At 46.8% G+C, this 57,671-nt stretch carries 48 protein-coding genes and 1 tRNA gene (2 of these 49 cut by a window edge); 30 read left to right on the top strand and 19 right to left on the bottom strand.

The genetic code is table 11. From position 1 onward, the window contains the following. On the top strand, positions 1–1,151 hold the 3' portion of the coding sequence (locus PTW35_RS10155) for a glycine C-acetyltransferase (protein ID WP_281024884.1). 43 nt of this gene lie to the left of the window's left edge; the window shows 1,151 of its 1,194 coding nt (coding positions 44–1,194); the start codon falls outside the window, past its left edge; the stop codon is at positions 1,149–1,151. 81 nt (positions 1,152–1,232) lie between these two features. Further along, positions 1,233–2,264 (top strand): L-threonine 3-dehydrogenase, encoded by a 1,032-nt coding sequence (tdh, locus tag PTW35_RS10150; RefSeq protein ID WP_281024883.1) that lies wholly within the window; start codon positions 1,233–1,235, stop codon positions 2,262–2,264. 103 nt (positions 2,265–2,367) lie between these two features. On the opposite strand, the gene PTW35_RS10145 is transcribed toward tdh, so the two are convergent. The 3 genes from PTW35_RS10145 to dcuC form a co-directional block, all read right to left on the bottom strand. Further along, positions 2,368–2,793, bottom strand: a complete 426-nt coding sequence (locus PTW35_RS10145; RefSeq protein ID WP_281024882.1) for a universal stress protein — start codon at positions 2,791–2,793, stop codon at positions 2,368–2,370. 218 nt (positions 2,794–3,011) lie between these two features. Continuing rightward, positions 3,012–3,164: a hypothetical protein gene (locus PTW35_RS10140; RefSeq protein ID WP_281024881.1), complete on the bottom strand. Its 153-nt coding sequence runs from the start codon at positions 3,162–3,164 to the stop codon at positions 3,012–3,014. A 192-nt stretch (positions 3,165–3,356) separates the two neighbouring features. Further along, positions 3,357–4,721, bottom strand: coding sequence for a C4-dicarboxylate transporter DcuC (dcuC, locus tag PTW35_RS10135; RefSeq protein WP_281024880.1), 1,365 nt, complete (start codon positions 4,719–4,721; stop codon positions 3,357–3,359). A gap of 682 nt (positions 4,722–5,403) precedes the next feature. Between dcuC and PTW35_RS10130 the strand changes: the two genes are divergently transcribed. From PTW35_RS10130 to PTW35_RS10110, 5 genes are all read left to right on the top strand, one after another. Further along, complete coding sequence (locus tag PTW35_RS10130) at positions 5,404–7,242, top strand: recombinase family protein (RefSeq protein ID WP_281024879.1); 1,839 nt, start codon at positions 5,404–5,406, stop codon at positions 7,240–7,242. Between the two features lie 454 nt (positions 7,243–7,696). Next, positions 7,697–8,353, top strand: coding sequence for a recombinase family protein (locus PTW35_RS10125; RefSeq protein WP_281024878.1), 657 nt, complete (start codon positions 7,697–7,699; stop codon positions 8,351–8,353). Between the two features lie 219 nt (positions 8,354–8,572). Beyond that, the gene (locus PTW35_RS10120) at positions 8,573–11,398 is read left to right on the top strand and encodes a type I restriction-modification enzyme R subunit C-terminal domain-containing protein (RefSeq protein WP_281024877.1); all 2,826 of its coding nucleotides are present in this window, start codon (positions 8,573–8,575) and stop codon (positions 11,396–11,398) included. Beyond that, the gene (locus PTW35_RS10115) at positions 11,395–12,996 is read left to right on the top strand and encodes a restriction endonuclease subunit S (RefSeq protein ID WP_281024876.1); all 1,602 of its coding nucleotides are present in this window, start codon (positions 11,395–11,397) and stop codon (positions 12,994–12,996) included. The genes PTW35_RS10120 and PTW35_RS10115 overlap by 4 nt, the downstream gene beginning before the upstream one ends. 51 nt (positions 12,997–13,047) lie before the next feature. Continuing rightward, entirely contained in the window at positions 13,048–14,529 is a 1,482-nt protein-coding gene (locus PTW35_RS10110; RefSeq protein WP_281024875.1) for a class I SAM-dependent DNA methyltransferase, read from the top strand. 263 nt (positions 14,530–14,792) lie between these two features. Here the strand turns inward: PTW35_RS10110 and PTW35_RS10105 are convergent, their stop codons facing one another. Beyond that, a complete protein-coding gene (locus tag PTW35_RS10105) occupies positions 14,793–15,002 on the bottom strand; it encodes a helix-turn-helix transcriptional regulator (protein ID WP_281024874.1) in 210 nt (69 codons plus the stop codon). Between the two features lie 103 nt (positions 15,003–15,105). Here PTW35_RS10105 and PTW35_RS10100 point away from each other — a divergent pair, with 103 nt between their 5' ends. From PTW35_RS10100 to PTW35_RS10090, 3 genes are all read left to right on the top strand, one after another. Continuing rightward, positions 15,106–15,987 (top strand): peptidoglycan-binding protein, encoded by an 882-nt coding sequence (locus PTW35_RS10100; RefSeq protein ID WP_281024873.1) that lies wholly within the window; start codon positions 15,106–15,108, stop codon positions 15,985–15,987. Positions 15,988–17,617: 1,630 nt separating this feature from the next. Then, the gene (locus PTW35_RS10095) at positions 17,618–19,213 is read left to right on the top strand and encodes an ABC-F family ATPase (RefSeq protein ID WP_281027481.1); all 1,596 of its coding nucleotides are present in this window, start codon (positions 17,618–17,620) and stop codon (positions 19,211–19,213) included. Between the two features lie 107 nt (positions 19,214–19,320). Further along, positions 19,321–19,773 carry a YaiI/YqxD family protein gene (locus PTW35_RS10090; RefSeq protein ID WP_044623481.1) on the top strand — a complete coding sequence of 151 codons (453 nt, stop codon included), beginning with the start codon at positions 19,321–19,323 and terminating at the stop codon, positions 19,771–19,773. 34 nt (positions 19,774–19,807) lie between these two features. On the opposite strand, the gene PTW35_RS10085 is transcribed toward PTW35_RS10090, so the two are convergent. The 3 genes from PTW35_RS10085 to PTW35_RS10075 form a co-directional block, all read right to left on the bottom strand. Beyond that, a complete protein-coding gene (locus PTW35_RS10085) occupies positions 19,808–20,905 on the bottom strand; it encodes a ParB/Srx family N-terminal domain-containing protein (protein ID WP_281024872.1) in 1,098 nt (365 codons plus the stop codon). Positions 20,906–21,040: 135 nt separating this feature from the next. Next, the gene (locus PTW35_RS10080) at positions 21,041–21,721 is read right to left on the bottom strand and encodes a DUF3334 family protein (protein WP_281024871.1); all 681 of its coding nucleotides are present in this window, start codon (positions 21,719–21,721) and stop codon (positions 21,041–21,043) included. 146 nt (positions 21,722–21,867) lie between these two features. After that, positions 21,868–22,227: a glutathione S-transferase N-terminal domain-containing protein gene (locus PTW35_RS10075; RefSeq protein WP_281024870.1), complete on the bottom strand. Its 360-nt coding sequence runs from the start codon at positions 22,225–22,227 to the stop codon at positions 21,868–21,870. Between the two features lie 311 nt (positions 22,228–22,538). Here PTW35_RS10075 and PTW35_RS10070 point away from each other — a divergent pair, with 311 nt between their 5' ends. From PTW35_RS10070 to PTW35_RS10035, 8 genes are all read left to right on the top strand, one after another. Beyond that, on the top strand, positions 22,539–23,483 hold the full coding sequence (locus PTW35_RS10070; RefSeq protein ID WP_281024869.1) for a response regulator: 945 nt from the start codon (positions 22,539–22,541) through the stop codon (positions 23,481–23,483). After that, a complete protein-coding gene (locus PTW35_RS10065; protein ID WP_281024868.1) occupies positions 23,480–24,472 on the top strand; it encodes a diguanylate cyclase in 993 nt (330 codons plus the stop codon). Before PTW35_RS10070 ends, PTW35_RS10065 begins: the two co-directional genes overlap by 4 nt. A 162-nt stretch (positions 24,473–24,634) precedes the next feature. Then, positions 24,635–24,982, top strand: a complete 348-nt coding sequence (locus PTW35_RS10060; protein ID WP_281024867.1) for a DUF3802 family protein — start codon at positions 24,635–24,637, stop codon at positions 24,980–24,982. Between the two features lie 276 nt (positions 24,983–25,258). Next, complete coding sequence (locus PTW35_RS10055) at positions 25,259–27,298, top strand: methyl-accepting chemotaxis protein (protein WP_281024866.1); 2,040 nt, start codon at positions 25,259–25,261, stop codon at positions 27,296–27,298. Positions 27,299–27,379: 81 nt separating this feature from the next. After that, positions 27,380–28,102, top strand: coding sequence for a tRNA-uridine aminocarboxypropyltransferase (locus PTW35_RS10050; RefSeq protein ID WP_281024865.1), 723 nt, complete (start codon positions 27,380–27,382; stop codon positions 28,100–28,102). A gap of 189 nt (positions 28,103–28,291) precedes the next feature. Beyond that, positions 28,292–29,200: an N-acetylglucosamine kinase gene (gene nagK / locus PTW35_RS10045; RefSeq protein ID WP_044623473.1), complete on the top strand. Its 909-nt coding sequence runs from the start codon at positions 28,292–28,294 to the stop codon at positions 29,198–29,200. Positions 29,201–29,359: 159 nt separating this feature from the next. Continuing rightward, positions 29,360–30,610 (top strand): DEAD/DEAH box helicase, encoded by a 1,251-nt coding sequence (locus tag PTW35_RS10040; protein ID WP_281024864.1) that lies wholly within the window; start codon positions 29,360–29,362, stop codon positions 30,608–30,610. A gap of 252 nt (positions 30,611–30,862) precedes the next feature. Beyond that, positions 30,863–32,161: a GGDEF domain-containing protein gene (locus PTW35_RS10035; RefSeq protein WP_281024863.1), complete on the top strand. Its 1,299-nt coding sequence runs from the start codon at positions 30,863–30,865 to the stop codon at positions 32,159–32,161. Positions 32,162–32,238: 77 nt separating this feature from the next. Here PTW35_RS10035 and PTW35_RS10030 read toward each other — a convergent pair whose 3' ends face one another. After that, positions 32,239–33,309, bottom strand: a complete 1,071-nt coding sequence (locus tag PTW35_RS10030; RefSeq protein WP_281024862.1) for a ketoacyl-ACP synthase III — start codon at positions 33,307–33,309, stop codon at positions 32,239–32,241. A 156-nt stretch (positions 33,310–33,465) separates the two neighbouring features. On the opposite strand from PTW35_RS10030, the gene PTW35_RS10025 reads away from it, so the two are divergent. Continuing rightward, a complete protein-coding gene (locus PTW35_RS10025) occupies positions 33,466–34,446 on the top strand; it encodes a Gfo/Idh/MocA family oxidoreductase (RefSeq protein ID WP_281024861.1) in 981 nt (326 codons plus the stop codon). A gap of 62 nt (positions 34,447–34,508) precedes the next feature. Here PTW35_RS10025 and PTW35_RS10020 read toward each other — a convergent pair whose 3' ends face one another. From PTW35_RS10020 to PTW35_RS10005, 4 genes are all read right to left on the bottom strand, one after another. After that, entirely contained in the window at positions 34,509–35,879 is a 1,371-nt protein-coding gene (locus tag PTW35_RS10020) for a DASS family sodium-coupled anion symporter (protein WP_281024860.1), read from the bottom strand. Between the two features lie 587 nt (positions 35,880–36,466). Beyond that, positions 36,467–37,144, bottom strand: coding sequence for an ElyC/SanA/YdcF family protein (locus PTW35_RS10015; RefSeq protein ID WP_281024859.1), 678 nt, complete (start codon positions 37,142–37,144; stop codon positions 36,467–36,469). 330 nt (positions 37,145–37,474) lie between these two features. Further along, positions 37,475–37,551: transfer RNA gene (locus PTW35_RS10010), tRNA-Pro, on the bottom strand. Positions 37,552–37,696: 145 nt separating this feature from the next. Continuing rightward, positions 37,697–38,506, bottom strand: coding sequence for a ribonuclease (locus PTW35_RS10005; RefSeq protein WP_281024858.1), 810 nt, complete (start codon positions 38,504–38,506; stop codon positions 37,697–37,699). A gap of 630 nt (positions 38,507–39,136) precedes the next feature. On the opposite strand from PTW35_RS10005, the gene PTW35_RS10000 reads away from it, so the two are divergent. The 3 genes from PTW35_RS10000 (at position 39,137) to PTW35_RS09990 (ending at position 41,473) form a co-directional block, all read left to right on the top strand. Next, a complete protein-coding gene (locus PTW35_RS10000; protein WP_281024857.1) occupies positions 39,137–39,463 on the top strand; it encodes a hypothetical protein in 327 nt (108 codons plus the stop codon). Between the two features lie 313 nt (positions 39,464–39,776). Next, the gene (locus PTW35_RS09995) at positions 39,777–40,631 is read left to right on the top strand and encodes an ABC transporter ATP-binding protein (protein ID WP_281024856.1); all 855 of its coding nucleotides are present in this window, start codon (positions 39,777–39,779) and stop codon (positions 40,629–40,631) included. Further along, entirely contained in the window at positions 40,628–41,473 is an 846-nt protein-coding gene (locus PTW35_RS09990; RefSeq protein WP_281024855.1) for an ABC transporter, read from the top strand. Before PTW35_RS09995 ends, PTW35_RS09990 begins: the two co-directional genes overlap by 4 nt. Before the next feature lie 87 nt (positions 41,474–41,560). On the opposite strand, the gene PTW35_RS09985 is transcribed toward PTW35_RS09990, so the two are convergent. The 4 genes from PTW35_RS09985 to PTW35_RS09970 form a co-directional block, all read right to left on the bottom strand. Next, on the bottom strand, positions 41,561–41,764 hold the full coding sequence (locus PTW35_RS09985; RefSeq protein WP_281024854.1) for a helix-turn-helix domain-containing protein: 204 nt from the start codon (positions 41,762–41,764) through the stop codon (positions 41,561–41,563). 109 nt (positions 41,765–41,873) lie between these two features. Beyond that, on the bottom strand, positions 41,874–44,708 hold the full coding sequence (locus PTW35_RS09980; RefSeq protein WP_281024853.1) for an Hsp70 family protein: 2,835 nt from the start codon (positions 44,706–44,708) through the stop codon (positions 41,874–41,876). Positions 44,709–44,885: 177 nt separating this feature from the next. Next, positions 44,886–46,721, bottom strand: a complete 1,836-nt coding sequence (locus PTW35_RS09975) for an Hsp70 family protein (RefSeq protein ID WP_281024852.1) — start codon at positions 46,719–46,721, stop codon at positions 44,886–44,888. Beyond that, on the bottom strand, positions 46,721–47,380 hold the full coding sequence (locus PTW35_RS09970) for a DUF2760 domain-containing protein (RefSeq protein WP_044623461.1): 660 nt from the start codon (positions 47,378–47,380) through the stop codon (positions 46,721–46,723). Before PTW35_RS09970 ends, PTW35_RS09975 begins: the two co-directional genes overlap by 1 nt. Positions 47,381–47,727: 347 nt before the next feature. Between PTW35_RS09970 and PTW35_RS09965 the strand changes: the two genes are divergently transcribed. Continuing rightward, on the top strand, positions 47,728–48,081 hold the full coding sequence (locus PTW35_RS09965; protein ID WP_044623460.1) for a YajD family HNH nuclease: 354 nt from the start codon (positions 47,728–47,730) through the stop codon (positions 48,079–48,081). 21 nt (positions 48,082–48,102) lie between these two features. Here the strand turns inward: PTW35_RS09965 and PTW35_RS09960 are convergent, their stop codons facing one another. Beyond that, positions 48,103–48,396, bottom strand: coding sequence for a winged helix-turn-helix domain-containing protein (locus tag PTW35_RS09960; RefSeq protein WP_281024851.1), 294 nt, complete (start codon positions 48,394–48,396; stop codon positions 48,103–48,105). A gap of 185 nt (positions 48,397–48,581) precedes the next feature. On the opposite strand from PTW35_RS09960, the gene PTW35_RS09955 reads away from it, so the two are divergent. From PTW35_RS09955 to PTW35_RS09925, 7 genes are all read left to right on the top strand, one after another. Continuing rightward, positions 48,582–48,719, top strand: a complete 138-nt coding sequence (locus PTW35_RS09955; protein WP_082060627.1) for a periplasmic nitrate reductase, NapE protein — start codon at positions 48,582–48,584, stop codon at positions 48,717–48,719. 66 nt (positions 48,720–48,785) lie between these two features. Continuing rightward, positions 48,786–51,278, top strand: a complete 2,493-nt coding sequence (gene napA, locus PTW35_RS09950; protein WP_281024850.1) for a nitrate reductase catalytic subunit NapA — start codon at positions 48,786–48,788, stop codon at positions 51,276–51,278. A 10-nt stretch (positions 51,279–51,288) separates the two neighbouring features. Beyond that, positions 51,289–51,747 (top strand): nitrate reductase cytochrome c-type subunit, encoded by a 459-nt coding sequence (locus tag PTW35_RS09945; RefSeq protein WP_281024849.1) that lies wholly within the window; start codon positions 51,289–51,291, stop codon positions 51,745–51,747. A 12-nt stretch (positions 51,748–51,759) separates the two neighbouring features. Further along, positions 51,760–52,341 carry a NapC/NirT family cytochrome c gene (locus PTW35_RS09940; protein ID WP_281024848.1) on the top strand — a complete coding sequence of 194 codons (582 nt, stop codon included), beginning with the start codon at positions 51,760–51,762 and terminating at the stop codon, positions 52,339–52,341. A gap of 306 nt (positions 52,342–52,647) precedes the next feature. Continuing rightward, positions 52,648–53,610 (top strand): LpxL/LpxP family Kdo(2)-lipid IV(A) lauroyl/palmitoleoyl acyltransferase, encoded by a 963-nt coding sequence (gene lpxL / locus PTW35_RS09935; protein ID WP_281024847.1) that lies wholly within the window; start codon positions 52,648–52,650, stop codon positions 53,608–53,610. A gap of 294 nt (positions 53,611–53,904) precedes the next feature. Then, positions 53,905–54,834 carry an LpxL/LpxP family Kdo(2)-lipid IV(A) lauroyl/palmitoleoyl acyltransferase gene (gene lpxL, locus PTW35_RS09930; protein ID WP_281024846.1) on the top strand — a complete coding sequence of 310 codons (930 nt, stop codon included), beginning with the start codon at positions 53,905–53,907 and terminating at the stop codon, positions 54,832–54,834. A gap of 196 nt (positions 54,835–55,030) precedes the next feature. Further along, positions 55,031–56,413, top strand: coding sequence for a sodium:alanine symporter family protein (locus tag PTW35_RS09925; RefSeq protein WP_281024845.1), 1,383 nt, complete (start codon positions 55,031–55,033; stop codon positions 56,411–56,413). 84 nt (positions 56,414–56,497) lie between these two features. On the opposite strand, the gene PTW35_RS09920 is transcribed toward PTW35_RS09925, so the two are convergent. Together PTW35_RS09920 and PTW35_RS09915 are read right to left on the bottom strand one after the other, a co-directional pair. Then, complete coding sequence (locus tag PTW35_RS09920) at positions 56,498–57,337, bottom strand: pirin family protein (protein WP_281024844.1); 840 nt, start codon at positions 57,335–57,337, stop codon at positions 56,498–56,500. A gap of 192 nt (positions 57,338–57,529) precedes the next feature. Next, on the bottom strand, positions 57,530–57,671 hold the 3' portion of the coding sequence (locus PTW35_RS09915; RefSeq protein ID WP_281024843.1) for a WYL domain-containing protein. 785 nt of this gene lie beyond the right edge of the window; the window shows 142 of its 927 coding nt (coding positions 786–927); the start codon falls outside the window, past its right edge; its stop codon occupies positions 57,530–57,532.

The following is a 57,671-nucleotide window of genomic DNA, read 5'->3' as shown; positions in this document are numbered from 1 at the left end:
AAGTAAAAGCTGAGGGTCTATACAAATCTGAGCGTGTAATTACTTCTCAGCAACAAGCTGCTGTTAAAATTAGTTCGGGCGAAGAAGTTCTTAACTTCTGTGCCAACAACTACCTAGGCCTTGCCAACCACCCTGAATTGATCAAAGCAGGTCAAGAAGGTATGGAAAAACACGGCTTCGGTATGGCATCTGTTCGCTTTATCTGTGGTACGCAAGACATCCACAAAGAACTAGAGCAGAAACTATCTGAATTCTTGGGTAAAGAAGACACGATTCTTTACACTTCATGCTTTGATGCAAACGCGGGTCTTTTCGAAACTATTCTAGACAAAGAAGATGCAATCATCTCTGATGCATTGAATCACGCTTCTATCATTGACGGTGTTCGCCTATGTAAAGCAATGCGCTTCCGTTACTCGAACAACAACATGGAAGAGCTTGAGCAGCAGCTGATTGCTGCAGATGAAGCCGGTGCTCGTCACAAGCTTATCGTGACTGACGGTGTATTCTCAATGGACGGTGTGGTTGCTAACCTGCCAGCAATCTGCGACCTTGCTGATAAGTACAATGCACTCGTGATGGTTGATGACTCTCACGCTGTCGGCTTCATGGGTAAAACCGGTGCCGGTACACACGAGTTCCATGATGTAGTTGACCGTATCGACATCATCACCGGTACCCTAGGTAAAGCAATGGGTGGCGCTTCCGGCGGCTACACATCAGGTAAGAAAGAAGTGATCGACTGGCTACGTCAGCGCTCGCGTCCATACCTATTCTCTAACTCTGTTGCCCCGGCTATCGTTAACGCGTCTATCCGTGTTATTGACCTGCTTAAAGAAAGCGGCGACCTGCGCGACCGCCTATGGTCAAACGCAGAGCACTTCCGTACCCGTATGGAAGCAGCAGGCTTTACAATGGGCGGTGCGGATCACGCGATTATCCCAATCATGCTGGGTGATGCGAAAGTGGCGGCTGAGTTTGCTGAACGTGCGCTAGCGAAGGGCATCTATGTCATTGGCTTCTCTTTCCCTGTTGTCCCGAAAGGCCAAGCACGTATCCGTACCCAAATGTCAGCGGCTCACACACCGGAGCAGCTAGACAAAGCGATCGATGCCTTCATCGAAGTGGGCAAGGACATGGGCATTATTTAAGCTCATCTTCCCAATAGTTCAAGGGCTAAGGGCTGGCAATGTATCAGCCCTTGCAATTCTACCCTGCAGTAGGAACAAATAATGAAAATCAAAGCACTTTCTAAACTAAAGCCTGAAGAAGGTATTTGGATGACCGAAGTGGACAAGCCTGAGCTTGGCCATAACGATCTGCTTATCCGCATCAAGAAAACGGCTATCTGTGGTACAGACGTACACATCTACAACTGGGATGAGTGGTCACAAAAGACAATCCCTGTACCTATGGTTGTCGGTCACGAGTATGTGGGTGAAGTTGTAGGCATCGGCCAGGAAGTCCGTGGCTTTGAGATTGGTGACCGCGTATCGGGTGAAGGCCATATTACTTGTGGTCACTGCCGTAACTGCCGTGGCGGTCGTACTCACCTTTGCCGTAATACCACAGGTGTTGGTGTAAACCGTGAAGGTGCCTTTGCTGAATACCTAGTGATCCCTGCATTCAATGCATTCAAGATCCCTGAAGGTATCTCTGATGACCTAGCATCTATCTTTGACCCGTTCGGTAACGCTGTTCACACTGCGTTGTCTTTCGACCTTGTCGGTGAAGATGTCCTGATCACCGGCGCTGGCCCAATCGGTATCATGGCGGCAGCTGTTGCTAAGCACGTAGGTGCACGCCACGTTGTGATCACTGACGTTAACGAATACCGTCTAGATCTTGCTCGTAAAATGGGTGTTACCCGTGCCGTGAACGTGGCTGAAGAGAAACTGGAAGATGTTATGTCTGAACTAGGCATGACGGAAGGCTTCGATGTTGGCCTAGAAATGTCTGGGGTCCCATCAGCATTCAACAGCATGCTAACCTGCATGAACCACGGTGGTAAGATTGCCCTGCTGGGTATTCCACCATCAGACATGGGTATCGACTGGAACCAGGTGATCTTCAAAGGGCTGATCATCAAGGGTATCTACGGTCGTGAAATGTTTGAAACCTGGTACAAGATGGCGAGCTTGATCCAGTCTGGTCTGGACCTAACGCCTATCATCACGCACCACTACAAGATTGATGATTTCCAGCAAGGCTTCGATATTATGCGCTCTGGAATGTCAGGCAAGGTTATCTTGGATTGGGAATAATCCCGACCGGATAAAAGAAAAACGGGCTCTCGAGCCCGTTTTTTTATATTTAGCTATTTAGTGACGGCCTGTTCGCGACCCACAAGAGAACTGGTATGGCACACTAAATTTTCACCAGTAGCAGATCACATGGCATATTGCGGACAAGTGCGGCAGCTTCAGAAAAGATTTGAGTTAGTGCATTGGTTTTGTGATGCCCCATGATCAAAAGATCAATATTGTGCTCTTTGATGCTGTGGCGAATTTCGTTTTCAACCACACCGCAGCAAACCAGGTACTTATCGACAGCCACCTCCATGTTTTGGAGCTGTTCTTTCATGGCTTGAATTGAGGCGCTACGTTCTTTTTTTTCGTAGTCGGTGAGATCGATATTCATGATGCCAAAGTCGTAATCCTCAAAATCCATATTGACATGAATAATATTGAGCTTGGCGTGCGGATAAGCCTGTGCAATAGTCTCGGTTTTCCGCAATATAGCATCGGTATTGTCGTCAAAGTCCAATGCTAGCATAATATTTTGATAACTCATGATGAACTCCATATCCTGTTTAGAAATACTTAAATCCAGAGTACGAAAGCAATAACTCCTAAGACGCAGTAGAAGTAAAATAATTTATTGATGTTTTGGTTAATAGCTAAGTTCATGCAATATAGATTAAAATACCCATATAAATTGTCAGTAAACCTACAAAGTAAGATGACCACAGCACCGTTAGGCGTTTAATGACTTGTTCTTCCATTTGTACCTCAACAAAAGAAAATGACTAATAAGGCAAAGATCAAGATGGTTGCGATAGGGGGTTTTGAATGGTCAGAATGCTGATTTAGTCCCAACGCTTTTGCATCGGCTTGACTGAGTTTGAATTCAATTTTCTCGCAATATTCGTCTAATTCATGCATAGCCACCTCCTGAGCGATGAACACAGCATAACGCTACTATTGGTTAAGTTAAACTAAATAAAAATTAATGGGGGTTCAGCCTGTCTTAACTTGGTGTGAGCGGGAGGGGGAGAGAACAGAGAGTGAGCACAGGTGAAAACAAACGGGCCAAAAGGCCCGTGTATTAGTAGTTAGATGGTATGGAGCGGAGGCTTAGCCCAGCATAGCACTCATTGCAACGAGGGCAACCAAGCCGCCCATCATTGGAATGGCGGTGCGTTTTACCAGCTCAATCGGCGAGATACCAGCAACACCGGCACAAGCGATGACTACACCGGCAACCGGTGAGAACGAACGGAAGATGCCTGAAGACAGCTGCATTGGCAGAGCAAATGCGGCCGTGGAAACGCCAAGTGTAGAGGCAATTTGCGGCGCCAGATCAGAGAAGCTGAAGAATGGTGCGTTGCCCGAGCCTGACAGTAGGGCTGTTGCGCCAATGATGCTCACCATAACGATAATCATCGGTAGGTAGCCCAGACCGGCAGTGGATGTCGCGCCTAGCAGCATGCTGATGAAACCAATGGTGCTCAAACCAACTACGAAGGTTTGGGCTGCGATGATTAGCGATACGACGCTGGCGAATGCTTTGCCCATCCCATCGAGAAATACTTTCAGTGACGCGGCAACTTGTTTACCGTCACGGTTAACGATGAAGTCACATACCATCGCGATGAACAAGCTGGTGAACATTGCGGTAACGACATCGACTTTAATCCACGAGATAGCGAAGTTACTGAATGTTAGCAGCATCAATAGCGGTAGGATAGGAAGAATAGCAAACCATTTCGGCGCGTCGACGGTGTCTTGCTCGACTTCTTTCAGTTCATGGGTCACACCGTTTTCCGCATCTTTCTTGTCGAACCAGCGCTGACAGAAGAAATGAAGCACGGCGATGACAGCCATGACCACGGGTGCCACAACGATCTGGTGGTTAACGAAATAAGTGGCGGCATCGATGCCGATAACTTCCGCTGCTTTTAGCGAGTTACCTGAAGCTGGACCAAGGTCCAAGCACGCTGTGGTTGCCAATACCGCCGCAGTAGATGCTGGGGTACAGCCGATTCGCACAAGTACTGGATACATAGCAACAAGCAGCAACATGGCCAGGCCAACAGCAGAAGGAATGAAGATGTTGATGATCTGGCCAAGTACGTAAGTCAGAGCAAGTACGACGTATGGGCTCTTTATCAATGATAGCGGTTTAGTTGAAACCTGTACCATGGCATTGGCAGCACCGATATGGTTCATGTAGCTAGAGAAACCAGCCACACTCATAATGATCAAACCAAGGTTGGCAACCGTGGATGAAGAAAGTGCCTTAATAACAAGGAAAAAGTCGAAAACAATGGCACCAGATGAATTGGTACCAGAAGGCAGAAAATCGGTATTGCCGGCAGCAACGCCGATCAGGGTCATTAGTAGGCCAGCTGCAAACAGCGCGGCTTGAGTATTGTATTTTTTAACAATCAAATAACCCGCACCAATAATGATAGGTAGCGATAGCAATGGGACGAACATCTTTAATCTCACATAGTATTAATAGTAAAGTATGTTGATGGCTAATTATGGTTTTGTGTATATAAAGCTTAATAAATTAATATCACCAACAAGCTTGAATCTATTTAACATCCCTGTATCAAGTGTTGCTCCTGCAACATGTAGATCCGTGATTTCCTTACGGCATCTGACATCAGGCTTAACTGCAAAAACGAAGATGTGATTGACGCTACCGTAGTGGAAATAAGCAAACTGATTTCAATGTTTCGAAATCGATTTAATGAATGCCTGACATAATCTTACTGAAAAGAGGTATTTAAATAATGGAAGCTCTATGTATGTTGAGACCTAGGTCATATTGATGTCTGTAACAAAAGATGTCTTTAAATTAACAATGAAACGTCAGTAAATGACTTTGATGGAATGAAGATAATATAAAATAAAAATATTATATTTAATGTTTCTTGTGTGTGTTTTATTTTTGTATTGTTATTAATTTTTACGCGATGAACGCTTTTATTACAAACTTTTGTTGTGCCAATTATAACCCAAAATATAAAGGTTAATATTCAATTGGTTTCTGTGCTCTGGTGGCTCTGCGAGGTATACCTTTGATTTTGAAATGGCGGGATAACTAGCCATGTCCATTGTCTGGAAAATCAACCCGTGATGAAGTTCACAAAAGCTGTTATACTGCGTCCACATGGTGAGAAAGTCGTCTTTAATGGCGGCTTTTTTATTGCTTGATAGACATCATTATTGGAACAGTACATTGATTTCAACAGCTAATATCACAATGAAAGCAGCGCTGTTGCAATTAACTAAATCGTTCAATACTATCACTTTAGCCTCTTTTCAGATTGGAACTGACATGCCGCACGCCATACCCTACATCCGTTTTAGCTCTTCCATCCAACAAAAGGGTTCATCCCTAGAACGTCAGCAAAAACTGATTAACGAATACCTTAAAAAACACCCAGAAGTCGAACTGAGCAGCCTTCAGTACCAAGACTTAGGTTTGTCCGGTTACAAGGGTAAACATTTAGAGAACGATCTAGGGAAGCTCCTAGAGGCTATCGAAGCCGGGCACATCAAAGCAGGTGATTACATCCTTGTAGAGGCTATGGACAGGCTAGGGCGTTTACCTGAGCTAGAGATGATATCGCTGCTACACAGTATCCTGAAACATGACGTGAAGATCATTACGCTACAGGATGGGCAAGAGTACAGTACCGACGCTATATCAACTAATGGCGGTCTGCTTTACTTGCTGGCTGGTAAAGTCCAAATGTCTCACCAACATTCGAAGCAACTATCTGAGCGTGTAAGTGCCGCTTGGGCGAAGAAACGTAAAGAAGCTGAGGCTGGTAAAGGGGTAAAACGAAAAGCGCCTTGGTGGCTTTCCTGGAATGAAGAAACTGAACGCTATGACCTCCTCACTGATGAAGATAAGCAACTTCTGAACGATGTGTTCAAATGGTATTTGTCAGGACTTGGGGAAAGGAGAATCCTTGCAAGATTACGTGAAGTAAACCCTGATAAGTTCGGAACGACAGACCCCGCTACAGTCAAACGTTGGCTTCGTAACAAGACAGCTATTGGCTACTGGAACGATATACCTGACGCTTACCCAGCAGCGATAGAAGAGCACCTCTTCTACCAGACACAAGAAGAACTGGCTAGAAGGGCAGATGGTAAGTCTCAATCACCGCGCTCAGGGCATTTCTTGTGTGGTCTTGTTAAGTGTGGTTGCTGTGGCGGTAACTTCTCAATGAGGACCAATAAGCATTCACGTGACGCTATGCTGTGTAGTGTGGCTAACAAGAGAAAGGATAAGTGCACGAACGGTAAAACGATACCTGTACAGGTGTTAGACTATGTCCGTTATGAGACGTTTGCTGAGGCTGTACAGCAGATTCAAGACAATTCACAGAGTCAGGAAGCTGAACAAGAACTAACAGTTGTTAAAGGTCAAATCACGGAGCTCGAAGATCGTATAGATAATCTCATCGAACTTGTTGCTAGTGGCTCGAAACGAACACAGAAGATCGTTAACAAGTTGGAAGCTGAACTGGAAGAGCTTCAAGGGAAAGAGTCTGATTTACTCCTAGAGCTTAGAAACCCAGCTGAAACCTCCTACGCTGATGCACTCATCACAGGCAGTGAGATGCTTGATGATCCTGAATTGTTAAACGAGCTATTGAGAAAGGTTGGCTACCACTTATCGGTGAATGGTAACAAGATCACTTACAAAGATAAGGTTTGGGAGTACGTTAAATGGTCTCGAAAGAACGATTGTTACCACATGAATGAGTGGACGATTGAAGGAGACTTGGTTTCTAAGTTTACGCTTGATGTCATTCGTGGGTGGACTCCTGAAGAAGTAGAATTGTGGAAGCCACGAGAGTCAATTGAGACCAACTACTATGTACTAGATCTGAGTCGTGGGGAGAAAGTCAAAGTATCTCCTGATGACAATGCTGAATTGATTGATGCGTTACGGGCAATCGACAATGCTGTAGCTGATAGTGTGAAGCCCTAGGACTTTACGATTTTACAACTTCCCCCAAATTTAGAAGGTCACCATAAAAGGTGGCCTTTTTAGTCTCTTCTGAAAATATCCGGTAAACCTAACTTCCTCCAAAAACAGACCTGCCTTTTTCGTGTAGGTTGAACCGTCACCTTGAAAATATCGGTGGGTTCAGTGTCTCGGTGTTTGGCACGTAGCAACCCCGATGCGCTTATACCGCTAAGATTTTAAAATATCGGAGAGTGTATTCGAGAAGATGACAGCGCACTGAGCACTTAGCTTGTAGCGTCTATCTTTCTTAGTTCCCTGTATCAAATCAAAGCTCTATCAGATAGGTATACCCTCTCGATAGCATCATAGCTAAGTGATAGATAACTATCGTATAAGCTGTTGACATAGATATATGATAGGTTTTATCGTATAGCTTTTGGTGTTTAACTTAAATGATAATTTGAAGGGTAGCCTGATGGCATCAACAATACGTGTATACCTACGAGCTTCTACTACTGAGCAAGATGCAACTCGTGGTAAAACTGCTGTGAGTGAGTTTCTTGAAGGGTTCTGTAAACCAGCTAGTAAGGTGGAGCACTACGTAGAAAACGTCTCAGGAGCTACGTTAGATCGCCCAGAGCTGAATCGTTTAATTGCTGATAGTAACAAAGGTGATGTGCTGGTGGTTGAACAGATTGACCGCTTAACTCGACTATCTGCTCATGACTGGAAAGCCTTGAAACGCACTATAGAAGACACGGGACTAAACATCGTTAGTATTGATCTACCGACTTCACACCTGATTCTTAATCAAGGCCATTCTATAAGTTTAGTTGGTGATATTTTGTCGCATGTGAATACACTTCTGCTTGAAATCTTAGCGACGTCTGCTCGTAAGGACTATGAGGATCGTCGTAGGCGTCAGGCTGAAGGGATTGAAAAGGCAAAGGCTGAAGGTAAGTTCAGAGGTAAGCAACGCTCTCAGAAGACCATACAGGCGTGTCAGGCTGCAATGGCTGATATCGAGAAGGGGTTATCAAAAGAGAAGGCTGCCAAGGCTAACGGCATTGGGGTTGCTACGCTTTATCGTTATATACGAGATACAAAGAGCTGCCTCATTACCTGTTCATGATGCAACTCAGTTTTGCCCCAAAATCGTTTAGAGTAAATCCCCTTCATTTTTTCGAACAAGTTTGCTTGCCCTACAAAAAGTTATCCGAACTGTAGTTAATAGCCCATCTTTACTATCAAATTTCATGCATAAGACTTAGCTAACCGAGTGTTCTATGGTAAATTTTCGCTATAAATGTCAGTAATTGTAGATAGTTAGTGCAACGGAGATAGCTAGGTTATGGTCAATCAAAATGCAGAACAAATCGCGCGTGATAACATTGATGAAATGTTAAGAGCTGCTGGATGGGCAGTTCAAGACAAAGGCAAACTCAATTTCAGTGAAGGTATCGGTCAAGCTATTCGCGAGTATCAGACTGATGTAGGTCCAGCCGATTATGTTCTGTTTGTTGATAAGAAAGCTGTTGGTGTTATTGAAGCCAAACGAGAAGAAGCTGGTGAAAAGATAACGACAGTTGAAACGCAAACTGAAGGCTATGCAAATGCTAAATTGAAGTGGGTTAACAATAGTGAACCATTACCATTTCTTTATGAGAGTACTGGTATTCTTACTCGTTTCACTGATGCCCGTGATCCTAAACCAAGATCTCGTGAAGTCTTCAACTTTCACCGACCAGAGACCTTATTGGAATGGGTTGAACAAGGCAATTCGTTACGTGCTCGCTTACAAGATATCCCACCATTAAACCCAAGCAACCTGCCTGCTAAAGAGCTTGGATTACGTGATTGTCAGGAAGTAGCAATCACTAACCTTGAAGATTCATTGAAGAAAAATAGACCTCGTGCTTTGATTCAAATGGCTACTGGTGCAGGTAAGACGTACACGGCCATCACCTCGATGTATCGCATCTTAAAGCATGCAAAAGGCAAACGTATCTTATTCCTTGTGGATACTAAAAACTTGGGTGAGCAAGCCGAACAAGAAATGCTGAATTTCACGCCTAGTGATGATACCCGCAAGTTCACAGAGCTTCATGTTGTTCAGCGATTGAAATCGAAGTATGTCCCTAAAGATGCTGAAGTATGTATCAGCACAATCCAACGTATGTACTCAATTCTTAAAGATGAAGAGTTAGATGAAGCTCTTGAAGAACAAAACCCAGCAGAGCAGCTCACTAAACCTAAAGAGCCAGTGCCTGTAGCATACAACCCTAAAGTGCCAATTGAGCATTTTGACTTCATCTTTATCGATGAGTGTCACCGTTCAATCTACAACCTTTGGCAACAAGTATTAGATTACTTTGATGGATTCCTTATCGGTCTGACAGCTACTCCTGATAATCGAACATTTGGTTTCTTTAAACAAAATGTGGTTAGTGATTATGACCATGAAAAAGCAGTGGCTGATGGTGTAAACGTGGGTAACGAAGTCTTCACGATCCAAACCAAAATCACTAAAGAGGGGGAGAAGTTACGAGCCAAACAGCAAGTTGAGCATCGTGAACGTGTTACGAGGAAGAAGCGCTGGGAACAGCAAGATGAAGACGAAGCATATACAGCGAAGCAGTTAGATAAGGATATTGTCAACCCAAGTCAGATACGAACTGTGCTAACTACTTTCAGGGATAGTTTACCGCAAATCTTCCCTAACCGTGAAGAAGTGCCGAAGACACTTATCTTTGCGAAGACGGATAGCCACGCAGATGACATCATTCAGATGGTTCGTGAAGTCTTTGATGAAGGCAATGATTTCTGTAAGAAGATCACGTATCGAGTGAAGAAAGATAAAACAGATGCAGAAGGAAACGTAGTTGAGAAAGGTGAAGATCCGAAGTCTGTGCTTTCTCAATTCCGCATGGGCTACAACCCTCGTATTGCTGTTACTGTGGATATGATTGCAACTGGTACAGATGTTAAGCCTCTTGAGTGTCTTGTATTCATGCGTGATGTGAAGAGTCGTAACTATTTCGAACAAATGAAAGGGCGCGGTACACGAACTCTTGAATTAGATGAACTGAAGAAGGTGACACCATCAGCAACTACGGCTAAGACGCACTATGTAATTGTTGATGCGATTGGTGTTACTAAGTCTCTGAAAACTGCAAGCCAACCACTAATTACGAAACCATCAGTTCCATTAAAAGATCTAGCAATGGGAGTTATGATGGGTGCTAGTGACACTGACTCAGTTAGTTCGTTAGCAGGACGATTAGCTCGCTTGAATAAGCAATTGGATTCTCAGGAACATAAGCGCATCGAAGCCTTAACAGATGGTGTACCTATCACTCAGATTGTTAAAGGGCTCTTTGATGCTATTGATGGTGATAAAGTTGAAGAACGAGCACGTATCATTGCAGGCCAGCATGGTGATATGGATCCTGGAGAAGAAAATAGAGCGAAAGCACAAGCTGAAATGGTTAGTCAGGTAGCGAACGTTTTCAATGGTGAATTGATTGAACTAATTGATACGATTCGTAGAGAAAAAGACCAGAAAATTGACCATGAAAATTTAGATGAAGTGCTGGTTGCCGATTGGGAGAAAGCTTCAGAGGAACAAGCAAAAGAACTTGCTGTTGAGTTTGGTGAGTACCTAGAAGCTAACAAAGATGAAATAACAGCGTTAGAGATTTTCTATGATCAGCCTCATCGCCGCAGAGAGATTACGTACAGCATGATTAAAGAAGTGCTGGAGAAGTTGAAGTCAGATAAGCCCAAACTGGCTCCTTTGAACGTTTGGCAAGCATATGAACAACTTGATGATGTAAAAAGCAGCAAACCAATTGGTGAATTGACCGCTTTGGTCGCTTTGATTCGTCGTGTGGTAGGGATTGATGATAAAATCTCGAACTTTGATGAAACAGTTAGCAAAAACTTCCAGCGTTGGGTAATGAAACGTCACTCTGGAAGTAATCCGAAGTTTACAAATGAGCAGATGGACTGGTTACGTATGATTCGTGATCACTTCACTACATCGTTCCACTTTGAAATTGATGACTTAGATAGCACACCGTTTGATGGTGAGGGCGGTCTTGGAATGATGTATGAGCTCTTTGGAGATGAAATGAACAATATTATTGATGAATTGAATAGTGAGTTAGTGGCTTGATTGAACAAATATTAAAAAATGCACCTGACTCTTGGGAAGTCGTAGAGCTAAATGAAGTCGGGGTAATTAATCCGAAGATTGAAAAGTCATTATACGAAGATGATAAGGTCTGTTCATTTGTTCCCATGCCAGCTGTAGAAGCTGAATCAGGTCGAATTGATGTCACCGAGACAAGACTCTTTAATCAGGTTAAGAAAGGATTTACGCCCTTTTTTGAAAGGGATGTATTATTCGCAAAAATCACACCGTGTATGGAAAATGGCAAGGTTGCAGTAGTACCTAAACTGATTGGAGATCTAGGTTTCGGATCCACAGAGTTTCATGTTGTCCGACCATATTCGTGTATTAGTGAAAGTTATCTCTTCTACTATTTGGTCTCTCAAATCTTCAGATATGAAGCCGAGCGAAATATGACAGGGGCAGTAGGTCAAAGACGTGTGCCTGCACCGTGGCTGTCATCTGTAAAAATTCCATTACCTCCACAAAAAGAGCAACAGCGAATTGTAGAGAAGCTAGAGGAACTATTCTCAGAGTTAGACAGTGGTATCGAGAGTCTAAGGAAGGCTAAAAAGCAACTAACTTCTTATAGGCAAGCACTCCTTAAACAAGCCTTTGAAGGAAAGCTAACTGCTCAGTGGCGTGAAGATAATTCAGATAAATTAGAGTCGCCAGATGATATTCTTGAAAGGTTAAAACGTGAGCGTGACGAACGTTATCAACAGAAACTTGATGAATGGGAAGTAACTGTAAATCAATGGGAACAAGATGGCTCAAAAGGAAAGAAACCATCTAAACCACGAAAACCTAAAGCGGTCACTCCATTTGTTGATTTACCTGATTTCTGTCAAGAGTTACCTGATAGCTGGTTCTGGGATAAGTTAGGGCATATGACTCTGGCTGTAGAGTACGGAACGTCAGCAAAGTCTTCTGAAAGTGGGAGAGTTCCTGTACTTCGAATGGGAAACATTCAGAACACGAAGTTCGATTGGGACGATCTTGTATTTACTTCTGATGAAGATGAAATATCAAAGTACACACTGAATGGTGGGGACGTTCTGTTTAATCGAACTAATAGCCCTGAGTTAGTCGGCAAAACTGCAAAATATAATGGTGAACGTGAAGCATTGTTTGCTGGTTATCTTATTCGTGTTAACCACTTTGATAATTTTGTAAATAGTGATTATCTGAATTTATTTTTGAACTCATACGTTAGTAAACGATACGGCAATACAGTTAAAACTGACGGAGTTAATCAGTCGAACATTAATGGAGAAAAGTTATCAAACTATCCATTTCCATATTGTTCATTGGCAGAGCAAGAACAAGTGATTCAGATTCTTGAAGAAAAAATCTCCAAGATTGAGCGAAGCGAATCAGAGATTACTATGAATCTCAAAAAAGCGGAGCTCCTTCGTCAGTCAATTCTCAAGAAGGCATTTTCTGGCAAGCTTGTTTCTCAAGATACAGAAGATGAGCCAGCAAATGAGTTACTAAAGAAAATCGCAATAGAAAAAGAAGAGCTGGCTGAGAAAGAGAAAGCAGAAAAAGCTGCCGCACGTAAGAAAAAAGCGACTGCTAAGAAGACAGTAAAATCATAATCAAAGTTGAGTGCTAAGGCAGTTAACAAGAAAAGAACAAGTGAAAAGAAAATGAACACACAAAGTATTATTTCTAAGGTTTGGAGTTTTTGTACAACGTTACGTGATGATGGTGTTGGCTATGGTGACTACCTAACTCAGATCACATACCTTATCTTCCTCAAAATGGCAGATGAATACAGTAAGCCACCATACAACCGTGATGTTGGTGTACCAGAAGAGTACAACTGGAAGAGCATTAAGTCAGAATCAGGTGCAGCGCTAGAAGTTCAGTATGTATCTGTTCTACGTGAACTTGGTCAGCAGCAAGGTATGCTTGGTCAAATCTTTACTAAAGCACAAAACCAGATTCAAGATCCTGCGAAACTAAAACGTCTTATCGATATGATTGATGGTGAGAAGTGGGTAATGCTTGGTGCAGATGTTAAGGGTAACATCTATGAAGGTTTGCTTGAGCGAAACGCTGAAGATACTAAGTCTGGCGCAGGTCAATACTTTACTCCTCGTGCACTAATTTCAACGATGGTTAAGTGTATGAAGCCTCAGCCAAAGCAGACTATAGCTGACCCTGCTTGTGGTACAGGTGGTTTCTTCTTATCGGCTTATGATTACCTAACAGACAAAAACAACTATCAATTGGACAAAGAAGATAAGGCATTTTTGAAGAATGAGACTTTCTTCGGAAATGAGATTGTTGCGAATACTCGTCGTCTATGTCTGATGAACATGTTCTTACACAACATCGGTGAGATAGATGGTAAAAGCCTAGTAAGTGGTGATGATGCATTGATTGCTCAACCATCGAAAACGGTAGATATGGTTCTTGCCAACCCTCCATTTGGTAAGAAGAGCAGTATGACATTCACCAATGAAGAGGGTGAACAGGAGACTGATGATCTTACATATAATCGTCAAGACTTCTGGGCTACGACATCGAACAAACAAGTTAACTTCGTTCAGCATATCCGTAGTATGTTGAAAACGACAGGTCGAGCGGCAGTTGTACTTCCAGATAACGTATTGTTTGAAGGTGGTGCTGGTGAAACAGTACGTAAGAAGCTAATGGAAAGTACAGAGCTTCATACGATCTTGCGCCTTCCGACTGGTATATTTTATGCCAACGGTGTGAAAGCAAACGTTTTATTCTTCGATAACAAACCTGCTCAAAAGGATGCTTGGACTAAAGATATTTGGATTTACGACTACCGTACCAATGTCCATCACACCTTGAAGAAAAAGCCAATGACGATGGATCATCTTGAAGACTTCGTTAAGTGCTACAACCCTGATAATCGTTATGATCGTACCGAAACGTGGAATGAAGAAACTAATCCAGATGGCCGCTGGCGCAAATACACTCATGAAGATGTACTAGCTCGCGATAAAACTAGTTTGGATATTTTCTGGCTGAAAGATAAATCACTAACTGATCTTGAAAATCTACCGGAGCCAGATGAGTTAGCAGAAGAAATTATCGAGAACATGGAAGCGGGATTGGATAGTTTCCGTCAGGTGCTTTCTGCTTTGAAATAGTAAGTGAGAACAGCATTCAGCGTAGATAAGTTGAATGCTGTTTCTACAGAATCTGTTACAGCCTCTCTCTACTGATCTGCACATGTAAAACTGGACACTTCACTAAGCGACTTTCCCATACCTAAATTTATCCGCATTTTCCTAATTTAAGTGATTACTCTAAACGATTTATGTCCAGTTTTGAGTTGTGATGTTAACAGCCTGTTTGTTAACAGCCTGTTTGTGAGCCGCCGGTTTATACACTAGAGTATAAGCTGATGAGTTTAAACGAATAAGTCAGATTCACTTACATCTAAAGCTTTCGCCAGTTGCTGCACTTCTATATCAAGGACTTGCCGTGTTGCTGACTCAATCTTCGCTAAAGTTCCACGGCTGATATCAAACCCAATAACACCACACTTAGCTGCAAGTTGCTCCTGTGTGAGTCCTTTTTGCATTCTGATCTCACGTACCTTTCTACCAACGATATTCAAAACCAACCTCCCATCGAATGATGATTGATTGTGAACGCTAATCTAGGTATATTTGCTCTACCAGCGGAGCAGAAATGTGAAGTTTGACTAAGAAGGTATAACAATGTCACTTAAACCTTGTCGTGAATGCGATCACCCAGTATCTACTGAGGCGAAAACTTGCCCAAACTGCGGTGTGAAAGATCCTGTATTGAAGTTCTCTGATATCGTCATAGGACTAGCTGTACTAGGCGCAATTGTTTATTACGGCGGTGGATTCTTGCTTGGACTGTTGTTTGATAGCGATAAGAGTCACGAAGAAGCTACCGTTAGTTACGCAACGGAAGAGAGGGTACAGATAGTCAGAAACTTCCAGAGAGAGCAGGGGCTGAGTGTTGACGGTATCATTGGAAACCAGACGTGTAACGCAACACGCAATCACTCTGATATCCAAGGGATCAATTACATCCTTGATGAGTGTCAAAAGAGACAGAGTAGCGCTGGAACAGCTCCACCAGCTCAAACTAGGAACGTACATAAAGTGGATGTCTTAGACGTAGCGTTTTACCCACACTGGGCAGGTCATGAGAGTGAAATCATTGCTTGGGTTAATGCGACTGCACCGCAAGGCTGTGAGTTAGGCCAATATGATATCGGTCAGACAGATAATCTACTTTGGCTATCATGTGACGGTGTAAGCTATCGTCAGTTCTTCGATAAGGTTGTGAAGGGTGATACAGGGCAAATTCAAGCCTTATCTAGTGATGCTGCATGGTTGGATTGTCGTGAACGTTTAACGCAGCATGTTACAAGCCGTGGCTGGTCACGCCCTCGTTACAGTGTCCTAAATAACGCCACACTTGAGCAGTCTACTCATCGAGCTGACAGTATCACTGTACAGGTAGGTGGTCGAACGACAAATGCCATTAACCGAGAAGTTGTAGCGCTTGGTTTCTGTACCTATGAAGGGACACAGCTTGTTGACTTTACCGTTAGGGAAGAGTGATAGCTTTTTGAGTACACGTAACAATTGAAAGGAGGGTCACCGTAAAAGGTGGCCTTTTTAGTTGTATCACACCAATTACTTAACTCAGAACGTTATCAGTATGGAATACTGAAAAGTAACCTATAAAGTATTATGTTTAGCGGTGATATCACTTATGGAAGAGAGTGATTAGCGAAGCAAACTCTCTACTGTACCAATAGTACTGTAAAGTTATACTGTAACAGTACTTCTTTGTTTGAACATTCTGTTCTAACATAAGAGTTAGTCTGTAAAGAATTACTATATAGTAGAAGGGATAAGAGATAAAGAAGTGTGATTAAGAGACGCTATAGCAAAACTGTAAAGTTAAGAGCCTATACAGTTATTTAACCACGAATTCAGATCTTGTCAAGTTTTTTATATTGGTTGCATATGATCGTTTGATCACTTATTGATCGAATGGTGATTTACTGAGTGAGGTTGACACATAGTCTTCACAATTTTACCTGTTCTTGCAAATGGCACATTTCTAAAGTCAGGGGGGAGGTTAGTCAGGTTATTAGGCTCTACACACATCAAGCCTCGTCCAAGTTATCTTTCTGAATATATTGGATAAAACGCATTCTAAGCGCTTTTCTTAGCTCTGTAGTACATCATTAGCGTGAGGGGAGGAAAGGCTTGTCAGGAGGCGTACAGGGCGTATTTGACCTGATTTGAACGCCTGTTTTAAGCATTAGCAAACCTTCCTTGACTGTTCTTTGATTAGACTTATTAACCATGCTGGTTGTCAGTAGGAATTTACCTTCTGCTTGTCAAAATAGTTAAACAAGAAATCTACATTAGGGCTAGCATAGTTACCATAAACACGCTATATTGTTCACCTTAAAGTTGATTGGTTACCAAAAAGGTGTAAATATCATGGTGAGGTAGTAAAACAACATTGCTGGTTTAACGGCGTTATTTATCATTCGCTGTTTATGCTTCTGTATTCAGAGCAGTATGGATTAGTAGTAGCTAAAGTCTTTCTTATCTGCAAAGCTAGTGATTGCTTTACAGCAATGGCTGGTTATATAGGTTCAAGCTTATGTGCTGTGTAGCTCGTAAGGATTTATCTATTGCAAGGAGAAGAAGCGGTGCAGAATAAAGCTATTAATAAATACTGTCCTAGATCGGGTAAGTTGGTTCAGCTAGACTCACTTACTGAATATAAGGGCTTTATCGTTGGGTTTTGTAATCCAGATTGTCGCAATGACTTTGCTGCAAACAAAAGTGACCGCCCAACAGACTCAATGTATTTTGACACTCTTATCAAAGAGCACGAGTTAGCCTGAGTAATATCCATGTGATAAAACTCATCCATATGCTTACTTACAGTTATGTCTCGCCCAAGTTCTATGGCACTTCTTACTATTGTGATCTACTACAAGCAGGCCTAATACCTGAGCTAACCGTGATCCACCAGCACTTATGTAAGGGCGAACCTGAACTACAGCACCCTACGTTTACTAAATCCAATTTGTTGCATACAAATGATCGCGTGATGTAGCTCACGTTATCTGTTATAATCCCCCCAATTTTAGAGAGCTGGCAAATACTGTCAGCTCTTTTATTTGCCTGTTTTACAAGACGTTTCCGATGGAGGGAACAAGTTATCATCAGTACAGCTAATATCACAATGCAGTTTGGCGACAAGCCACTGTTTGAGAATATCTCCGTTAAGTTTGGTGAAGGTAACCGTTATGGCCTGATTGGTGCGAACGGTTGTGGTAAGTCAACGTTCATGAAAATTTTGGGCGGAGAGCTTGAGCCTTCTGCAGGTACTGTCTCTAAAGATCCTAACGAGCGTATGGCGAAACTGGGTCAGGATCAGTTTGCTTTCGAAGAGTACACTGTCGTCGACACAGTGATCATGGGTCACAAAGATCTATGGAAAGTCAAAGAAGAGCGTGACCGTATTTATGCAATGCCTGAGATGTCGGAAGAAGACGGCATGCGCGTCGCTGATCTTGAAGTAGAATTTGCTGAAATGGACGGCTATTCTGCTGAGGCTCGTGCTGGTGAGTTGCTTCTTGGTCTTGGTATTCCAGAAGAGCTGCACTTTGGCCTGATGAGCGCGGTTGCTCCTGGCCTGAAAGTACGAGTGTTGCTTGCTCAGGTACTGTTTGCTGACCCAGACATCATGTTGCTTGACGAACCAACCAACAACCTGGACATTCACACCATTGCATGGCTGGAGCGTATTCTTCTTGAGCGCAACTGCACCATGATCATCATCTCGCACGACCGTCACTTCCTGAACAGCGTATGTACGCACATGGCTGACCTTGACTACGGTGAGCTACGTATGTTCCACGGTAACTACGACGAGTACATGGTAGCCGCGACTCAAGCTCGTGAGCGCCTATTGGCCGATAATGCCAAGAAAAAAGCACAGATTGCCGAGCTGAATACTTTCGTTAGCCGTTTCTCTGCCAACGCATCGAAGGCTAAACAGGCTACATCACGTCAGAAGCAAATCGACAAGATCCAGCTTGAAGAAGTGAAAGCATCGAGCCGCCAGAACCCATTCATCCGTTTCGAGCAGGAGAAAGAGCTGTTCCGTAACGCGCTTGAAGTCGAAGGCCTGAAGCAGGGCTACGGCGATAACATCCTGATCAACGGCGTGAAGCTGCTGGTGGAAGTGGGTGAGCGTATCGCGATCATCGGTGAGAACGGTATCGGTAAATCTACCTTCCTGAACACCCTTGCCGGTGTAATGGAGCCGATGGATGGCATGATCAAGTGGTCGGAAAACAACAATATTGGTTTCTACGCCCAGGATCACAGCGCTGACTTTGAGAGCGACATGAACCTTATTGACTGGATGGGGCAGTGGAAGAACGAAGGTGACGACGAGCAGGTGGTTCGCGGCATCCTCGGGCGTATGCTGTTCTCACAGAATGATATCAAGAAGTCTGTGAAGGTCTTGTCTGGTGGTGAGCAGGGTCGCATGCTGTTTGGTAAGCTGATCATGCAAAAACCAAACATCCTATTGATGGATGAGCCAACCAACCATATGGATATGGAATCTATCGAGTCGTTGAACCTGGCGCTGGAAAACTACAAGGGTACCCTGATGTTCGTTTCCCACGACCGCCAGTTTGTATCATCGATTGCAACGCGTATCATCGAAATCACCAAAGATGGCGTGGAAGACTTCCACGGCACTTACGATGAATACCTTGCTAAGAAAGGCCTTGAAGGTTAATAGCCTTGTGTTGAGTTGCCTTTTCGGTAGATAAATTTTTGAAAGCCGCCACGTATACCTGTAAATACAGAGTTATACAGGGCGGCTTTTGTTTAGGAGATGATTGTATGAAGATTTGGGTAGACGCCGACGCTTGTCCGAATGTCGTTAAGGAAATATTATTCCGTGCCGCGAATCGGGTAGGGGTTGCTGTCACATTGGTGGCGAACCAGTTTATCCGGGTGCCGCCCTCGCCGCATATCAAGTCGATACAGGTTGAGCCGGGGTTTGACGTTGCTGATAATTATATTGTCCAGCAAGCAGAGCCGGGCGACTTGGTGATTACCGCTGATATTCCACTGGCTGATGAAGTGATCACCAAAGGTGCCCATGCATTAAACCCGCGAGGTGAGATGTATACCAAAGATACGATCAAGCAGCGTCTGCAAATGCGTGACTTCATGGAAACAATGCGCAGCTCTGGGGTGCAAACCGGTGGCCCTGCGCCACTTAGCCAAGCGGACCGACAGAACTTCGGCAATAAACTCGATGCATTTCTAGCGAAAAATCACCGTAAGTAGCAGGCCTTGCTCTGCAAATATTTCAGTAGTGAGGTTACTCTTTCGCCTCACTGCTATCTTCGGATTGTGCGTCTTCTTCATTGTTGCCCTTTTCGCTCTTTTCCTTTTCTTCCTGCTCCTCTTTCTCCTTTTGGGCTTCTTGCTCTTCCAGTACCACCTTAGGTGTCGATTTTTCTTTCTTGGCTAGCCGGTAGGCCAGCGCCAAGCCGAACGGGGATGTCTCGTCGGTGACCAGTTTTTCCAAAGCCTTGCTGTCGACCTGATCGAGCTGCCCCATCTCACTGGCGGTCCGCTTAGATTTGCCGATCACTTCATCGTCAGGCAGATCAACCATAATGGTGGCGGCTTCGGTGAGGGCGGTGGCGTATTCTTCGGGATCATTGAGATCGTAGTCAGAAATTTTCATGTGCTGACGAATTTCAAGCGCCCAGTTCAAAGCAAGATAGGGAATGGAGGCTGTTTTGTTGTCTTTGCCATCTGGCTCTGGCGGGATGTAACTAATGCCGTTGAGAAAGTTGACCAAGGAAAGGTATTTGTCATGCTTGAGCTGTTTCATGCCTATGTATTCAGGCAGGTCATCGGGCTTGAGCTTTTTGCCTTTTTCGTTGACCAGCCACACTTCGTTGTCATTGCTCATTTCGGCCCAGAAATCATCACCAGAGCCCAAGAGGTTATGACTAACTTTGAGGGTAATTGGAACGCTGGTGCCGCCATTGGGCATATCCCAGAAGGTCGAGAGTAGGGTTAATCCTTCTGTCAGGTATAGGACACCTTCTTCAGGGCCCACTACCACAGTGGTTAGTGCATCCGCATTCTGGCCGACTTTGCCAGAGCATTGATAGGTTTCCGGATCGGTAGGGAGGGAGTTCTCATCCCATTTTTTAACACCTTTGGCACCGTTTACCCGGCACAGATCCCGATACATGTTTTTCAAATCCGCTTTATAGCGCTGCAGATTGGCAAATATTTGGTCGTAATCTAGAACCGCTTGGGTGGGCAGTAGCTGATCCAGTGTGACGGTAATTGTGTCACCGTTTTCAAGCTCGCTGTAGTTAACCTTTTCTGCATGGGAAGAAAAAGGGGTACAAAAGATCGCACCAAGAATAAGGGAGCACAAACGCTGACAATACATAAACCCGGCCTCACACCATTTTTTACAACAGTCTAGCAAAGCTGAGCCGAACAATTTGTTTCATCAGTGAGTGGCTTGGGCACCGCAGGCATATAGCCTGCAGTGGATAAAAGAGGGTGAGGGGGCGCTGAGCTATCAGATGCCGAGCTCGTCGAGAAGATCTAGGTCTACCTCGACAGGTGCTGTAGTGTTCTTTTGGGGGATGTGAGAATGGCTCTGTGCCGCCGCAATGATCTGGTCGGGATCACATTCTTCATGCTGATCAAATTCTTCGAGTTGGATGAATTCGGTTCTATCCATGGCCAGCTCGAGGTAGAAAATATTGTTCTTCTCGGTCGTGAAGCTGACGCGACGAGCCTGCGGCCGGTCGAGATTGGTATCTACCGATAGTAGTACCTGCTTGTTCAGGGCAAGCATCTTGGGCTGGTTCTGGGTAATCGATACTTGCAACTCGCGGCGGATTTTACCGGTGAAGTCCCCAACAACCTGGTTCATCAATTCACCGAGGACATCGGCCACTTCATCGGACGAATGGTGAATAGCGAGCTCTTCGGCCGACATGCCCATCTTGAGCATATAGCTTTGGTAGAGTTCTAATGCAGCCTGGTGAGAGAAGTTGGTGACGACAAGTCCGGTAAAGCCACCATCAAAAAGTACGAAACAACCAATGTCTGGTTTAAGGCTGGTTTTATTTATTTTTTGCACCATCGCCGAGTAACTGACAGGGCTGCCCGTAGCCGCTGATAGCACGCCAGAAAATGACTGGCACAGTTTAAGCAGGATATCGTCGGTAGTGATGACTTTGTTTTTTTTCATTGAGCTTGCAGTTTTGGTAGGTGAGGAATGAAAGTGTGACATTAAAAGCAGGGAAATGCACAATGCATGGCTTAGTGGCTTGACGTAGTTCACCTTTTTGCCAGTAAGCCATGCGGCTATTGCCGTTTGGCGGCACTTTTTCGGAATTATGGGAAGCGTTGTTCTAGGTACTGAATAATATCATTGGACTCATACATCCATGTGACTTCACCGGATGCCAGCTCGATACGTAGGCAGGGCACTTTGCGTTTTCCCCCGCCATTGACCAATGCTTGCTCATTGTCGGGTTGCTTGGCATCAATAGTTTCGAGCGGAAGACTCATTTTTTTTGCTGCGCGGCGTACTTTGACACAGAATGGACAGGACTCGAACTGGTAAAGGGTCATCGATTCAAGCTCTTTGTTGATACGCTGTTGCTCTTCATCGCTGCGCTGCTGTGGCTTGGGAGAGAAAACGGCATTGAGCAATAAAATGAGCTTTCCAAGAATAAGGCGAATAACTTTCATTTCTAATAATGTCCTTTTGAAATAGTGCTTTTTTATCATACCTGTTTATTCATAACCAAAAAACCACAGTAAAACTACGTGTAATTAACGAATGCCGCGTTAAGCCTAAGTTGTTGAATTATTAATAAGTGAATAATGCTGGACAAAAGTCGATCCATGTCACTCTGTGGAAAATTTAATACAGCTAAAAATATAAAAAAGATATAAAGCCGTTATCATAATCAAAGTTGGTAAGCAATTTGGGTCATATCTTTGTGTCACATGACAAAACTATATTAATTTGTGATGATTCGCGGTTGGTACACCGGGCAATGCAAAAGTTTTTCAGCGAATTTACAGGCATAACCCTGTATTTCGCTGAAAGCGGCACACAAGCCCTGGAGTGCCTTGCAATGAATGATATCGATGTCATGTTTCTTGATTTGACGATGCCGGTGTTGGATGGTTTTGGTGTGTTACAGCAATTGCCTGTGAGTACTTATCCGACCAAAATTATTGTGTTGTCAGCCGATGTACAGCAACGGGCCATTGAGCGTTGTGTTGATGCCGGGGCGAATTACTTTTTAGCCAAACCTTTTTCGCGCTCCCAAATTTATTCGACGTTGAAAAAATTGGGCTTCTCACTAATCCGAAAAAGTAGAGATATTCCACCAGAAAGTAATTTCATCCCTTCTCAACCGCTCTATGGAAATGATTATTTATATCAATTTCAGGAGATCGCTAATATTGCACTAGGGAGGGGGGCAGCAATTATTTCCGACCATTGCCGTGAATTTATTACCATGCCATTACCGAATGTTGCGATGTTAGGTTGTGGCGAACTGGATATGATGATCAGCAACCTCACTCATCGTCCGGACTCCACTGCGATTGCCCAGCGTTTTGTCGGCGGAGGCATTCACGGCGAAGCCCTGGTCTGCCTATATGGAAGTGATATTGGGCTATTTGGCGAACGTTTGGGGTTTAGCACATTCGGTGATAAACAGAGTGAAGTGATTATCGATATAGCCAACTTAATGGTGTCCTCGTTTTTGGTTTCCTTGTCTGAACAAATGAATATTCCTTTTTCTATTCGGCAACCCATATGCCTCGAGGAATATATGATCAGGGGAGGGAGTGAAGCGATGAATTGTGAGCTGTTTACCATCGAATACAGCTACCAGTCTGAAAAAATGGATATGGCCTGTGATGTTTTACTCATGATGGATCATGACTCTACACAAGTGATCAGACGTTTTATGGAGACATTGCAGTGACTTACCCTGACAGTTTATCTGAATTCCATCTTGCCGCGCAGGTTATCGACAATATTGATGCTGGTGTCGTGATGCTTGATAGCAAGCACAGAGTCATGATTTGGAACACTTTCATGCAAGCTTACAGTGGTATCAGCGTCGAGCAAATTATGGGGCAAAACTTATTCGAGGCAGTACCTGACTTGCCGGAAGAGTGGCTGAGAAATAAAATCCAGTCGACCTTTAAGCTTGGGACTCGCTCCTTCAGCAGTTGGGAAGACCGGCCTTTTATTTTTAATTTTACCAACTTTAGCCCAGTTAGCGGCGGTATGACGAGTATGTTTCAGAACATGACTTTAACCCCGTTAAAAGCGCTAGATGGTGAATACCGACATATTTGCCTTACAGTTACCGATGTATCGGACATTGCGAAAAGCAAGATCCACCTAAGAGAGAGCAATGCGCAGCTGACCCACTTAAGTATCACCGACCGGCTGACACAGCTTTATAACCGAGGTCATTGGGAGTCTTGTTTATCTGCCGAGTTTGACCAATGCCGTCACTATCAAACCGTGTCGAGCCTGGTCATGTTCGATATTGATCATTTCAAGAAAGTGAATGACACCTTTGGCCACATTGCTGGCGATGCGGTGATTAAGTCTATTTCCAGTCTGCTAAAAAAGGCCAAGCGTCAATCTGATATTGCGGGCCGATACGGTGGCGAGGAGTTCGGGGTGATCCTGCCGGGCACCAGCTCAGAGTTAGCCCAGTATTTCACGGAGCGATTGCGCAAGCGGGTCGAAGAATCATTGGTGAAAATGGACATCCGTGATATTCGGGTCACGATTAGCTTGGGGCTCTGCGAGTGGGCGCCTTGGATGACGTCTTATGAGCAATGGTTAGAATGTGCCGATAGCGCCCTGTACCAATCCAAGAGGGCGGGCCGCAATCAATGCACGCTTTATCAATCTACAGTGGAACATTGTTCTGATATGTCTGGGGTGTCATAGGTGTAAAAGCGAAAAATATAGTTTTTGCCTATATCATTGGATTGATTTGACATAGAATAATACGTTCATTCTCATTTAGGCTATCTTGTTGATTGCAATTGCTAATAGCCTGAATATTAGCAGTAACGTAAGACAAGAATCATTGGAAGAGTAGATTGGATTATGGTTGTAGAATCTGAAGGCTATCATGCGCTCATAGAGTACTTTACTGAGCACCTTTCCCTGTTTGAAAATGCAGAAGCTAATGGATGCGAGGAAACGGTTGAAGATGTAGTGACAGATATGATCGCAACCAATTTGATGACTGTTTTTGCGCAAAATCCGGATCTGGAAGCTGACTTCCGTTTTAAGTTGATGCAGGAAGCTGATGCGGTTATGGAAGATTTGAACGAAGTGCTTGCCGGAGCGTGGAGTCGCTGCCCAACCAATGAGCAGGTTTGCTTTTTAGAAGACTATGTCGGGTTGGTTAAAAACCTATTTGATAGCGCGATAAGCCAAAATGCTAGATAAAAAAAGCAGCAGTTAGCTGCTTTTTTTATTTCAGCAGACTTCCGGTTTCGCTTCGTTATTTCTCCACTTTTGTCCGGATAAATTGTTTTTGCTATTGATACCAAGGATGACATAGTTAACTGAAATCTAATTGTCATATTTATTGAGTAAGTTTGCCTCCAAGATGTCCTGTCCCGCTAGCTGAAATAGAGACATAAAACCATTTCGTTTCTGTTCTTGGGGAGAGGATGTGTCAGATCACGATACTGGCTGAACTTAATCAGGGATATGATCAGCATGAAAAACCAGTTGCGGGGTAAACCCCGTCTCTCCATTGTAGCCGCCATTCAAATTGTTTTTGTATTACTGGTCGTGACCGGTGGGTTACTTTCTTTTTTCGGTAATAATGGACTGAAAAATATTACGCGGGAATTTGACGTTCTCAGTCATCAGGCGCTGCCGGTTACTATGAACAGCAGTGTGATTGTCAGGGCGTCATTGCAATCTGCCCAGCATCTCGGTGAGATGATCAACAGCTCGTCTGTTGAAGAGCTTGATATTGCACATCAAGCTTTCGTCAGCGAGCAGAAAACAATGGCAGCGGCACTCGGTGAACTACAGCGTCTTGCGGATAAAAACCAACTAGGTTGGTTGACTAATGATATTCATGCGCTAATTAGCCAGGCTGATGACGTGGGCACAACGGCTGCAACGCTATACCAGTCTCAGCAAGAGATATTGATTAACCAGGATAAAATCGAAACCGACAAAGCGATGATGAATTATGCGGTTTCTTCAGTTCGCGCCGAAATGAGCCGTGTTGGTACCGAAGTGTTTGCCAATAATTTAGCTGGCATTAACCATGTTACAAATTTTGTGAATCACTCGCTGGAAATGGCAAGTCATCTGATGGCATTGATGCTCGAGCGTGATTTATCTAAAGCACGAGGGTTGGTACGTAGCCTGCAAAGTACCAACCTGTCGGGTATGAAATATGCCTGGCGGGAAATGCATCGCCTCGACCCGAGTATTGCGGACTACACCAGTGTTACGGTGCCGTTCTCAATGGTGAAAGCACTGTTCGAGTATAATGGCATTGTTGCGCTGCAGCTTCAGACACTGGCACTTCAGCAAGAGCAGGCAGCCAAGGTGCGAGAAGCCCATCAGCAAATCGGGTCCATGGCTACCCAGATTAATACGCTTATCGATGGTGCCAATAGGTTGGTTGAGCAAGGCGAGGCCGGGGTTATAGAGGCGAGTGAAAATGCGATGGCATTGTTTATTACCTTTAGTATTGTTGGCCTGGTGGTTGCCATTTTTGCCAGTGGCTGGATCAGCCATTCAGTAAAACGCTCGCTGCAGAAAATAGACCGTGTCGTCAAGGCGACGAGCAATGGTGATCTAACCGTTAAGGCCACTCAGGATGCACCGAAAGAGTTTGCCGTGTTAGGCGGTTTACTGAATCAATCAAACTTCAACAATAGCCAGACACTCGGCCAGCTAGTGGCAAACAGCCACCAGTTGAGCATGGCTGCGGAAACCAGTCAGAAAGCGGCCTCGCAGTCGCGGATTGCCATCAAAGAGCAAAGTGATGAATTAACAGCTATTGCAACGGCTATTTCGCAGCTTGAAATCTCGATTAAAGAGATTGTTGCCAGTACTTACGAGTCAGAGCAAGAAGCCATGCAGGCTAATAATATGGCTCAGCAAGGGGTTGATATTATCGAACAGAGCACATTGCGGTTACGCCAATTGGATGAGCGCTTTGCGGTTAATGAAACCCGCATGAAAGAGCTCGATAGCCACGTCGATAAAATCACCCAGGTGGTGGAATTGATCAGTACGATTGCCGATAACACCAACCTGCTGGCACTCAATGCCGCCATTGAAGCCGCTCGTGCGGGCGAGCAGGGCAGGGGGTTTGCCGTGGTAGCCGATGAGGTTCGCAAGTTAGCCAGCGAAACTAATATGCAAACAGCGTCGATTCGTACCACGATTGATGAGCTGCACCGGGCTGCAAGGGATGTCAATCAAGCGATGGTGGTCAGTCGGGAGGAGATGACATCCTCGATTGACTTGAGTAGTGAGGTGCAGGCATCAATTCATCAGATTAAATCAATGATTGCCACGATCAATGACAAGGTGATTGCCATTGCAGCGGCAACCCAGCAACAGGAAAATGCCTCGATCGATGTCGGGCAAAGTGTTGAGCGGGTCTCCCTGAAAGCGCAAACTAACAGCCGAGAGTTGAAGACGCTGGTGGAGCAGGCCGGAATGGTATCAGATATCGCCCACCAGCAGCAGGATTTACTGTCGACATATCGGTTGCAGCCTTAGCGACGATTGTGCATTTTGAGCTAGCATGGGTATACAAACGCCAGTAGAATGCTGGCGTTTTTTGTTGTTAGGTAAACCGTTATGCGTATTCATGCTGTTCATAAGTTATATGATGAGCGCCTTGCTCGTTCTACTCGTCCGTTTCTTGCCCGTGGCTGTAAAGTAGAGCGCTGCTTATTCTGTATGTTGCGCAAACATTTGTGTATTTGCTCCAGCAAGCCGGAAATCACATCGGATGCCGCTTTCTTGTTGGTGATGTATGATGATGAGATCCTCAAGCCTAGCAATACCGGCCGTCTGATCGCCGATTTGTTTGAAGATACCTATGCCTATATCTGGTCGCGTACCGAGCCAAATCCTGAGATGCTGGCGCTACTCGAGGACCCACAATGGCAGCCGTTTGTCGTGTTCCCAGCGGAATATTCGGCCCCGGAACGTGTTGCCGAGCGAGTAGAAATGGAGCCGGGTAAGCGACCATTGTTTATTATGCTTGATGGCAGCTGGGCGGAAGCGAAGAAAATGTTCCGCAAGAGCCCTTACTTGAATCAGTTCCCTGTTCTGTCCATCAATCCAGAAAAGCCTTCACGGTACAAAGTGCGCGAAGCCTCAAAAGAAAACCAATTGGGTACCGCTGAAGTCGCCGCGCGAATTATCGATCTTTTCGGTGAGTCAAGAAATGCCGATGTATTGGATTTGTGGTTTGATGTTTTCCGCGAAAACTACCTCACCGGTAAAATGAACCGGGTGCTTCCTGATGATAACGCGATCATCCAGCTGCGCGAATACATGGCAAGTTATGCCTAAGCAGGGGAATTAGGCTTAGGTATTGCTGAAGTGCATTTAAATTATGCAACATTTTGATGTTTCTTTCAGCAATCGCGATAGCAAGCACCATGCAGCCCTGCTAAATCTGCAGCTCGTCACAGTCTGTAGGTGTAGATATGTGGATAATTTTTTCAGTTTTGTTTTTTTCTTATTTTTTGGGAGTGCAGGATGTACTACGGCTTTGATGTGGGTGGAACCAAGATTGAGTTTGGCGCGTTTAACGAAAAACTTGAGCGTGTCGCCACCGAGCGAGTGCCAACCCCGACAGATAATTATGATCTGTTGGTCGAGACTATCGCCGGCTTGGTAAATAAATACGATGCACAGTTTGGTTGTGAAGGCTCGATTGGTTTGGGTTTGCCGGGCATGGAAGATGCTGATGATGGCACTGTTCTGACCGTTAACGTACCTGCGGCAAAAGGAAAGCCGCTACGTAAAGATCTTGAAGCAAAAATTGGTCGTTCGGTAAAAATTGAAAACGATGCGAACTGTTTTGCGCTTTCTGAAGCGTGGGACGAGGAGCTACAAGATGAGCCTTCAGTGCTGGGTTTGATCCTGGGGACTGGTTTTGGTGGCGGCTTTATCTATGAAGGTAAAGTTTTCTCGGGCCGCAATCACGTTGCTGGCGAAGTCGGTCATACCCGCCTGCCTATCGATGCATGGTTCCACTTGGGTGAAAATGCACCGCTGCTAGGCTGTGGCTGCGATAAGAAAGGCTGCCTGGACAGTTATTTGTCTGGCCGTGGTTTCGAACTGCTTTACGCCCATTACTACGGTGAAGAGAAGAAAGCGATCGACATCATCAAGGCGCATGCTGAAGGTGAAGCCAAGGCGGTTGAGCACGTAGAACGCTTCATGGAACTATTGGCGATCTGTTTTGCAAACCTATTCACAGCTACGGATCCACACGTGGTTGCGCTGGGTGGCGGCCTGTCAAACTTCGAGCTGATTTACGAAGAGATGCCAAAGCGCATTCCGAAGTACCTGCTTTCTGTTGCAAAATGTCCGAAGATCATCAAAGCAAAACATGGTGATTCAGGCGGCGTCCGTGGTGCTGCATTCCTGAATATTAAATAATTTACGATTCAGCTGTCACTATTCGATATCATTCAAGCACCGCTTTGCGGTGCTTTTTACTTTGTGGCGACTAAAAACCGGAAACTTCCCGCCAACACTCACACTTGCCCAGCTTTTTTGCTAGAATCCGGCCTCTTTTGAAAATTGTCGGTATTTTGCATGTCTTTCCAATCGCTGGGGCTAAATAGCCAACTTGTTGAAAATGTTTCTTCTCTCGGTTTCGAGCAGCCAACACCGGTGCAGCAGCAGGCTATTCCTGAAATATTAGCAGGCCATGATGTTTTGGCCGGTGCCCAGACCGGTACGGGAAAGACAGCCGCGTTTGGTTTGCCTCTGCTGCATCGCCTATTGGAAGGCAATGGCACTGCGACGGAAGCAAAACAGGTCAAAGCCTTGATCCTGACACCGACCCGCGAGCTGGCCCAGCAAGTGTTCGATAGCTTGAGCGGGTATGCGAAAGATACTGAGCTGAAAGTTGCAGTGGCCTACGGTGGCACGAGCATGAAGGTGCAGGTCAAAGCCCTCGAGTCGGGCGTGGATATTTTGGTTGCCACGCCAGGCCGCCTGCTTGACCACGCGCATGTGCGCACGGTTGATCTCAGCCAGATCAGCTATCTGGTGCTGGATGAAGCCGACCGCATGTTGGATATGGGTTTTATTGATGACATCAAGCGTATTCTCAAGCGCATGCATGTTGAGCGCCAGACTGCTTTCTTTTCGGCGACATTTGGCAAGCAGGTCAAGAAGCTTGCGTATGACATTTTGGATGAGCCAAAGCTGATCGAGGTAACGCCAAGCAATAGCGCCGCGGTTACGGTCGAGCAGATGGTGTACCCAGTCGATAAGCATAGAAAAAGTGAGTTACTGGCTTATTTGATCGGTTCCCGAAATTGGCAGCAGGTTCTGGTGTTCACCAAAACCAAGCAGGGCTCGGATGAGCTTGCCAAGGAGCTTGGCAAAGATGGAATCAAGGCTGTCTCGATCAATGGGGATAAAAGCCAAGGCGCGCGCCAGCGTGCGCTGGACGATTTCAAATCGGGCAAGGCAAGGGTCTTGGTCGCAACTGATGTGGCTGCCCGTGGGCTGGATATCGAACAGTTGGAATATGTCGTCAACTATGAGATGCCATTTAAAGCCGAAGATTATGTCCACCGCATTGGCCGTACCGGCCGAGCAGGGCAGGCAGGGCACGCGATCTCACTGATGAGCCTGGATGAAGAGTGGGCGCTTCGGGCCATCGAAGAGCTGCTTGATACGCGCTTGCCGCAGCAGTGGCTAGAAGGCTACGAGCCTGATCCGACGATTGAGCCACCGGAAAACCGCCGCCGCGGGCGTTCGAGTGACAAGCGCCGTGCCAAGGCTAAGTCTCAAGTTCACAAGCATAGAGGGCGTCAGCGCCAGCGTAAGTAGCCTTTTTACCGCTTCCATTTTTCACCTTCAATAAAGCACCACCTATGTGGTGCTTTTTGTGTCAAAAGCGAGGGTGCCTGCCTTGCGCGTGTAGAAATACGTGATCAAGCAGTAATTTCTGACTCTTATTTTTTGATGAAAATTTAGAGGCTTGGTGATAGCTGAAGCTTCTGGTATTCTATTCTATCTTACTGTTAATGAACGAAATATTGCCCCATTTATTTTCCTTTTTATTATTTGTCATAGGTATTCATGGACAATTTAAGGCGACGTATACGACTAGCGGCTTATATCCTGCTAACGTTTTCATCGTTAACAGCGTTGTTTCATATCTTAGGGGGATTTGAAAAAGAGCTGAAAATTGATGCCAGGAATGCCATTTATTCCAGTATCGATGACAGTAGCCAAGGGGGGGACACTCAGTCCTATATCGACTTTAATGGCAAGGCAGTTAAGTTGAACTGCGATATAGGTACACAGGGAAAGTGGCCATTTTGTGAGATATCGATTGATCTGGTAGGCACGATGGGTGGTCTAGACCTATCTTCGTTTCACTCCATCGGCATTGATGTCGACTATTACAGCCTGATGGATGGCGAACGTCTCAGGGTTTATTTACGCAATTTCGATCCTGATTATTCCAGCACCGATGATCCTGTGTCATATAAATTCAATGCGATAGAGTTTGCACCAGGTTTAGGCGACGGCATGAAAGTGATCCCTTTGAAAGCATTTCAGGTGCTTTCATGGTGGATAGCTGATTACCAAGTACCGATTGAAAATTCTGGCCCTCAGTTCGATAACATAGTGCAAATTGAAATTGCGACAGGTAGTCACGTCAAGCCTGCACATTATTCGATTAAACTGAACCGGCTGGTTTTTTATGGTCACTGGCTATCAGAATCCGCACTTCTTAGGGTTAATATTTTGCTTTGGGTGCTGGCTGCTATCTACTTTTTGGTAGCAGAACGTCGGCGTCTTGCTGACCGGGTCAAGCAAATGGGGGCGCAGGCGGATTATCTCAAACAGGCTAACAAGCAACTGTATCAACAGTCGCTGGCGCTTGAGCAGCTCGCGTTCACCGATAATCTGACGGGAACGCAAAACCGACATGCGGTAGATCGCTGGTTGCGGGAAATCGTTGATTTTTCGCAACGAAACTGCCACGCATTGTCGATGGTGTATATCGATATCGATTATTTCAAGCGAATCAATGATTCATTGGGGCATCACGGCGGTGACGAAGTACTTAAAGAATTTGGCAGGGTGCTGAATCTGCGAGCGCGAAAAACGGATGTAGTCGTACGTTGGGGCGGTGAGGAGTTCATTATTTTTTGTCCTGCCACCAACCTTCGTGGCGCAAGGGAGTTTGCCGAAATGGTGCGGGAAATTGTCGAGAGTTACCAATGGACAAATGGGCTCCGTATCACCTGTAGCGTCGGTGTGGCAGAGCATCGGCCCGATGAGAAGATAGAGACATTCATACAGCGGGCGGATAACGCACTGTATAGAGCAAAGCAGCAGGGACGTAACCGGGTTGAGGTGGTTTAACTTCTAGCTCTGTAGGTCAATAAAAAAACCAGCACACGCGTGCTGGTTTTTTATTATGGAGGCTGATATTACCAATGTTATTTGGTGCAGTGGCGAATTGCATTTTCCAGCAGTTCCGTCGCCGTCTGGTGACATTCTGGCAGTTCGGCATCGGAGGCGTTAACCGGTGTGACACGCTGCCCCCACTTGATAACGGCGGCACCCCAGGTCAGTCCCGCACCAAATGCCGCTGACAGAATAGTGTCACCGGGTTTGACCCGGCCTTGCTCCACCGCTTCGCATAGCGCAATAGGCACGGTTGCGGCTGACGTATTGCCATACTGGTGAATATTAACGAAAGCTTTGTCCTGCGGAATGCCGGCATGGTCGCACAGGGCTTCGATTATACGCTGGTTAGCTTGGTGGGGGATCACCACATCAATATCCCCCTGGGTTAGGTTGGCCCTTCGCAACACAGTGTTAGCAGCCGTTCCCATTCCCCGCACGGCACGTCGGAATATTTCCCGTCCCACAAAGTTGAAGGCAAAATGTCCGGCATCTGGGTTGAAGCGATCCATGGCCGTGCCGAATTCCGGGATGGCCAGCACATCTCTTCCTTCTGGATCACAGCCCAATTGGGCATCGAGCAGGCCAGAGAGCTGGGTTGAGCGGCTCAGAACAGCAGCGCCTGCGCCGTCACCAAAAAGTACCGCCGTATCACGCTGGCTCCAGTCGAGATACCATGACAGGCGTTCGGCTCCGATAACCAATACATGCTGGTAATTTCCGGCCTGAATCATTTTGGTCGCAGTTTCCAGACCATACAGGAACCCCGTACAAGCGGCATTCATATCGAAGGCGGCAGCTTTGGTTGCGCCCAGGTCGAGCTGCACTTTTGAGGCGATGTTGGGGACAAGGGTGTCTGGAGAGCAAGTCGCGACAATGATGAGGTCCAATTCGGAGGCATCTACGCCGGCAGCCGCAAGCGCACGGGCTCCTGCGATATGGGCCAGTTCAGAAGTGTTTACATGGCTTATTCGTCTAGACTCGATACCCGTACGAGTTCGTATCCATTCGTCTGAAGTATCAACAAATTGACTGAGCTCATCATTACTCAGCTCAGTAGGAGGGAGGCACTTGCCCCATCCGGTAATTTCTGCGTAGTACATAACTTCACTCGTATATTTGTTCGGCATAACCAAAGTAAACCATAACTGACTGTTAACACAAGGAATATGGTGAGTTTCTATACAGATATTGAGGTTATGTCAGATATGAGTATTTGTTACACTGCATACAGCTAGTAACCATTAAGGAAATAACCAATGATTCGTTTGGGTGTAATCGGTACAAACTGGATCACCGACCGCTTTATCAGCGCTGCATTATCAACGGGCCAGTACCAATTGATGGCTGTTTATTCCAGGACACTGGAAAAAGCGTCTGAGTTTGCCAGTAAGTATGGACAAGTAGAATGTTATGACTCACTCGAGGATCTTGCAAACAGTGATGTAATAGACGCCGTGTATATCGCAAGCCCCAACTCGTTGCATGCCCCGCAAGCCAAAGTGTTTATCAATGCGGGCAAGCATGTGATTGGAGAGAAACCATTGGCATCCAATATTAATGAAGTGCAAGAGTTGGTTGAACTGGCTGCCGAAAAGCAAGTGCTGTTATTTGAAGCGATGAAGGCAACCTATGTCCCTAATTTTGCAGTGATTCAAAAAGCCCTACCTAAGCTTGGTCGTATTCGCAAAGTGTACTTTTCCTACTGCCAGTATTCCTCGCGTTATCAGAAATACCTAAACGGTGAGAATCCCAATACGTTTAACCCTGCTTTTTCCAATGGGTCACTGATGGATATCGGGGTCTACCCATTAAGCAGTGCCATTGCCTTGTTTGGTGAGCCAAACAGCATGACGGCACAGGGAAACCTACTCGACTCCGGGGTGGATGCCCATGGCACACTGGTGCTGCATTACGCGGATTTTGATGTCACTATTGCGCACTCGAAAGTCAGCGATGGCTTTATCCCGAGTGAAATCCAAGGCGAGCAGGGCACCTTGTTGGTTGATTTTATATCTGAATGCCATGGCGTTAGGCTTTGTCGCCGTGACGAGCCTGCGGTTGATTTAACCGTAGCGCAAGATGAGAATGCGATGCGCTATGAAGCCGAGGAGTTTGCCCGTTTGTTGAACGCTGGTACAGTCAACCACGAAGGACTTGTTCGCAGCCAGATTGTCAGTGCAATTACGACCCAGGCGAGAGCGATACTGGGCGTTCGCTTTCCGGCCGATGAACTGTAAGGTGCCGACAAAAAAGGTGGGGCAATTGCCCCACCTTGTTGTCTTGTTTGCGTCTGTTTGGGTTACCAGAACAGGTAGGCAAGCGCTGACAGTACTGCGATACACAGGATATTGAGGTAAATCCCGACTTTCATCATATCCGACTGCTTGATATGGCCCGAGCCAAAGACGATGGCATTCGGTGGTGTCGCTACTGGCAGCATGAATGCGCAAGAAGCGGCAACGGCAATCAGGGCTGACAGGATAACCGGGGATACGCCTAAAGCCTCGGCGACAGTGGCAAAGACCGGTACGAGAAGCGCGGCACTTGCGGTATTACTGGCAAACTCAGTGAGGAACACAACAAAACCTGCCACCACCAAGATGGTGAAGAACAAGCCGGCTTGCTCCAGGAACCCACTCAGGCTATGGGCCAGGAAGACACTGGTGCCAGTGGCCTTGAGCACATTACTCAGGCAGATACCGCCGCCAAATAGTAGCAACACGCCCCAGTCGGTAGACTTCTCGATATCTTTCCACTGAACCACTCGCGATGCACCAAGCATGACAATCGCAGCCAGGGCAACCAGCGTGTCAAAGCTCTTGAATCCGCCAAGCATGCCATTGATAGGCTTGCTGAAAATCCACAGCAGAACCGTAATACCGAAAATGACCAAGGTCGCCAGCTTGCCGTTGTTCCACTCAACAGGCTTGTGGTCTAGATCGAAGGTATGCTTCAAGTTCGGCTTCAGCATAAAGTAGAGCAGGGCGACGGTTACAGGAAGCAAAACAATCGATACCGGCAAGCCGAATGCCATCCACTCTGTAAAGCTCAAGCCAACTTCGGCGGCCGCGATGGCGTTAGGCGGGCTACCGACGACAGTGGCAATACCGCCGATACTTGCGCAGTAAGCAATACCAAGAAGAACGAATACATAGGTGCTGCGCTCGCTCTTGGCGTTCACCTTGTTGAGTACCCCCAGCACAAGCGGTAGCATCATGGCGGTGGTGGCGGTATTACTGATCCACATAGACAGGGCTGCAGAAACACCAAAGAGCATGAATACGGCAACCGACATACGTCCCTGGGCGATCAGCAACACTTTATCGGCTATTGCCTTGTCCAACTCTTGCTTGTGTAACGCTGCTGCGAGGGCAAAACCACCCAAAAACAGGAAGATGATAGGGTTGGCAAAATTACTCAACGCCGCAGGCGTCGGGAAAATATCGAAACTGACGGCAAGGATCGGTACCAAAATCGCAGTGATACTGACATGGAGGGCTTCGGTCAGCCAAAGTACCGCAACAAAAGCAAGAATACTGAGACCAACAACCACTTCTTTGTCAAAAGGTAGGGTATTTAAAAGTAAGGTAAAGAGGGCGATGTCTGCCAGCAGAATAATACTGTTCCGGTCAAACAGCCACTTGCGTAGTGTCATCGTCAAGGCTGTCATAGTAGTTTCCTTTCATCTGATTATAGTTATCAAGTGCAATCATGTGCACTCAGGTGACTTGCTATGAATGTTACCAACTGTTTTTGTTTTGTTAATATGTTTGCGTTCAATTGTTGGCCAATTGACGATTGGATTGATTGAAGTGTGAGGTTATGAAGTTGGAATGTGTAGAAAAGTACCCATTTCTACGGACGACTTTTTGCGGCGAGGCGCAGATCCGCGGCTCAAAGAACTCGGTATGAACATTGTCGTTACAGTATGTGATATTACTCTCATTGATCAGGGTTGCTGGTCTTAGGCTATTTTACAGTTGTTATGCGATGGGTATCATAACTGGCAGAAAGGTAATTGTGTGAATTGATTGTTGGCAGGTAGCATGAAACAGCAAGGGACTCGGAAGCGTATTAGGCAGGATGCACAAGTGCATGTCCGCAATGTCAGGGCAAAATTTATAAAGTCATTCGATGCTTTGTCTAAAGGAGGGGCGGTATTATCGACAGGCAATGCTTCGATAAAATAAATCAGCAGCGTATCTCCCAGCGAGTGGTCGGTAAAGCAAAGCTGGGAGATGCATCGGGACGGTAAATTTAGCTTGGTCGGTGAGGACCTTCTAGCTCAAGGGGCTCTCTTTCAATCGGTTCTTTAGGTCCGGCAAATTTAGGTTTCATATCAAGAATATATACATCTATAAGAGCTTTGATCCTGGCAAGCACTTCACGAACCCTTATTTTTAGTCCTGCCAATCCCTTGGGCTCTGGGACCGCAAGGCATATCGCATCAATTTTATTCCTGCCAGCAATAAACAATGCACGCTCACAGTGAAAGCGTTGGGTAATAATAACGAAGTGGTTGGCATCGAAGACACTCTTGGCTCTGACGACAGAATCTAGGGTTCTGAATCCGGCATAATCCAGTACGATGTCTTGCTCTGGAATACCCGATTTAAGCAAATCTCGTTTCATTGTCCATGGCTCGTTGTATGAGCGGTGGGCATTATCGCCACTCAGTAGCAAAATATCGACTTTTCCTTCTTTGTATAGCTGCTGGGCGGCATCGATCCGGTATTGATAATAAGGGTTTAGTGAGCGGGCGATATATTTGCTGGTACCGAGCACTAGACCAATAGAGCGGGTAGGGGTGTCTTGCGTGCTAGCAAAGATCCGAGACGAGGCTTGATCGGAGAACCATCTGTCGATCAATAAGATACAGGAGATAAGTAAAATACAGCCAATGGCACTGAAACGTATGATATTCAATAACTTCATAACGTCCCGGATTTTGGTTGGGCTGGTAAACCTGCCAGAGAACGCTGACTTCTCCGGCTAATGAAAAAAAGCATGTGTTTCTAAAATCCCTTGTAAGGCGAGTCGCGCCAAAAATAGTGTAACTGTGTCGCTCAAGTGTGAAGATACCTCGGCTCAATAGGAAAAATCAATGCAGTAGAACTTCGCTATTTGCGAGGGGTAGGCACCAATAACGATACGCTTCAGTAGTTTAACCCAATCGCCCGGATCTGTTGTGTTAAATAAGCGTCAAATGCATTGCATATGGGTGATACGCTGGACAGCGTGGTGGCAGGAAAACAAAAAGCCCTTTGGTCGGACATACTGGATTTGAACCAGCGACCCCTACTCCCCCAGAGTAGTGCGCTACCAAACTGCGCTAATGTCCGCCAAAAGGCTTTATATTCATTGCTTTAGCGAATGATTGACAATGATTCTACAGTACCAAGATAAGAATGCAATAGGCTAAGTTTGTGAAAATAATACCTGCCTCTCATTATTAGCTCTAAATCTATTTGTCTGATTTAAAAGTAATCAATTTTCAATCACCACGGTAGGGCCACAGTTTCCGGCAAACGACGGCAGAGCCGGGCCCGAAGAGAGTATGCTGGAGAGGGAGTCCTGTTGTTCAAAATCCTTGCCCAAACTTAATCTTATTTCCTGGAGGTAGCGTTTTTTAATGCACGATAGCTGGATCCGATTGACGGCATGGGAGCCAAAACTATCGGTAAGTACTTGCTTGAACGGCTCAATAGGCATCTGTTGGCCAGCATGCTGTTTGATATATCGTCCAATTAATGAGGCATCAACTTGGCGGACTAATGAGGTGGCTAAGAGAAAATAGTCATCATCCTCACGGTGTTGGCAGCTCCCGTGCTTTTTCCATTGATATGCCCCAAAATCTGTCTGGTAATAAAAATTGGGTATCCAGGGAGCGATAGCATCGATTGTCTCTGGTTTTAGTTCCATGGCTTTATCCGGATCGCAGTAGCCATAGCGAATACCGCAAGATTGCCGAGTGGGCCATAAGCCGTGTAGGGTAAGGTTGTAAATGGCGAGCTGCTGTCGGTGGATGGCTGTGCATTCCGGCTTCGCTGCATGCCCAGTAGCATGCTCGCAGAAACCATGCTGCCAGCTAATAGCAAGCAAGTACGAATCATATTGGCCTTTGGCTTTGCACTGCTGATTGGTTACCTTTTCCTTGAGCGGAGGTGAAAAATCGGACTGCCCGCAAGATAGGTTAACCCAGCGTAGTGCCGGAGAGGCTGCGGGGACAACAATTTGCAGCCACTCTCCATCGGGTTTGTTACGGGCATGAATGGCATATTGCTGTTGTGGTATCACGTTGATATCACCAGGGTTGGAATGTTGGCGAAAAGATTGAAATGCAGGGCAAGGTTTTGTTGCTTCGAATACACCTTTCACTTTGCTTGAGGCAAATGACACTGCCGTAAAACTAGTAACTATTAGTAATTGAATTAACCGCTTTAATAACCAAGCCATGATAATAGTTGTGGTGTAAGCCAGCCATATGTAAGAGTATATATCGAAGTCACTTGCAGGGGGCTGGAGCTGGCTTCATGATGTTCAATATTAGAGAAAATGTTGGCAGGCTTAATGCGCTTTGGTGAATCTATTTGCTAAAGTGTACACCCTAGTCCACAATCACTATATGCAGTCAAACCCTGCTGATTGCTGAATATTTGATAATTTCCTTAAATTTATGTTCACAAGGATTCTAACAAGAGGTATTATCATCGTATCTACCCGTTGTAGTTCCTAACTATTGCCACTCTTTGCTTCTGACAACTTATGTGCTGCATTGAATGTGGTTCAATATGAAAAGAATTCTCTTGCCATCGATGCAAGATAAAATATTTTTGAATGTTATTTGCATATCATCATGACATCGCTTGAATAGCCATTTCAGTCGGCGACTTCAGTGCATGATATTCAGTTTAAGAGGTAATATTGATGGATAACTTTGCAGCTGCTGAGAAAGCATTATCAGCGATGCTTAATAGTGTTGAAGCTAAAACTGTAAAAGTTGATACTAAAACAGGTGTTATAAAAGAAGAGCGTGTTGACTACCGCCAGGTACTAATCGATTTTGCTGATGAAGTACCGGGACGTCAGAAAGCGGTGATTAAGCGCATGCCTCTACACAAAATTAACAATCTTATTGCTGTTCTCCATGAGTTTAAAGATGAAGCCCGTCAGGTACGTATGATGGAAATTCTCGCGCTTATGGAAAAAGATGGTGTTTCTCCCGAAGAACTAGTTGAAACAAACGAAGAATAAAAACACTTCAGCCTATTGCTGACATTAGCCCGCCTTCAGTTTGAATACTGTTGGGTTAATTCAATAATTCTCTGAACATATACATGTTTCAGAAATTGTTGCTCTATTTATCTAGAGTAACCCCCTCATATGCCTCTTAAATGTGTCAATCAAACGATTGGCACATTTTTCTTTATTCCATATGCACGCTGTTTCTTCCTTGTTGGGATGTAATTAAATACATATACCTGTATCTAGACTATTAGTATTAGGGCTACGGCATTCCTGATAGTATGCTTATGTGAGAATTAAATATTAAGTAAAAGGTTAAATAGTGGATACATTGGTAGAAGCACATCAGCTGGGAAAAAGCTACGGGAGGTTCCGAGCGCTGATGGGCATTAATTTTACAATTAAACCGGGGCAGGTGTTGGGGATTCTGGGCCACAATGGTGCCGGGAAATCTTCATTAATCAAGTGTTTACTAGGTGCTCATGAATATGATGGGTCACTGAGTGTTTTCGGGCTGGAACCAAGAAAAGAACGTGTAAACATTGTCCGGGACTTGGCTTACCTGTCGGATGTCGCCGTACTTCCGGAGTGGATGACAGTAAGGCAAATCGTCAAATACAGTGCAGGCGTGCATCCAAATTTCGACCAAGAGCTTGCCCAACAGTATTTATCGCAAACGGATATTCCGCTATCAACCAAAATCGGGCGTCTGTCGAAAGGAATGAAGGTGCAATTGCATCTAGCCCTGGTAATGTCAGCCGATGTGAAACTATTGATCTTGGATGAGCCCACGCTTGGCTTAGACCTGATGTTCAGAGAGCGGTTTTATAATCAGCTTATCGAGTGGCTAAAGAAGGGTGAGCGTTCCATGATTATTGCTAGCCATGAAGTTGACGAGGTGTCTCATCTGCTAACCGAACTGCTTATCTTAAAAAAAGGCAAAGCAGTGATGAATGGCACTGTCGATGAGCTTAAAGGGCGCTTTCAGAAGGTTATTGTTAACGAAGAAAATCTGCGTCAAGCAGAAGCGGCGAGGCCCATCTATATCCAACATGGGGTAAAAGAGTCCATGTGTTTTTTCGAAAACGGTAAAGCCGAAAAGCTATCGGCACTCGGTGAGGTCTGTGAACCTTCTTTGTCTGAGGTCTTCATTGCCCTGCAGCAGGAGGATGTATGAGAGCCTGGTTCACACTGCTTGAAAAAGAATTGATTGAGCACCGCATTGTCATTCGGTTACCGCTTTTGCTGCTGGCCTTTGCGATCATTAACTTTGTCTTTGTGATGCAGGGCGATAATGTTGCCCTTTCGATCCAGTCCAGCGGACAGGGAGTGATCGACTGGGGGGTAGCGCAAGGGACGTTTGCCGGGTTGGTCGGCAAGCTTAACGAAGTGGTCGCCGGTATTGTTTACCTGGTGTTGTTCTTTATTTACGTCCCCAAAACGTTGCGCAAAGAAAAACAGGAAGGCAGCTTACTATTTTGGCGCTCAATGCCTGTCTCTGACTATCAGGCTGTAGCTGCGAAACTGATATTTGCGCTGGTGGTGATTCCATTGATAGCCTCTGCCTTGATGATTGCCGCCGACTTTATCGTTTGGGTCATGGCAACCTTGTGGCTACATCAAGAGATGATGGCAAACTGGGGGATCTCCATTGCAAATCTATTGGGCCACTGGTGGGCCTTTTCCGGCCGGTTGGCATTGATGAGTATCGCCCTTTTTCCTATCGGCGCAGGACTTATGGCTTTGTCCCAGTTGACCAGATACCCGCTTCTCGCGGCGATTCTGACGGTGATCCTGTTTAAAATCGCGATGTTCCAAGCAACAGGGTCGAGCGAAGCCGGTGCCGTGCTATCCGAGATTTACGGGTTGCCTTTTTCTATCTTGACGAGCTCGTCGGCATATACGGTCTTTGCCGAGTTTGGTTATTTTTCGCATCTTGTGATGCTGGCGGTTGGCGTGGTGCTGTATTGGCTGAGCTGCTGGTTACGAGGGCGGGATGACATGTTGCGTATGATGTAGCCTTAGGGTATTTCGTATCAATAGCCACGCATAAAAAAACGGAGAATGTAACCATTCTCCGTTTTTTTGCTTTAAGCTGGCTAACTACTAAGCCGCTACAACAGTGTTTAGGTATTCTACTTCACGCTTGTATTTACGTACGTTGCGTGAAAGCGTACCTTTTGGCACATCAAAGCGCTTCTCTGCTTCATAGCTAGATAGGCCTTCGAAAATCACAGCCTCAACAGCAATGCGTTGATTCTCAGATTTAAAAATCCTCTGTGCGATAACTTTATATTGTGAACGGTTCATGTGATGTGTACTCGCTAGGCAAAAAACATTCCCAGAGAAAATCTCTAAGGAAGAAAAGTTAGTTCTCATTTATGATTGATGAGATTACCAGCTGAACCCTAACAGAACCTTAATCGATTAAGCGTAATCCTGTTGGTAGTGCATCACCGAATACGCGCTTAGTTTCACTCTCTGTCAAGACCTTGACGGTTGACACCATTTCTATCCAACTTTCTGGCGCTTTGCTGGCTTTTAGCTTCAATATAACGTCATTTCGGTTATTTTCGTCAATGTCCAAAGTACGGTCTCCGGTCATTCGACACATCATTACCGCCGCAAAAGCGATGTTTGGATCCTTGCGCCAGTCGAAATCCATCAGCTCCGGCAAGCAGTAGGCAACGTGCTGAGGCGTGAGCAAATTATGCGCACTGCCATAGAAAGGACTGCGGGTTGCGATACGGCCAATCGCCCACCAATGGGCCTGGGAGTACTGTGGTTTTTGCAGCCGGCCGAAGATCCACTCAATGAGCTGCAGCTTCTTGTCGAAAGGCAAGTTTTCTAAACTGGCAGCCAGCCTTACCATGTCTTCATAGCTGCGTTCTTGCATTTCCTTGGCCAGTTTGCTGTTACGGCTTGCAGCAGGGTTAATGTACTTCGCAATGTCCTTGTAGATGATCAGCTGTTGCTCCTGGCTCAGGCCACCGGCAATACGGCGCCAGAATGTCCACCAATCACTCCATGTCTGCGTGCTGCTACCGGCCTGAACACCGTGTTGGTAAAGCTGCCAGACTTGCTCCATGCGCCATTCATCGGATGGGTAACCGAAACCTGGGCGCATTGCAAAACCAGTCAGTTTCAGCCAGTTCCTTTCATGGAGATCGGAGCGGCGACGTCTTTTTTTGCTTTCGAGTAGCGCGTTTGCCAACTCCCTCAGGCATGGCGTTTCCCAGCTGTCGCGTTTGCCTAGGGTTTTCTCCAAATGGCTACGAAGCGTCTTGATAGTCTTGGGATCACTGTTTTTGGTACTGCCGCCATAGGCTTGTTTGACAAGGGCAATGGCATCGTCCATGCGCGCAGGCAAAGCAGATTGAGCAAGGGTCGAATCATCGCCGTCACGGTGCAGTTTGGCCAAATCCTTGCGGATGGCAAACTCGACTTTCCAGCGCTTGGTGTCATCGTGAATGCTGACACATTCCAGTTGCAGGGTGCCGACTTCCGTCAACTGGCAGGCGAGGGTGACCTCTTCCCGATCTTTCTGGTTGGCGGCCAGTTCTGCACGATCGCGATCACTGTCAAGGGTGGCAATGAAAGGCGGCAGTGAGACAAAGCTCTCTTCATCTATGGTAAAGATCTCTCCGGCTTGGGTGTGGCTGTCGTCGGTTGAAGAAACCAGGTTAAAGCGTACCGGCTCGCCCAAGGTCAGGGCGAACTTGCGATCCTTCAGACGAATTTCGGTACTTTCGTCAATGCCTTTTGGCAGCAGGCACAAGCCTTGTTTTGTGCGTTTCTTATTTTCCAGTACCAAGAAGAAGGAGCGGGCAGAGCCACCACCAATCTTGAGCTGGGCACCATGGCGAGCTTTGGCATAGGCAACGGCCCCATAGGCCACAGCAAGATCCGGGTGTGGGTTATCAAGCTGTATGACGGTGTCACCTTTCCAGTGAGAAAAGGTGTCCAGTACGCGGCTGGATAACAACGGACTGTTGAAAACCCCACCATTGAGCAATACCGCAACCGGAATGGCCGGCTGATCGGCGCCTGGTGCCAAGGTGCTATTTGCCAGGGACTCTCGGCAAACAGAATCATGCAGGGCGATGAATTGGGCCAGGTGTTTGCTGATAGCCGGATCCGCGGCATACGGCAAACCGAACTCGATCACAGCCGCCTGGCGATGGCTTGGTTGATCGCTGAAGTCGGTTCGCGGGAAGAAGCCATCAAGCGCGATTTGATGGACTTCATCGCGTGTCATATCGATGCTCTTGGCGCCGCCAATCAGGCGGGAGCCACTGCCCAGCATGGTGACCTTCGCCGTGTCAGGAGCATTGCCGGAAAGGAGCTGCTCTTTGACTTTGCGGGTCTGCTGGATCAGCTTAGACAGACCAGACGCACTTAGCTTCTTGCTGCCGCCATGCAAGCGCTGCTCGGCGAGATGGGCGAGGGCAAGGTCAATGTTGTCACCGCCAAGCATAAGGTGGTCACCAACCCCGATTCGGTCCAGCGTCAGCTTGTCGTCTTTGGTGCCAACTTTGATCAGGCTCAAGTCAGTAGTACCGCCGCCCACATCGCAGACCATCAACAGCGGGATATCCTTGAGTATGTCTTCGGCGTGGTCTTTGTTCTTGGCATACCAGTCGTAACAGACAGCCTGAGGCTCTTCGAGCAGCAGGATATCACCGAAGCCAGCGAGCTTGGCCGCTTCTAACGTTAAGGCCCGCGCGCCTTCGTCGAAGGAAGCCGGCACGGTGATTACGACTTCCTGATCTTTGAGTTTGTCACCCTGATGGTGGTAATCCCATGCCTGGCGGACATGGTTGAGATAGCTGGCGCTAGCAATTACCGGCGAGACTTTCTCCACACTGCTATTGGATGACCAGGGGAGGATAGCCTCGGTTCTGTCGACGCCGGTGTGTGATAACCAGCTTTTGGCACTCACCACCTGGCGGCCTTCCACTTTGGCACCCATTTCCCTGGCAAGCTCACCGATGATGGCATGTTCAATGTCACCCTCGACAGGCTCGATATCCCAGGGCAAGACCATCAGTGATGGGTCGATTTCACCTGCGGCAGGGTGGTAGCGGAAAGAAGGGAGAAGTGGTTTTCGGGCGACCTCGCCTGGAGCGATAAGTTGGTCTATTTCGAAAATCTCAATCGGGCTCGATTCTAGGTTGTCTGAAATCGGTGTGTAAGCGACAACGGTGTGGGTTGTCCCGAGATCAATACCGACAAGGTAGCGAGGAGAAGTCATTCATTACTCCAGACGTGTTGTTTTAATACTTTTTAAGGCTTTCGATAGTATCCCAAAAAGCCGTTGAGTGCATTAATGAAGGCTTTATCTTCAAGATTAAATCTTTGATTTCAATAAAAGAAAATTAAATGGATAAAAAAAACGGCGCCCTGAGGCGCCGTTTGTAATAACTGTATGTTATTTATCGCGAACGTCGAATTCGACCTGCCATTTCTGGCCGCCGTCGGTCGGGATCGCTTCAAGGCAAAGGGTGCCCAGCTCAGTAACACGAGAAGCCAGGCGAACCGGTACAATTTCACCTGCGCTACGGCCTTCAGAAACCGGAAGGGTAACCTGAATTGCTGGCAGCTCTTCGAGTTCTTCTGGTTGCCACCAATCTAGGTGGGTGCCAGCAGGGTCATCACGGCGAACCGTTGAACCAAAGAACTTGAATTGTACTGGCTGGCCAATCACCAGGCCGAACTCGCGGCTAGGTACATCGGCATGAGTACCTTCTTCCATACCGAATGGCGCAACACAAAGTGCTTCCAGAGGCGGCTCCATACCAGGGATAGCTGGCATAGCACTTTCGATACCGACATAGTAGCTGCTCGCGATACCGCCGCGGATACGAACGCCTTTGCCTTTGCGTACCGAGCCGTAGTATGACGCACCGCTCGCAACCGCAAGGTCGAGGTCTAGGCCTTCAAGCAGTTTGGCTTCTGGGCTACCGGCCGTCGTCAGCCAGCTGTTGATGATTGACAGCAGGCGCTCGGAAAGCAGATCAGATTTCAGCACACCACCGTTGAACAGGATAGCGGTAGGGCGGATGAAGCCTTCGTGCAGTTGATCGTATTTCTCGAACAGCTCGTCAACCGCTGAGGACTGGCGGCTAAGGAAACCCGCAACATGGCGTGATACCGCTGCATCTTGCGCGTACGGTAGGCCCATCTGGGTCAATGCACCACGCTGCATTTCTACCGGGTGTTGCTCGATGGTGTTGCGAGGGAAGAAGCCTTCAACCAGCGTTTGCTGCACTTCTTCCTGGGTCAGTTCAGTTTGCAGTGTGCCGCCCAGCAACTTAGAGCCACGGCTTGGAACCACAATCGGCACAGCCTGCAGTTCGGCGTCGCTCAGCAGAGCTTCTTTAGCGTCACGGCAGGCGTGGGTAATGGCCTGAATTTGCCATGGCTGAAGCTGTTTGCCTTCTTGTGCAAGCTTCATCTTCAAGCGGTAGGCCAGGGCAAGGTCCATGTTGTCACCGCCCAGCAGGATATGATCACCAACAGCAACACGGTTAAGGGTAAGGTTACCGTCATCTTCGGTGACCGCAACCAAGGACAAGTCAGTCGTACCACCACCGATATCGACCACCAGGATGATATCGCCTACGGAGACTTGGTCGCGCCACGTATCGTCGTTGTTCTTCAGCCAGCTATATACAGCGGCCTGTGGCTCTTCAAGCAGCGTCATGTGCTTGAAGCCCACTTCACGGGCTGCTTCAGCGGTTAGATCGCGTGCCGCTGGGTCGAATGACGCAGGAACCGTAATCGTCACGTCCTGCTCGAACAACGGCGTTTCTGGGTGCTGGTTGTTCCAAGCTTCTGCTAGGTGAGCAAGGTATTGGCGAGTCGCTTCTAATGGCGATGCCTTGGTCACTTCTTCTGGGCTGTTCAGTGGCAGGAAGGCATCACGACGGTTCACACCACCGTGGCACAGCCAGCTTTTTGCACTCGCAATCAAACGAATTGGGGTTTTGCTACCGAGGTTACGGGCCATGGCACCAACAATTGCGTTAGGCTTGGCAGACCATGGTAGGGCAGTATCACCTTCAGCTAGCTCAGACTCATGCGCCTGATACATGAAAGAAGGAAGTTGGCTCTTTTCTTCTACATTGCCCGGCGTTGTTAGCTGGGCAATAGGCATGACATTGACGCTGGCGTCTTCGTCTTGCAGATCAACATAAGATAATACGCAGTGTGTGGTACCAAGGTCGATACCAACACTGTAACGGTGTTCTTGAATTTCTTGCATCACAGTTCTACCTCAGCGGCGGCAACAATTTTTGCGTCGTGACCTTCAGCCAGTTTAGGCAGTTTAATGTCAGTCACTTTCCAGCCGCGGTGGATTAGGGTTCCGGTAAATGGCGCTTCGCCAACAACATTACCTGTTAGGCGAACTTCAGAAGCGTTGAAGCCTTTTGGTAATGTAATACGTGTTTCTTCTTCTTCGTCACGTACAGGGGCAAAGCTGAAGTATTCGGTCAGTACTTTTTGGCCGCCTTCATGAATAACGCGGGCAGCAGCACCGATTTCGGCATCGCTGAAGCCTTTTAGATCTTCTTGCATGAAGTCAATAAAGCGTGCTTCTTGCTGAAGCAGGGAAAGCAGTTGCAGAGCCGCATCGGGAGTTGAGGTTTTTAGCTTAGGCTCAACTTCAACAATCTTCTCGATGATTTTTTCAACTTCAACAACTTTTTCGACCTCGACGATTTTCTCGACAGGTTTTTCGACCTCAACGATTTTCTCGACTTCTTTCTCAACAACTTTCTCGACTTCGACAGGTTTACCTTTTTTGGAGATATAAAGAACCAGCATGACGAGTACCAAACCGCCGAGCCAAGCATGTCCCATATCAATCGTTGTCGGCATTGCCGATAAGTCCACAGTTAATTCAGAAAAATCAAAAGCCATATGTCGTCTTCTCTATATGAGTGAGAGTTTAATTCACAAATTAGGGCGAATATTATCATAATCAAGGTGCATTACACCTAAGGGGGGTATTTTTTTGCCCTCTATTAAGCATTTAGCCGCCTTAGTCGCTTAATTTAACATCAAATAATGTTTACATTGCTCTGTCATTTCGTGGTTTATAAAATGATACACTGCTTTTGCCTAGTGTTTTGAACAATCATATCTTTCATTTTTAGCGCAAAATGTTCCGTTCAGTGAGGCTATTCATGAAATTACCATTCAGTAGCAGCACCGAGGGGCGGAATTCGCTACACTAGCGCCGTAATCAATCAATCCTAGGTAAGAGAATGTCTTCTGATTTTTATGGAACCAGTGCCGCCTATGCCCGCAAAGAGCAGGGCTACCGCGAGAAAGCGCTGAAACTATACCCTTGGGTATGTGGCCGCTGTGCCCGTGAGTTTGTGTATTCGAACCTGAGGGAGTTGACGGTCCACCATGTTGACCATGACCACACCAATAACCCTGAAGATGGCAGCAACTGGGAATTACTGTGCCTGTTCTGTCATGATCATGAGCACGAAAAATACACCGAGCACGACAATCAAATGGGCAGTGTGGTGAAAGCGGGCGAAGATGATCATCAGGCGGCGACATTCAATCCATTCGCTGATCTCAAAGCTATGATGGAAAAGAAAAAGTAGCCTATTACCCGCTGGCCAGAGTTAAGGGTAATTCAATACCTGCTTAATTTCTGCGATATTATCGGCGATCCACGTTTTGTTGATCGCCCCCCAATCTTTAATCTCGTACTTTCCACTGCGATTTCGCTCGCCCTGTGTTTGCTTGAAAATACAAACAATATCGAGATCTGCCAGGCTCTTGATGGTGTCCTGTGCGGTACGCCGCGGCATGCCGGTATATTCCAAAATATCTGGCACGCTAGCGATACCTGAGTCAATCAGGTGAGCGACATAAAGCCGTCGGTAAAAACTGGATTTGGTTTTGCTGATAGCCATTCCCTGACCTTTTTTCAAACAACTACTTAGCTAACACCCTAGCATCATTGCCCGGGATTTTATACCAGTGTTGCTAAATACCTTTGGTTTGATGCACGCCCGGTGAATTTTTTTAATCTTATCAAGTTATCAATTTCGATGAAGCTTACTAGAGTTATAAGTATCCAACAAAATTGGAGAAAGTAATGAGTGATGCTAACCGGCACCGTTCTGAGCTGAAGGCTTTTCTGTTTATTACCATCATACTGTTTCCCATTCTTGCTGTTGCCGTTGTCGGAGGCTATGGGTTTTTCGTGTGGTTTTTACAGGTACTAGCAGGCTAGTAATAATTAAAAACAATAGCTTGTGTGATTGTCTTTACCGTGAAGCAATAGTTGAGTGAGAAAGCAATGAAATGTTCCCGGCGTAAGTTTATCAAAGCACAGGCCGCGGCCAGTGCTGCCGCTGCGGCAGGGATCTCGATCCCTGTGGTGGCAAGTAATGTTGTTACAGATGCATCGAAAACCCAAATCAGTTGGGAGAAAGCTCCCTGTAGATTTTGTGGGGTGGGGTGCTCGGTCAATGTAGGGGTTAAGGATAACAAGGTTGTCGCGACCCATGGTGATATCAAGTCACCGGTGAATCGTGGCCTTAACTGCGTAAAAGGCTATTTTCTCTCGAAGATCATGTATGGCGACGATCGTCTGACCCAGCCTCTTCTCAGAATGAAAGATGGCAAGTTTGATAAAGAGGGCGATTTCACGCCGATAAGCTGGGATCAGGCCTTCGATATCATGACCGAAAAATGGAAGGCGGTGCTCAAAGAGAAAGGGCCCGAGGCCATTGGTATGTTCGGCTCGGGGCAATGGACGATCTATGAGGGCTATGCGGCCGCGAAGTTGATGAAGGCCGGCTTCCGCTCTAACAATATCGATCCCAATGCGCGGCACTGCATGGCCTCGGCGGTCGTTGGTTTTATGCGTACTTTTGGTGTCGACGAGCCCATGGGGTGTTACGACGATATCGAAGCGGCGGACGCGTTCGTGCTGTGGGGCTCCAACATGGCGGAGATGCACCCGATACTCTGGACAAGGGTAACGGACCGTCGGTTGTCCAATCCACAGGTCAAAGTGTCTGTGCTTTCTACGTTTGAGCACCGCAGCTTTGAACTGGCCGATATCCCGATCGTCTTCGAACCCCAAACCGATCTTGCCATCCTCAACTTTATCGCCAATTACATTATTACCAATGACAAAGTCAATCAGGACTTTATTGGCAAGCATGTTAATTTCCGTCGTGGGGCAACCGATATCGGCTATGGGCTGCGACCAGAAAATCCGCTCCAGCAACAGGCGAAAAATCCTGACAGCGGTGACTCTGAACCGATGACCTTCGATGAGTTCAAGGCGTTTGTGTCCGAGTACACGGCTGAAAAAGTCAGTGAAATGTCCGGGGTGAAACCGGAGCGGCTTATCGAGTTAGCCGAGCTTTACGCCGATCCCGATACCAAAGTGATGTCATTTTGGACCATGGGTTTTAACCAGCATACCCGGGGCGTGTGGTGTAATAACCTAGTTTACAATATTCATTTGCTCACCGGTAAAATTTCGACCCCCGGTAACAGTCCATTTTCACTGACCGGCCAGCCATCTGCCTGTGGTACCGCCCGTGAAGTCGGTACATTTGCCCACCGCCTGCCAGCCGATATGGTGGTGAATAACCCAGAGCACCGCAAAATCGCGGAGAAAATCTGGAAACTGCCTGATGGCACCATACCCGGCAAGGTCGGTGCCCATGCGGTGTTGCAAAGTCGAATGTTGAAAGACAGTAAAATCAATGCCTACTGGATCCAGGTAAATAATAACCTGCAGGCCGGGCCTAATATCAACGAGGAAATCCTGCCGGGTTACCGTAATCCGGATAACTTTATCGTGGTGTCGGATGCCTATCCGACAGCGACGGCTCAGGCGGCAGATTTGATCTTGCCCACGGCGATGTGGGTAGAAAAGGAAGGTGGCTACGGTAACGCAGAGCGCCGGACTCAGCTGTGGCATAAGATGGTCAATGCGCCTGGTGAGTCTAAGTCTGATCTGTGGCAGCTGGTCGAGTTCTCAAAACGCTTCAAGACCGATGAGGTCTGGCCGCAGGAGCTGCTCGACGCCAACCCTGATTACAAGGACAAAACCTTGTATGAGGTGCTGTTCGCCAACGGCCAAGTGAATCAGTTCCCACTCGAAGACATCTCGGAAGGACACAGTAACGACGAGTCGACGGAATATGGTTTCTACCTGCAAAAAGGGCTGTTCGAAGAGTACGCCCAGTTCGGCCGCGGCCATGGTCATGATTTGGCCCCGTTTGATGTTTACCATGAGGTGCGAGGCCTGCGCTGGCCAGTGGTCGATGGGAAGGAAACGCTGTGGCGTTACAAAGAAGGCTATGATCCTTACGTCAAGCCCGGCAGTGATTTTGAGTTCTATGGCAAGCCAGATGGAAGAGCCATTATCTTCGCCTTGCCGTATGAGCCACCGGCTGAGAGCCCGGATGAAGAGTATGATCTTTGGTTGTCAACCGGCCGGGTACTGGAGCACTGGCATTCAGGCTCGATGACACGCCGGGTACCGGAGCTGCACAAGTCATACCCTAACGCCCAAGTTTTCATGCATCCAGACGATGCTAAGGAAAGAGGGATGCGGCGTGGCGATGCGGTGAAAGTGATTTCGCGCCGGGGCGAGATCATAACCCGGGTTGAAACCAGGGGCAGAAACAAACCGCCGAAAGGGTTGGTCTATGTGCCATGGTTTGATTCAAGCCAGCTGATCAATAAGGTGACACTGGATGCCACCGATCCGCTCTCCAAACAGACAGATTTCAAGAAATGTGCTGTCAAAGTGGTAAAGGCATAGGAGTATCACCATGAACAAACTACTTGCTGTGCTTTTCTTGGTATTTACAACCGGAGTTGTCATTGCAGCAACGGAGGCGATAAAGGGGGATGAGCTGGCAACAACCCGGCAATATGCCTTGAACGGGGAGCCCCAACCGCCGGCGATGAACAAAACCATCAACAATGACAGGATCCCCAAGCGGAACTACCCAATGCAACCGCCGGTGATCCCCCACAAGATCGACAATTACCAAGTCGATTTGAATGCGAACAAATGTATGGCCTGCCATGCGCGTAGCCGGGTAGAAGATACACAGGCGAGAATGATCAGTGTCACTCACTATATGGATAGAGACGGTAACTTCCTAGCAGAATTGTCGCCACGGCGATATTTCTGCCAGCAGTGTCATGTGGTACAAACCGATGCGAAGCCATTGGTGGGCACTTCATTTACCGATCTCGATACGCTGCTCGATCAAGAGAAGTAAGGGAGGAAGCGTATGTGGCAATGGTTAAAAAAATGGTGGGCTCTCATTCGCTCGCCAGCAAAGTACTTCAGCCTTGGGTTTTTAACATTAGGTGGGTTCATCGCTGGCGTGATTTTCTGGGGGGCCTTCAATACAGGGATGGAGTTTACTAACTCCGAGCCATTCTGTATTAGCTGCCATGAAGATAATGTGTATCAGGAAATCCAGGGGACAATTCACTTTACCAACCGGACAGGGGTCAGGGCGATTTGTTCAGATTGTCATGTTCCACATGACTGGACGGATAAAATGGCCCGCAAGATGCAGGCTTCCAAAGAAGTCTGGGCTTGGATCACCGGAGCGATTTCAACACCGGAAAAATTTGATGCCCGCCGTTTGCACATGGCGGAGCGAGAATGGACCCGGATGAAGAAAAATGACTCGCTGGAGTGCCGCAACTGCCACGAGTTTAGTTATATGGACTTCACGCAGCAGTCCCAGCGCGCATCGGTTCAGCACTCGAGTTCCCTGGCGGATGGCTCTAAAACCTGTATTGATTGCCATAAGGGTATCGCTCACCGCCTTCCTGATATGAAAGGGGTTGAGGGCTTTTAGTGCATAAGTGGCATCTAAATAAAGCCTAAAGGGCATAATGCGAGCAAGACGACCAAAATCTGATATGTTGCTTAAGGCATGCGGATTTTTGGTCGTTTTTTTATTTCGCCATTTCTATAAAAAACATCTTTCAATTTCATTGTTTTAGGCGTCTGTGTTGTTTTTTTTGGGCGGTGTGCTTATTAAATTGAATGTTAATTATTAAAAAGTTGTGTTTTTAGAGCTTGGCAGCGTATGATTTGCCTGCAATTTATGGCCTTTAACAGCCTTGATTGGATCTTGGTTCTTACTTGTTGATTATTACTTATGAGCAAATTTGCTGCACCTCGCTTCACCCTAAAGTTGTTGGGGCCACGTTACTGGCCAACGATACTATTGATACTCATCATGTATTTGCTGAGTTGGCTGCCTTATGTCGTACAGCGTCGACTAGGGCAGGGGATTGGCCGTTTGGCTTTGGCGGTTATGAAGAAGCGCCGTTTTACCATTGAACGTAACCTTGAGCTTTGTTTCCCTGACATGCCTGCGGAGGAAAGAAAAAAGCTAGTCAGAGCCAATATTGACAATACGGGCCTGGCCTTGTTTGAGACTGGGATGGCCTGGTTTTGGTCTGATGCGCGGGTGAAACGTCACGTCCGTATCGAGGGGATGGAATATATCGAGCAGCTAGAGCGTGAAGGCAAAGGCGCGCTGTTCATTGCCGTACATTCATTGAACTTAGAGTTGGCGGCCCGGGCGTTTGGTATTCATAAGTCAGGAATGGGCGTATACCGTCCTAACAATAATCCTTGCTTCGACTTTGTTCAGTACCGGGGGCGAGCCCGTTCTAACCGAACCTTGATAGACCGAAAAGATGTCAAAGGGATGTTGAAGGCACTAAGCACGGGGGAGCGGGTGTGGTATGCCCCAGACCATGACTACGGACGCCGTCGTTCGACATTTGCGCCTCTGTTTGCCGTTGAACAAGCATGTACGACAACAGGTACCAGTTTGCTGGTGGACAACAGTGGTTGTGAAGTGATGACATTTAGAATGGTGCGCGAGACTGATAGCGGCGATTATGTCATTACGCTTGACCCGCTTCATGAGGCGTTCCCACGCAACGCACCGGAGCAGGCCGCGGTGGTCATAAACAAAGCGGTCGAAAATGCCATCCTGGCGGCACCGTGCCAATATATGTGGTTGCACCGCCGTTTTAAAACCCGCCCCGAGGGGGAGCCGTGTTTGTACCGCGCAGCAGAGGAGCTGCTCCATTCACCGGCGGCTTAACGGCGCTTTGATACCTTCCTTATTGTTGCTGGTGGCTTGCTCTTTCAGCCACCAAGCATTCCTTCTCGCGAGTCCAATGCTTATTCTTAAGCCAACAATCGCTTCATCTCTATCCACTCACTTAATCTAAGCTGAAAAATATCAGTACAAAACTTCATCCTCTTGCATAGCCGATCGCCACGCAATAGAATGCAGTGTTCGATATAAATTCCGTCAATGGATTTTGCCTGGCGCCAACCAGGCCTAGATAAAATATGAAGGCGGAATAACAATAATAAAGGGATCCCCTAGCTTATGAGTAAATTTACAGCGCCTACTTTTACCAAGTCGCTATTACACCCGCGGTATTGGCTAACCCTGCTGATGGTTGGAGTGATGTACCTTATCAGTTGGCTGCCGTATTTTATCCAGTTTCGGTTGGGGCAGGGACTTGGGCGTTTGGCGATGCGTATAATTAAAAAGCGCAAGAAAACCATAGCCCGTAACCTAGAACTTTGTTTTCCGGATATGTCGCAAGAAGAGCGCGATATATTGATGAAGAAGAATATTGATAACACCGGCTTGGCGATGTTCGAAACCGGTATGGCTTGGTTCTGGCCGGATATTCGAGTCGAGCGCCACGTCAGTTACGAGGGCCTCGAGCATATCCATAAGCTAGAGGCTGAAGGCAAAGGCGTGCTGCTGGTCGCGGTTCACTCATTGAACCTTGAGCTAGGTGCGCGTGCATTTGGTATGAAAACACCGGGTGTAGGTGTCTACCGACCAAATAAGAACCCTTGTTTTGACTACTTCCAGTTCAAGGGGCGTATCCGCTCGAACAAATACATGATTGATCGTAAAGATGTCAAAGGCATGCTGCGTGCGCTACGCAAAGGCGAGCGGGTATGGTATGCTCCCGATCATGACTATGGCAAGCGACGCTCGACGTTCGCGCCTTTGTTTGCGGTAGAAAAGGCCTGTACAACCACAGGCACCAGCCTGCTGGTGGACGCTTCTCACTGTGCCGTCGTGCCGTTCGCTATGGTTCGCAATACCGACTCGGGCCGCTATACGCTCAAGGTCTTCCCGCCATTGGATGCGTTCCCGCATAATGATCCCGATGCGGCTGCCGCTTATGTGAATAAAGCTGTAGAGCGCTCTATTATGGAAGCGCCCGAGCAATATATGTGGTTGCACCGCCGCTTTAAGACCCGTCCCGAAGGCGAACCCTCATTGTATGAGTAACCGTCTTTCCGGTGAATGATAAAAAAAGCTTCCTCGTGAAGCTTTTTTTTATATCTGCAGTATTCAAATTAGCCAGCACCGTTTTATTTGTATTGTCTTACCTTGTTATTGGTGACGTTATTCATTTCAAAGTTGAACTTATAGTCAAGGACTCCTATGTTTTTTTGATATGCAAATATAAAAAGAGAGCGCAAGGATGGATTCAATAGCAAACTTTGTCGCAGCCATAAACGGTTTTGTCTGGGGATTACCCATGCTGGTGCTCATCCTCGGGGTGGGCATTTACCTGACACTTGGCTTGAAATTAATGCCGATTGTAAAAATAGGTGCCGGCTTCAGGTTACTCTGGACAGGAAGGATCCCCGAGAAAGAAGAAGAGATAAAGGGGGAAATAAGTCCGTTTAATGCGCTAATGACTTCGCTGTCGGCCACTATCGGGACCGGTAATATTGCCGGTGTGGCGACGGCGATATTTTTAGGGGGGCCGGGCGCCTTATTTTGGATGTGGTGCACGGCACTCGTTGGCATGGCAACGAAATTTGCCGAAGCGGTATGCGCAGTGAGATACCGAGAAACGGATGCCAATGGCAACCATGTAGGCGGCCCGATGTACTACATCAAAAACGGCCTTAGTAGCAAGTGGGCATGGCTGGGAACGGCATTTGCCTTTTTTGGCGCTTTTGCCGGGTTCGGCATTGGTAATACGGTACAGGCGAACTCTGTTGCTGCAGCAGTTGAGTCGAGCTTCGGGCTTTCTCCGGCTGTATCTGGCTTGGTCATGATGGTACTCGTCGGATTGGTGCTTATGGGGGGGATCAAGCGAATTGCTGATGTTGCCGGTAAGTTGGTTCCCTTGATGGCGGTTTTTTATATTACCTCTGGCTTTATCGTTCTCATCATGAACATATCCGAGATCCCGGCTGCCTTCGGATTGATCATTAGTAGTGCTTTTACGCCGGTAGCCGCGCAGGGCGGTTTTGCGGGTGCTGCGGTGTGGGCGGCAATCCGGTTCGGCGTTGCGCGTGGTATTTTTTCTAATGAAGCCGGGCTTGGTAGCGCGCCGATTGCTCATGCCGCAGCCCAAACCAAGAACCCGGTCGCCCAAGGGTTAGTCGCTATGCTGGGAACGTTTATCGATACCATTGTTGTTTGTAGCATCACAGGCTTGGCGATTGTGGTGTCAGGTGCCTGGCTAACCGGTGAAACAGGATCGGCATTAACGTCAGCGGCCTTTGCCTCGGCATTGCCGGGCATTGGTAATTATGTCGTAGCCATAGCCTTGTCTATTTTTGCGTTTACAACAATTTTGGGCTGGAGCTTTTACAGTGAAAAATGTGTCCAATATTTACTGGGTGTAAAGGCAATCGTGCCTTTTCGGGTGCTGTGGATTATTGCGGTACCGATTGGCGCAACCAGCTCTCTGGAGTTTATCTGGTTACTCGCCGATACGCTCAACGCCATGATGGCAATTCCGAACTTGATTGCGCTATTACTGCTGAGCCCGGTGGTGTTTAAACTAACCAAAGAATACTTTGCCGAGCTTGCGCAAGAAAAAACTAAGGGGACTGATTCCGAATAGCTTTCACGAGGATGCGGCTTACACGGTTTTCCCTGTGTAAGCCGGATTTCGTTGTCTGCGGTCAATGCTGTTTTTCGATGGGCCTTACACCAATGTTCCCTGTTGGTAGTCTTCAATCGCTTGCTCAATTTCTTCCATGCTATTCATCACAAACGGGCCGTAATGAACAACGGACTCATCAATGGGAAGGCCTGACAGCAGCAATACACCAGCTTGCTCATTTGCCGATAGGGCCAAGCCTTCACCGTTGCCGAGGATGGCCAGCGTACCTGCTTTGACGGTGGTGCCCTCAACTTCTATTTCGCCACGATATACGTAGAGCAAGGCCTGAAAATCCGGGTTGAGGCAGCTATTAAAGCGAGCGGGATTGTCAGCTTGCCAGTCGGCGACAGTCACAGGTACGCCGGTTTGCTGAAGTGGGCCGGCTAGCGTTGTTCCCTTGATAGTGAGATCGCCGGCAATAACCCGGACAAGGCTGCCGTCATCTTGTCGGTATTGCGTAATGACGTCTGACTGGAAATCATGATAATCCGCCGGCTGCATTTTTTTCGCGGCTGGCAGGTTGAGCCAAATCTGGAAGCCATGGAGCTCGCCGTCTGTCATGATTGGCATCTCGCTATGGATAACGCCTTTACCGGCAGACATCCACTGCGCACCGCCATCACTGAGTTCGCCTACATTGCCCATATGATCTTTATGCTGGAAGTGGCCTTTTAGCATATAGGTCAAAGTTTCTATCCCGCGATGCGGATGGGGAGGAAACCCACCGATGTAATCAGCAGAATTATCAGACTTAAGCTCATCGATCATCAGGAATGGTGAGAACTGAGCGTTGTTAAATCCGTGGACGCGTTGAATACGTACCCCGTCACCATCAGAAGAAGGGTGGGCGGGTATGAGGGACTGTATTTGTCGAATAGCCATAAATGCCTCCTGATCTGCTTATGGTTTAAGTGTATGTTGGCTTTAATATGACCAACAGTAGGCATAGGCGAACATGTTGTTTTAAAAAATCGAATAGAGGCTGTGGACGGCAGTAAAACAGAGGGCGAAGGGAATAAAAAACCGTCCTGCCGGACGGTTTCTTTGATTTCGTGAGGGCTTGCTCAGCGACGGTTAGCGCTCATTCGAGCGGTAGCCTGGGGCAAGAGTGGCACTGTTAACCTGGTAGAGCGACTGAGGATTCGCCAATGCCAACTGGTAACCGACATATTCGTGTAGTCGGCCGTCTTCGCTGCAATCGACTTCCCATTTTCTC

The organism is Photobacterium sp. DA100 (genome assembly GCF_029223585.1).
GTDB lineage: Bacteria > Pseudomonadota > Gammaproteobacteria > Enterobacterales > Vibrionaceae > Photobacterium.
The sequence above is the reverse complement of the archived record's forward strand: the minus strand, read 5'-3'. Positions and strand labels throughout refer to the sequence as shown.

Coding starts and splice junctions, on each gene's coding strand:
- PTW35_RS09985 (WP_281024854.1), bottom strand. CDS start 41,764: ATGAACCGTTCACAATATAAAGTTATCGCACAGAGGATTTTTAAATCT.
- PTW35_RS10025 (WP_281024861.1), top strand. CDS start 33,466: ATGATTCGTTTGGGTGTAATCGGTACAAACTGGATCACCGACCGCTTT.
- PTW35_RS10145 (WP_281024882.1), bottom strand. CDS start 2,793: ATGAGTTATCAAAATATTATGCTAGCATTGGACTTTGACGACAATACC.
- PTW35_RS09980 (WP_281024853.1), bottom strand. CDS start 44,708: ATGACTTCTCCTCGCTACCTTGTCGGTATTGATCTCGGGACAACCCAC.
- PTW35_RS10040 (WP_281024864.1), top strand. CDS start 29,360: ATGTCTTTCCAATCGCTGGGGCTAAATAGCCAACTTGTTGAAAATGTT.
- PTW35_RS09940 (WP_281024848.1), top strand. CDS start 51,760: ATGTGGCAATGGTTAAAAAAATGGTGGGCTCTCATTCGCTCGCCAGCA.
- PTW35_RS10080 (WP_281024871.1), bottom strand. CDS start 21,721: ATGAAAAAAAACAAAGTCATCACTACCGACGATATCCTGCTTAAACTG.
- lpxL (WP_281024846.1), top strand. CDS start 53,905: ATGAGTAAATTTACAGCGCCTACTTTTACCAAGTCGCTATTACACCCG.
- PTW35_RS10120 (WP_281024877.1), top strand. CDS start 8,573: ATGGTCAATCAAAATGCAGAACAAATCGCGCGTGATAACATTGATGAA.
- tdh (WP_281024883.1), top strand. CDS start 1,233: ATGAAAATCAAAGCACTTTCTAAACTAAAGCCTGAAGAAGGTATTTGG.
- PTW35_RS10020 (WP_281024860.1), bottom strand. CDS start 35,879: ATGACAGCCTTGACGATGACACTACGCAAGTGGCTGTTTGACCGGAAC.
- PTW35_RS09965 (WP_044623460.1), top strand. CDS start 47,728: ATGTCTTCTGATTTTTATGGAACCAGTGCCGCCTATGCCCGCAAAGAG.
- PTW35_RS10110 (WP_281024875.1), top strand. CDS start 13,048: ATGAACACACAAAGTATTATTTCTAAGGTTTGGAGTTTTTGTACAACG.
- PTW35_RS10050 (WP_281024865.1), top strand. CDS start 27,380: ATGCGTATTCATGCTGTTCATAAGTTATATGATGAGCGCCTTGCTCGT.
- PTW35_RS10085 (WP_281024872.1), bottom strand. CDS start 20,905: ATGTATTGTCAGCGTTTGTGCTCCCTTATTCTTGGTGCGATCTTTTGT.
- lpxL (WP_281024847.1), top strand. CDS start 52,648: ATGAGCAAATTTGCTGCACCTCGCTTCACCCTAAAGTTGTTGGGGCCA.
- dcuC (WP_281024880.1), bottom strand. CDS start 4,721: ATGTTCGTCCCATTGCTATCGCTACCTATCATTATTGGTGCGGGTTAT.
- napA (WP_281024850.1), top strand. CDS start 48,786: ATGAAATGTTCCCGGCGTAAGTTTATCAAAGCACAGGCCGCGGCCAGT.
- PTW35_RS10090 (WP_044623481.1), top strand. CDS start 19,321: ATGAAGATTTGGGTAGACGCCGACGCTTGTCCGAATGTCGTTAAGGAA.
- PTW35_RS10075 (WP_281024870.1), bottom strand. CDS start 22,227: ATGAAAGTTATTCGCCTTATTCTTGGAAAGCTCATTTTATTGCTCAAT.
- PTW35_RS10035 (WP_281024863.1), top strand. CDS start 30,863: ATGGACAATTTAAGGCGACGTATACGACTAGCGGCTTATATCCTGCTA.
- PTW35_RS09955 (WP_082060627.1), top strand. CDS start 48,582: ATGAGTGATGCTAACCGGCACCGTTCTGAGCTGAAGGCTTTTCTGTTT.
- PTW35_RS10055 (WP_281024866.1), top strand. CDS start 25,259: ATGAAAAACCAGTTGCGGGGTAAACCCCGTCTCTCCATTGTAGCCGCC.
- PTW35_RS10100 (WP_281024873.1), top strand. CDS start 15,106: ATGTCACTTAAACCTTGTCGTGAATGCGATCACCCAGTATCTACTGAG.
- PTW35_RS10000 (WP_281024857.1), top strand. CDS start 39,137: ATGGATAACTTTGCAGCTGCTGAGAAAGCATTATCAGCGATGCTTAAT.
- PTW35_RS09960 (WP_281024851.1), bottom strand. CDS start 48,396: ATGGCTATCAGCAAAACCAAATCCAGTTTTTACCGACGGCTTTATGTC.
- PTW35_RS09920 (WP_281024844.1), bottom strand. CDS start 57,337: ATGGCTATTCGACAAATACAGTCCCTCATACCCGCCCACCCTTCTTCT.
- nagK (WP_044623473.1), top strand. CDS start 28,292: ATGTACTACGGCTTTGATGTGGGTGGAACCAAGATTGAGTTTGGCGCG.
- PTW35_RS10125 (WP_281024878.1), top strand. CDS start 7,697: ATGGCATCAACAATACGTGTATACCTACGAGCTTCTACTACTGAGCAA.
- PTW35_RS10140 (WP_281024881.1), bottom strand. CDS start 3,164: ATGCATGAATTAGACGAATATTGCGAGAAAATTGAATTCAAACTCAGT.
- PTW35_RS10130 (WP_281024879.1), top strand. CDS start 5,404: ATGGTGAGAAAGTCGTCTTTAATGGCGGCTTTTTTATTGCTTGATAGA.
- PTW35_RS09990 (WP_281024855.1), top strand. CDS start 40,628: ATGAGAGCCTGGTTCACACTGCTTGAAAAAGAATTGATTGAGCACCGC.
- PTW35_RS09975 (WP_281024852.1), bottom strand. CDS start 46,721: ATGCAAGAAATTCAAGAACACCGTTACAGTGTTGGTATCGACCTTGGT.
- PTW35_RS10060 (WP_281024867.1), top strand. CDS start 24,635: ATGGTTGTAGAATCTGAAGGCTATCATGCGCTCATAGAGTACTTTACT.
- PTW35_RS10015 (WP_281024859.1), bottom strand. CDS start 37,144: ATGAAGTTATTGAATATCATACGTTTCAGTGCCATTGGCTGTATTTTA.
- PTW35_RS10070 (WP_281024869.1), top strand. CDS start 22,539: ATGCAAAAGTTTTTCAGCGAATTTACAGGCATAACCCTGTATTTCGCT.
- PTW35_RS09970 (WP_044623461.1), bottom strand. CDS start 47,380: ATGGCTTTTGATTTTTCTGAATTAACTGTGGACTTATCGGCAATGCCG.
- PTW35_RS09925 (WP_281024845.1), top strand. CDS start 55,031: ATGGATTCAATAGCAAACTTTGTCGCAGCCATAAACGGTTTTGTCTGG.
- PTW35_RS09945 (WP_281024849.1), top strand. CDS start 51,289: ATGAACAAACTACTTGCTGTGCTTTTCTTGGTATTTACAACCGGAGTT.
- PTW35_RS10030 (WP_281024862.1), bottom strand. CDS start 33,309: ATGTACTACGCAGAAATTACCGGATGGGGCAAGTGCCTCCCTCCTACT.